This window comes from Paraburkholderia sp. BR14320 (assembly GCF_040948665.1).
Taxonomy (GTDB): Bacteria; Pseudomonadota; Gammaproteobacteria; order Burkholderiales; family Burkholderiaceae; genus Paraburkholderia; species Paraburkholderia youngii.
This window is the reverse complement of the sequence record NZ_JBFPKG010000022.1, coordinates 55,002-110,991: the sequence shown is the minus strand read 5'-3', so window position 1 is coordinate 110,991 and position 55,990 is coordinate 55,002. Positions and strand designations below refer to the sequence as shown.

Annotated in this window: 51 protein-coding genes, 3 tRNA genes and 2 pseudogenes (2 of these 56 only partly in view); 32 read left to right on the top strand and 24 right to left on the bottom strand. The window is 64.8% G+C overall.

What is annotated here, in order from left to right; all coding sequences use genetic code 11:
• From AB3X89_RS21100 to AB3X89_RS21065, 8 genes are all read left to right on the top strand, one after another.
• On the top strand, positions 1-743 hold the 3' portion of the coding sequence (locus AB3X89_RS21100; protein WP_368584983.1) for a MurR/RpiR family transcriptional regulator. 316 nt of this gene lie to the left of the window's left edge; the window shows 743 of its 1,059 coding nt (coding positions 317-1,059); its start codon lies beyond the left edge, outside the window; the stop codon is at positions 741-743.
• Entirely contained in the window at positions 740-1,729 is a 990-nt protein-coding gene (locus AB3X89_RS21095; RefSeq protein WP_368584982.1) for an isoaspartyl peptidase/L-asparaginase family protein, read from the top strand. Before AB3X89_RS21100 ends, AB3X89_RS21095 begins: the two co-directional genes overlap by 4 nt.
• A 70-nt stretch (positions 1,730-1,799) precedes the next feature.
• Positions 1,800-3,722 (top strand): dipeptide ABC transporter ATP-binding protein, encoded by a 1,923-nt coding sequence (locus tag AB3X89_RS21090; protein WP_368584981.1) that lies wholly within the window; start codon positions 1,800-1,802, stop codon positions 3,720-3,722.
• A gap of 138 nt (positions 3,723-3,860) precedes the next feature.
• Positions 3,861-5,423: a glutathione ABC transporter substrate-binding protein GsiB gene (gene gsiB, locus AB3X89_RS21085; RefSeq protein ID WP_368584980.1), complete on the top strand. Its 1,563-nt coding sequence runs from the start codon at positions 3,861-3,863 to the stop codon at positions 5,421-5,423.
• A 79-nt stretch (positions 5,424-5,502) separates the two neighbouring features.
• On the top strand, positions 5,503-6,423 hold the full coding sequence (gsiC, locus tag AB3X89_RS21080) for a glutathione ABC transporter permease GsiC (protein ID WP_368584979.1): 921 nt from the start codon (positions 5,503-5,505) through the stop codon (positions 6,421-6,423).
• 7 nt (positions 6,424-6,430) lie between these two features.
• Positions 6,431-7,336, top strand: a complete 906-nt coding sequence (gsiD, locus tag AB3X89_RS21075; protein WP_368584978.1) for a glutathione ABC transporter permease GsiD — start codon at positions 6,431-6,433, stop codon at positions 7,334-7,336.
• Positions 7,333-8,418 carry a P1 family peptidase gene (locus tag AB3X89_RS21070; protein ID WP_368584977.1) on the top strand — a complete coding sequence of 362 codons (1,086 nt, stop codon included), beginning with the start codon at positions 7,333-7,335 and terminating at the stop codon, positions 8,416-8,418. The genes gsiD and AB3X89_RS21070 overlap by 4 nt, the downstream gene beginning before the upstream one ends.
• Positions 8,415-9,248 carry a M55 family metallopeptidase gene (locus tag AB3X89_RS21065; RefSeq protein WP_368584976.1) on the top strand — a complete coding sequence of 278 codons (834 nt, stop codon included), beginning with the start codon at positions 8,415-8,417 and terminating at the stop codon, positions 9,246-9,248. The genes AB3X89_RS21070 and AB3X89_RS21065 overlap by 4 nt, the downstream gene beginning before the upstream one ends.
• Positions 9,249-9,288: 40 nt before the next feature.
• Here AB3X89_RS21065 and AB3X89_RS21060 read toward each other — a convergent pair.
• Positions 9,289-10,105 (bottom strand): annotated as a pseudogene (locus tag AB3X89_RS21060) (alpha/beta fold hydrolase).
• A 261-nt stretch (positions 10,106-10,366) separates the two neighbouring features.
• Here AB3X89_RS21060 and AB3X89_RS21055 point away from each other — a divergent pair.
• The 4 genes from AB3X89_RS21055 (at position 10,367) to AB3X89_RS21040 (ending at position 15,543) form a co-directional block, all read left to right on the top strand.
• Complete coding sequence (locus AB3X89_RS21055) at positions 10,367-11,749, top strand: amino acid permease (protein ID WP_368584975.1); 1,383 nt, start codon at positions 10,367-10,369, stop codon at positions 11,747-11,749.
• Positions 11,750-11,870: 121 nt separating this feature from the next.
• The gene (locus AB3X89_RS21050) at positions 11,871-13,136 is read left to right on the top strand and encodes a glycosyltransferase family 87 protein (protein WP_368584974.1); all 1,266 of its coding nucleotides are present in this window, start codon (positions 11,871-11,873) and stop codon (positions 13,134-13,136) included.
• A 257-nt stretch (positions 13,137-13,393) separates the two neighbouring features.
• Positions 13,394-14,710 carry a hypothetical protein gene (locus tag AB3X89_RS21045; RefSeq protein ID WP_368584973.1) on the top strand — a complete coding sequence of 439 codons (1,317 nt, stop codon included), beginning with the start codon at positions 13,394-13,396 and terminating at the stop codon, positions 14,708-14,710.
• A 14-nt stretch (positions 14,711-14,724) separates the two neighbouring features.
• Positions 14,725-15,543 (top strand): ankyrin repeat domain-containing protein, encoded by an 819-nt coding sequence (locus tag AB3X89_RS21040; RefSeq protein ID WP_368584972.1) that lies wholly within the window; start codon positions 14,725-14,727, stop codon positions 15,541-15,543.
• A 20-nt stretch (positions 15,544-15,563) separates the two neighbouring features.
• Here AB3X89_RS21040 and AB3X89_RS21035 read toward each other — a convergent pair.
• The 3 genes and pseudogenes from AB3X89_RS21035 to hemN all read right to left on the bottom strand — a co-directional run.
• Positions 15,564-15,717: pseudogene (locus AB3X89_RS21035) on the bottom strand (integrase); the annotation flags it as partial.
• Between the two features lie 256 nt (positions 15,718-15,973).
• Positions 15,974-16,058: transfer RNA gene (locus tag AB3X89_RS21030), tRNA-Leu, on the bottom strand.
• Positions 16,059-16,179: 121 nt separating this feature from the next.
• On the bottom strand, positions 16,180-17,565 hold the full coding sequence (hemN, locus tag AB3X89_RS21025) for an oxygen-independent coproporphyrinogen III oxidase (protein ID WP_368584971.1): 1,386 nt from the start codon (positions 17,563-17,565) through the stop codon (positions 16,180-16,182).
• Between the two features lie 179 nt (positions 17,566-17,744).
• Here hemN and AB3X89_RS21020 point away from each other — a divergent pair, with 179 nt between their 5' ends.
• From AB3X89_RS21020 to AB3X89_RS21010, 3 genes are all read left to right on the top strand, one after another.
• Positions 17,745-18,047: a YkgJ family cysteine cluster protein gene (locus AB3X89_RS21020; protein ID WP_368584970.1), complete on the top strand. Its 303-nt coding sequence runs from the start codon at positions 17,745-17,747 to the stop codon at positions 18,045-18,047.
• 83 nt (positions 18,048-18,130) lie between these two features.
• The gene (locus AB3X89_RS21015; RefSeq protein ID WP_018434505.1) at positions 18,131-18,724 is read left to right on the top strand and encodes a DUF1439 domain-containing protein; all 594 of its coding nucleotides are present in this window, start codon (positions 18,131-18,133) and stop codon (positions 18,722-18,724) included.
• A gap of 90 nt (positions 18,725-18,814) precedes the next feature.
• Positions 18,815-19,651 carry an undecaprenyl-diphosphate phosphatase gene (locus AB3X89_RS21010; RefSeq protein ID WP_368584969.1) on the top strand — a complete coding sequence of 279 codons (837 nt, stop codon included), beginning with the start codon at positions 18,815-18,817 and terminating at the stop codon, positions 19,649-19,651.
• Between the two features lie 69 nt (positions 19,652-19,720).
• Here the strand turns inward: AB3X89_RS21010 and trmB are convergent, their stop codons facing one another.
• Positions 19,721-20,527, bottom strand: a complete 807-nt coding sequence (gene trmB / locus AB3X89_RS21005; protein ID WP_368584968.1) for a tRNA (guanosine(46)-N7)-methyltransferase TrmB — start codon at positions 20,525-20,527, stop codon at positions 19,721-19,723.
• A gap of 126 nt (positions 20,528-20,653) precedes the next feature.
• Positions 20,654-20,727 (bottom strand) — tRNA-Gly (locus tag AB3X89_RS21000).
• Between the two features lie 224 nt (positions 20,728-20,951).
• Between AB3X89_RS21000 and AB3X89_RS20995 the strand changes: the two genes are divergently transcribed.
• The gene (locus AB3X89_RS20995) at positions 20,952-22,676 is read left to right on the top strand and encodes a methyl-accepting chemotaxis protein (RefSeq protein WP_368584967.1); all 1,725 of its coding nucleotides are present in this window, start codon (positions 20,952-20,954) and stop codon (positions 22,674-22,676) included.
• 131 nt (positions 22,677-22,807) lie between these two features.
• Here AB3X89_RS20995 and AB3X89_RS20990 read toward each other — a convergent pair whose 3' ends face one another.
• From AB3X89_RS20990 to AB3X89_RS20980, 3 genes are all read right to left on the bottom strand, one after another.
• A complete protein-coding gene (locus tag AB3X89_RS20990; protein WP_368584966.1) occupies positions 22,808-23,371 on the bottom strand; it encodes a YggT family protein in 564 nt (187 codons plus the stop codon).
• Between the two features lie 156 nt (positions 23,372-23,527).
• Positions 23,528-23,848 (bottom strand): EthD family reductase, encoded by a 321-nt coding sequence (locus AB3X89_RS20985; protein ID WP_368584965.1) that lies wholly within the window; start codon positions 23,846-23,848, stop codon positions 23,528-23,530.
• Positions 23,849-23,944: 96 nt separating this feature from the next.
• On the bottom strand, positions 23,945-24,880 hold the full coding sequence (locus AB3X89_RS20980) for a Rossmann-like and DUF2520 domain-containing protein (protein ID WP_368584964.1): 936 nt from the start codon (positions 24,878-24,880) through the stop codon (positions 23,945-23,947).
• Between the two features lie 217 nt (positions 24,881-25,097).
• Here AB3X89_RS20980 and AB3X89_RS20975 point away from each other — a divergent pair, with 217 nt between their 5' ends.
• The 3 genes from AB3X89_RS20975 (at position 25,098) to AB3X89_RS20965 (ending at position 27,188) form a co-directional block, all read left to right on the top strand.
• Positions 25,098-25,313, top strand: a complete 216-nt coding sequence (locus AB3X89_RS20975; RefSeq protein ID WP_368584993.1) for a hypothetical protein — start codon at positions 25,098-25,100, stop codon at positions 25,311-25,313.
• Between the two features lie 387 nt (positions 25,314-25,700).
• Positions 25,701-26,015 (top strand): hypothetical protein, encoded by a 315-nt coding sequence (locus AB3X89_RS20970; protein ID WP_368584963.1) that lies wholly within the window; start codon positions 25,701-25,703, stop codon positions 26,013-26,015.
• 207 nt (positions 26,016-26,222) lie between these two features.
• Positions 26,223-27,188 (top strand): threo-3-hydroxy-L-aspartate ammonia-lyase, encoded by a 966-nt coding sequence (locus AB3X89_RS20965; RefSeq protein ID WP_368584962.1) that lies wholly within the window; start codon positions 26,223-26,225, stop codon positions 27,186-27,188.
• Positions 27,189-27,259: 71 nt separating this feature from the next.
• On the opposite strand, the gene AB3X89_RS20960 is transcribed toward AB3X89_RS20965, so the two are convergent.
• Positions 27,260-27,940 carry a LysE family translocator gene (locus AB3X89_RS20960; protein WP_368584961.1) on the bottom strand — a complete coding sequence of 227 codons (681 nt, stop codon included), beginning with the start codon at positions 27,938-27,940 and terminating at the stop codon, positions 27,260-27,262.
• A gap of 47 nt (positions 27,941-27,987) precedes the next feature.
• Positions 27,988-29,562 carry a UbiD family decarboxylase gene (locus tag AB3X89_RS20955; protein ID WP_368584960.1) on the bottom strand — a complete coding sequence of 525 codons (1,575 nt, stop codon included), beginning with the start codon at positions 29,560-29,562 and terminating at the stop codon, positions 27,988-27,990.
• 616 nt (positions 29,563-30,178) lie between these two features.
• Here AB3X89_RS20955 and AB3X89_RS20950 point away from each other — a divergent pair.
• On the top strand, positions 30,179-31,381 hold the full coding sequence (locus AB3X89_RS20950; RefSeq protein ID WP_368584958.1) for a transglycosylase SLT domain-containing protein: 1,203 nt from the start codon (positions 30,179-30,181) through the stop codon (positions 31,379-31,381).
• 98 nt (positions 31,382-31,479) lie between these two features.
• On the opposite strand, the gene AB3X89_RS20945 is transcribed toward AB3X89_RS20950, so the two are convergent.
• From AB3X89_RS20945 to ribBA, 4 genes are all read right to left on the bottom strand, one after another.
• Positions 31,480-32,676: a pyridoxal phosphate-dependent aminotransferase gene (locus AB3X89_RS20945; RefSeq protein WP_368584957.1), complete on the bottom strand. Its 1,197-nt coding sequence runs from the start codon at positions 32,674-32,676 to the stop codon at positions 31,480-31,482.
• A 161-nt stretch (positions 32,677-32,837) separates the two neighbouring features.
• A complete protein-coding gene (gene nusB, locus AB3X89_RS20940) occupies positions 32,838-33,272 on the bottom strand; it encodes a transcription antitermination factor NusB (protein WP_013090229.1) in 435 nt (144 codons plus the stop codon).
• The gene (ribH, locus tag AB3X89_RS20935; RefSeq protein ID WP_368584956.1) at positions 33,269-33,781 is read right to left on the bottom strand and encodes a 6,7-dimethyl-8-ribityllumazine synthase; all 513 of its coding nucleotides are present in this window, start codon (positions 33,779-33,781) and stop codon (positions 33,269-33,271) included. The genes nusB and ribH overlap by 4 nt, the downstream gene beginning before the upstream one ends.
• A gap of 48 nt (positions 33,782-33,829) precedes the next feature.
• The gene (ribBA, locus tag AB3X89_RS20930) at positions 33,830-34,963 is read right to left on the bottom strand and encodes a bifunctional 3,4-dihydroxy-2-butanone-4-phosphate synthase/GTP cyclohydrolase II (protein ID WP_368584955.1); all 1,134 of its coding nucleotides are present in this window, start codon (positions 34,961-34,963) and stop codon (positions 33,830-33,832) included.
• Positions 34,964-35,231: 268 nt separating this feature from the next.
• On the opposite strand from ribBA, the gene AB3X89_RS20925 reads away from it, so the two are divergent.
• The 9 genes from AB3X89_RS20925 (at position 35,232) to AB3X89_RS20885 (ending at position 45,519) form a co-directional block, all read left to right on the top strand.
• Positions 35,232-36,353 carry an enolase C-terminal domain-like protein gene (locus AB3X89_RS20925; RefSeq protein ID WP_368584954.1) on the top strand — a complete coding sequence of 374 codons (1,122 nt, stop codon included), beginning with the start codon at positions 35,232-35,234 and terminating at the stop codon, positions 36,351-36,353.
• 28 nt (positions 36,354-36,381) lie between these two features.
• On the top strand, positions 36,382-37,386 hold the full coding sequence (locus AB3X89_RS20920) for a hypothetical protein (protein WP_368584953.1): 1,005 nt from the start codon (positions 36,382-36,384) through the stop codon (positions 37,384-37,386).
• Entirely contained in the window at positions 37,383-38,048 is a 666-nt protein-coding gene (locus tag AB3X89_RS20915; RefSeq protein WP_368584952.1) for a gluconate 2-dehydrogenase subunit 3 family protein, read from the top strand. Before AB3X89_RS20920 ends, AB3X89_RS20915 begins: the two co-directional genes overlap by 4 nt.
• Positions 38,038-39,681: a GMC family oxidoreductase gene (locus AB3X89_RS20910; protein ID WP_368584951.1), complete on the top strand. Its 1,644-nt coding sequence runs from the start codon at positions 38,038-38,040 to the stop codon at positions 39,679-39,681. Before AB3X89_RS20915 ends, AB3X89_RS20910 begins: the two co-directional genes overlap by 11 nt.
• A 432-nt stretch (positions 39,682-40,113) precedes the next feature.
• On the top strand, positions 40,114-41,250 hold the full coding sequence (locus AB3X89_RS20905; RefSeq protein ID WP_368584992.1) for a muconate/chloromuconate family cycloisomerase: 1,137 nt from the start codon (positions 40,114-40,116) through the stop codon (positions 41,248-41,250).
• 27 nt (positions 41,251-41,277) lie between these two features.
• Positions 41,278-41,568, top strand: a complete 291-nt coding sequence (gene catC, locus AB3X89_RS20900; protein WP_013090220.1) for a muconolactone Delta-isomerase — start codon at positions 41,278-41,280, stop codon at positions 41,566-41,568.
• Between the two features lie 78 nt (positions 41,569-41,646).
• Entirely contained in the window at positions 41,647-42,582 is a 936-nt protein-coding gene (catA, locus tag AB3X89_RS20895; protein ID WP_176105309.1) for a catechol 1,2-dioxygenase, read from the top strand.
• A 103-nt stretch (positions 42,583-42,685) separates the two neighbouring features.
• Entirely contained in the window at positions 42,686-43,942 is a 1,257-nt protein-coding gene (locus AB3X89_RS20890) for a GTPase (RefSeq protein ID WP_368584950.1), read from the top strand.
• On the top strand, positions 43,939-45,519 hold the full coding sequence (locus AB3X89_RS20885; protein ID WP_368584949.1) for a dynamin family protein: 1,581 nt from the start codon (positions 43,939-43,941) through the stop codon (positions 45,517-45,519). Before AB3X89_RS20890 ends, AB3X89_RS20885 begins: the two co-directional genes overlap by 4 nt.
• Before the next feature lie 8 nt (positions 45,520-45,527).
• Here AB3X89_RS20885 and AB3X89_RS20880 read toward each other — a convergent pair whose 3' ends face one another.
• The 5 genes from AB3X89_RS20880 to AB3X89_RS20860 all read right to left on the bottom strand — a co-directional run bounded on the left by AB3X89_RS20880 (position 45,528) and on the right by AB3X89_RS20860 (position 50,635).
• Positions 45,528-46,769 (bottom strand): energy transducer TonB, encoded by a 1,242-nt coding sequence (locus tag AB3X89_RS20880; protein ID WP_368584948.1) that lies wholly within the window; start codon positions 46,767-46,769, stop codon positions 45,528-45,530.
• 81 nt (positions 46,770-46,850) lie between these two features.
• Complete coding sequence (locus AB3X89_RS20875; RefSeq protein WP_368584947.1) at positions 46,851-47,486, bottom strand: riboflavin synthase; 636 nt, start codon at positions 47,484-47,486, stop codon at positions 46,851-46,853.
• 15 nt (positions 47,487-47,501) lie between these two features.
• Positions 47,502-48,653: a bifunctional diaminohydroxyphosphoribosylaminopyrimidine deaminase/5-amino-6-(5-phosphoribosylamino)uracil reductase RibD gene (gene ribD / locus AB3X89_RS20870; RefSeq protein ID WP_368584946.1), complete on the bottom strand. Its 1,152-nt coding sequence runs from the start codon at positions 48,651-48,653 to the stop codon at positions 47,502-47,504.
• Between the two features lie 63 nt (positions 48,654-48,716).
• Positions 48,717-50,000, bottom strand: a complete 1,284-nt coding sequence (gene hemL, locus AB3X89_RS20865; protein WP_368584945.1) for a glutamate-1-semialdehyde 2,1-aminomutase — start codon at positions 49,998-50,000, stop codon at positions 48,717-48,719.
• A 158-nt stretch (positions 50,001-50,158) separates the two neighbouring features.
• Positions 50,159-50,635 (bottom strand): hypothetical protein, encoded by a 477-nt coding sequence (locus AB3X89_RS20860; protein ID WP_176105314.1) that lies wholly within the window; start codon positions 50,633-50,635, stop codon positions 50,159-50,161.
• A gap of 203 nt (positions 50,636-50,838) precedes the next feature.
• Between AB3X89_RS20860 and AB3X89_RS20855 the strand changes: the two genes are divergently transcribed.
• The 3 genes from AB3X89_RS20855 to AB3X89_RS20845 all read left to right on the top strand — a co-directional run bounded on the left by AB3X89_RS20855 (position 50,839) and on the right by AB3X89_RS20845 (position 52,982).
• On the top strand, positions 50,839-52,056 hold the full coding sequence (locus tag AB3X89_RS20855; RefSeq protein ID WP_368584944.1) for a Bcr/CflA family multidrug efflux MFS transporter: 1,218 nt from the start codon (positions 50,839-50,841) through the stop codon (positions 52,054-52,056).
• A gap of 215 nt (positions 52,057-52,271) precedes the next feature.
• A complete protein-coding gene (locus AB3X89_RS20850) occupies positions 52,272-52,502 on the top strand; it encodes a hypothetical protein (protein WP_368584943.1) in 231 nt (76 codons plus the stop codon).
• Positions 52,503-52,577: 75 nt separating this feature from the next.
• Positions 52,578-52,982, top strand: coding sequence for a RidA family protein (locus AB3X89_RS20845; RefSeq protein ID WP_368584942.1), 405 nt, complete (start codon positions 52,578-52,580; stop codon positions 52,980-52,982).
• A gap of 343 nt (positions 52,983-53,325) precedes the next feature.
• Here AB3X89_RS20845 and AB3X89_RS20840 read toward each other — a convergent pair whose 3' ends face one another.
• The 4 genes from AB3X89_RS20840 to hemW form a co-directional block, all read right to left on the bottom strand.
• On the bottom strand, positions 53,326-53,745 hold the full coding sequence (locus AB3X89_RS20840) for a DUF4279 domain-containing protein (protein ID WP_368584941.1): 420 nt from the start codon (positions 53,743-53,745) through the stop codon (positions 53,326-53,328).
• A gap of 116 nt (positions 53,746-53,861) precedes the next feature.
• The gene (locus tag AB3X89_RS20835; RefSeq protein WP_368584940.1) at positions 53,862-54,527 is read right to left on the bottom strand and encodes a hypothetical protein; all 666 of its coding nucleotides are present in this window, start codon (positions 54,525-54,527) and stop codon (positions 53,862-53,864) included.
• Between the two features lie 297 nt (positions 54,528-54,824).
• A tRNA-Ser gene (locus tag AB3X89_RS20830) sits at positions 54,825-54,914 on the bottom strand.
• Positions 54,915-54,969: 55 nt separating this feature from the next.
• Positions 54,970-55,990, bottom strand: the 3' portion of a protein-coding gene (hemW, locus tag AB3X89_RS20825; protein WP_368584939.1) for a radical SAM family heme chaperone HemW. 209 nt of this gene lie beyond the right edge of the window; only the last 1,021 of its 1,230 coding nucleotides appear in the window; its start codon lies beyond the right edge, outside the window — the gene reads right to left on this strand; it ends in the stop codon at positions 54,970-54,972.

The following is a 55,990-nucleotide window of genomic DNA, read 5'->3' as shown; positions in this document are numbered from 1 at the left end:
CCGATGACGACCTGATCGACGCGTCGCTCGAGCAGGCCGCCGATAATCTGCACGCAACGCGTACATCGATCGATCGCGCGACCGCCGATGCCGCCGTCGACGCGATCATCGCCGCGCGCCGCGTATTCGTGATCGGCTTCGGCGCCAGCGCGTTGCTCGCGAGCCTGATGGAGCACGGCCTGCTGCCGTATCACGACAACGTGCATTCGCTTGCGCTGAGCGGCGGGCCGTCGCATGCGGCGCGGCATCTCGTGCGTTCGGGCGCGGGCGATCTCGTGATCGGTATCGCGTTTCCGCGCTATGTCGAAGACACGATCGAGCTTGCGCGCCGCGCGTCCGAGCGCGGTGCGCGCGTGCTCGCGCTCACCGACGGTCCACGCTCGCCGCTCGTGCGTTTCGCGGACCTGGCGCTGTATATCCGCACCGACCGGCGTCTCGCATCGAATGCCGATTCGGCCGTGCTCGCGGTCATCGAGGCGTTGTGCGACGCGGTCGCGTATCGCGCGCAACGCTCGGTCAAGGCGGCCGCCGAGGTCAGCGAGTTCGTGCTGCCGTGGCTGTTCGATCCGCAGTCCGGCGCGGCCGGCGCTGTGCAGGAACCGGCGCGCGCCGCGAGCAAAGCCGCGCGCGCAAAGGCCGACGGCAGCCAGACCAAAGGCATCAAAGCAACGGATACCGAAGCAAAAGCCACCCCGGCAGTCCGCACTCCCCGAACCAACCGCACTCCACGATCCAAACGATGAACTCCAACGCAGTCATTGCCATTCACGGCGGGGCAGGGACGATCCTGCGCACGTCGATGTCGGCCAGCGCCGAAGCCGAATATCACGCGGCGCTCAACGCGGTACTGAGCGCCGGCCAGCGCGTGCTCGCCGACGGCGGCAGCGCGCTCGACGCGGTCAGTGAAGCGGTGCGGCTGCTCGAAGACTGCGCGCTCTTCAATGCGGGTCACGGCGCGGTCTACACGGCGGCCGGCACGCACGAACTCGACGCCGCGATCATGGACGGCCGCACGCTCGACGCGGGCGCGATCTGTTGCGTGAAGCGCGTGCGCAATCCGGTTCTCGCCGCGCGCCGCGTGCTCGAGCGCAGCGACCACGTGCTGTTCACCGGCGAAGGCGCGGAAGCTTTCGCGGCCGCGCAGGGGCTCGAGTTCGTCGATAACAGCTACTTCGATACCGACGCGCGCTATCGCCAATGGCAACTGGCACGCGAGCAGCAGCGTCCGATGCTCGATCACGACGCAGCGACGCTCGCGTCCGCGTCGCCGAACAACGACGACCCGATGGCGCACGAGCCGATCGATCCGAACCGCAAGTTCGGCACCGTCGGCGCGGTTGCGCTCGACCGTCACGGGCATCTGGCCGCCGCGACCTCGACCGGTGGCGTGACCAACAAGCAGGTGGGCCGTGTCGGCGACACGCCGCTGATCGGCGCCGGCTGCTATGCGGACGACGCGACCTGCGCGGTGTCGACCACCGGCTCCGGCGAAATGTTCATGCGCATGGTCGCCGCCTACGACGTCGCTGCACAGATGGCCTATCGCCAGGTGTCGCTCGAACAAGCCGCGCACGACGTCGTGATGAACCGCTTGCCGAAGATCGACGGACGCGGCGGACTCGTCGCCGTCGACGTGCATGGCAACGTCACGCTGCCGTTCAATACCGAAGGCATGTACCGCGGCTTCGCGCGGTTGGGCGAAGCGCCGGTGACGGCGATCTATCGCTAGGCGCGGGCGCGTGTCGCCACACTGCTGAAGCTCCGTTAGCCGCGTTCGAATTCAAAGCAAAGGAATCACCGTGCCGACTTCCTCGCACACCGCCGGTCCGCTCATCGAAACCCTGCCGCCGCAGCGCGTGCTCGCGGTCGACGATCTGACGGTCGCGTTCCGCCGCGGCGACTCAACGTTCAACGCGGTGCGCAATCTGTCCTTTACGGTCGAGCGCGGCGAAACGCTCGCGATCGTCGGCGAATCGGGCTCGGGCAAGTCGGTCACGTCGCTGGCGCTGATGCGGCTGATCGAGCATGGCGGCGGGCGACTTGCCGGCGGCAGCATCGCGTTCCGGCGGCGCGACGGCAGCGTGCTCGATCTCGCGAAGACGTCTTCCGGCACGATGCGCACGGTGCGCGGCGCCGACATCGCGATGATCTTCCAGGAGCCGATGACCTCGCTCAATCCGGTCTTTACGGTCGGCGACCAGATCAGCGAGGCGATCGCGCTGCACCAGGGCAAGAGCCGCGAGGCCGCGCGCGCCGAAACCTTGCGTCTGCTCGAACTCGTGCGGATTCCGGAGGCGCGGCGCGTCGCCGCGCGTTATCCGCATCAACTGTCGGGCGGGATGCGCCAGCGCGTGATGATCGCGATGGCATTGTCGTGCAAACCCGCGCTGCTGATCGCCGACGAGCCGACCACCGCGCTCGACGTGACGATTCAGGCGCAGATTCTGCAACTGATCCGCGGCTTGCAGGACGAGATGAACATGGGCGTGATCTTCATCACGCACGACATGGGCGTGGTCGCCGAAGTGGCCGACCGCGTGCTCGTGATGTATCGCGGCGAGAAGGTCGAGGAGGGCGCATCCGATACGCTCTTCGCCGCGCCGTCGCATCTGTACACGAAGGCGCTGCTCGCGGCGGTGCCCCGGCTCGGCTCGATGCACGGCACCGATCAGCCCGCGCGCTTCCCGATCCTGAGCGTCGAGCAGGCCGGCGCGAACGGCGCCGATGCCGCGGTGCAGCCCGCCGCGGCCGTCGCCGAGGAGGCGCAGCCGCTGGTGCGCGACGACACGCCGCCGATTCTGCGCGTGCGCGATCTGGTCACGCGCTTTCCGGTGCGTAGCGGCCTGTTCGGCCGCATGACGGGCCGCGTGCACGCGGTCGAAAAAGTCAGCTTCGATCTGCGGCCCGGCGAGACGCTCGCGCTGGTCGGCGAATCGGGCTGCGGCAAGTCGACCACTGGCCGCTCGCTGCTGCGGCTCGTCGAAAGTCAGAGCGGCTCGATCGAATTCGCTGGCAAGGAAATCAGCTCGCTAAGTGGGCCCGCATTGCAGGCGCTGCGCCGCGATATCCAGTTTATTTTCCAGGACCCGTTCGCGTCGTTGAATCCGCGCTTGACCGTCGGCTTCTCGATCATGGAGCCGCTGCTCGTGCACGGCGTCGCGCAGGGTGCCGAAGCGCAGGCGCGCGTCGCGTGGCTGCTCGAGAAAGTCGGCTTGCCGGCCGAGGCCGCGCGCCGCTATCCGCATGAGTTTTCGGGCGGGCAGCGTCAGCGGATTGCGATTGCCCGCGCGCTCGCGCTGAATCCGAAAGTCGTGATCGCCGACGAATCGGTGTCCGCGCTCGACGTCTCGGTGCAGGCGCAGATCGTCAATCTGATGCTCGATCTGCAGCGCGAACTCGGCGTCGCCTATCTGTTCATATCGCACGACATGGCGGTGGTCGAGCGCGTCAGTCATCGCGTCGCGGTGATGTATCTCGGCCAGATCGTCGAGATCGGCCCGCGCCGCGCGGTGTTCGAGGCGCCGCAGCATCCGTACACGAAGAAGCTGATGAGCGCGGTGCCGGTCGCCGATCCCGCGCGCCGTCACGCGAAACGCCTGCTCGCCGCCGACGATATTCCGAGCCCGATCCGCGCGCTGCACGACGAGCCGGTGGTCGCGCCGCTCGTGGCGGTGGGACCGGATCACTTCGTCGCGCAGCATCGCGTCGGCGGCGCTTATTGAGCGAAGCGCCGCCTCGCGTTGAAGCAGAAAGACCCGAAGCAAAGCCGCAGCACCGGCAACCGCAGCACAAAGCCACTGAAGCGCAAGCCAACCATAAAGACCGTGTCACACCCTTAACTCGCAGCCTGGAGCAATCTCATGAACCTGCTGTTCCCGTCCTCTCCGTTTCGTTTGCGCGCGCTCGTCAGCGGCGGCGCGGTGGTGTTCGCGATGCTCGCGGGCAATCTGGCGCACGCCGAAACCACGGCCGTGATGGCCGTCGCGTCGACCTTCACGTCGCTCGATCCGTACGACGCGAACGACACGCTGTCGCAGGCGGTCGCGAAATCGTTCTACCAGGGGCTGTTCGGCTTCGACAAGGACATGAAGCTCGTCAACGTGCTGGCCGACAGCTATGAAGCGAGCCCCGACGCGCGCGTCTATACGATCAAGCTGCGCCATGGCGTGAAGTTCCAGGACGGCACCGACTTCAATGCGGCCGCCGTGAAGGCGAACTTCGACCGCGTGACCGATCCGGCCAACAAGCTGAAGCGCTACAACATGTTCAGCCGCATCGAGAAGACCGAAGTGGTCGATCCGTACACGGTGCGCGTCACGCTGAAGGCGCCGTTCTCGGCGTTCATCAATGTGCTCGCGCATCCGTCGGCGGTGATGATTTCGCCGGACGCGCTGAAGAAGTACGGCAAGGACATCGCGTTTCATCCGGTCGGCACGGGTCCGTTCGAACTCGTCAAGTGGGACCCGGCCGGCGACCTGACCGTGAAGAAGTTCGGCGGCTACTGGAAGAAGGGCTATCCGAAGATCGACGCGATCGACTGGAAGCCGGTCGTCGACAACAACACGCGCGCCGCGCTGATGCGCACCGGCGAAGCGGACTTCGCGTTCCAGGTGCCGTTCGAGCAGGCCGCGCAACTGCAGTCGAGCCCGAAGGTCGATCTAATCGCGGCGCCGTCGATCATCGAGCGCTACATCAGCATGAACATGAACCAGAAGCCGTTCGACAACCCGAAGGTACGTGAAGCGCTGAACTACGCGGTCAACAAGGAAGCGCTGACGAAGGTCGCGTTCGCCGGTTACGCGACGCCGGCCGACGGCGTGGTGCCGGAGGGCGTCGACTATGCTGTCAAGCTCGGGCCGTGGCCGTACGATCCGGCGAAGGCGCGCGCACTGCTGAAGGAAGCGGGCTATCCGAACGGTTTCGAAACGACGCTGTGGTCCGCGTATAACTACTCGACCGCGCAGAAGGTGATCCAGTTCGTGCAGCAGCAGCTCGCGCAGGTCGGCATCAAGGCGAGCGTCGAGGCGCTCGAAGCGGGGCAGCGCGTCGCCAGGGTCGAAAGCGCGCAGGACCCGGCGACCGCGCCGGTGCGCATGTACTACGCGGGCTGGTCGTCGTCGACCGGCGAGGCGGACTGGGCGATCAGCCCGCTGCTCGCGGGCTACTCGATGCCGCCGAAGATGGTCAACACGTCGTACTACAAGAGCGACGCGGTCGACAACGATCTGAAGCAGGCGCTCGAAACCACCGACCGCACGCAGAAGGCCGCGCTCTACACCGACGCGCAGAAGCGCATCTGGGCCGACGCGCCGTGGATCTTCCTCGTCAAGGAGAAGGTCGTGTATGCGCGCAGCAAGCGTCTGTCGGGCGCTTACGTCGCGCCGGACGGCTCGTTCAACTTCGACGAGATCGCGATCAAGTGATGAGCTGACGAGGCGGCACACGTTTCGTCGTGGCCCGCCTCGTTTCACACATTCGCCGCTCATTTGCCGGACTGGTTTCATGCTGAACTTCCTCGTCAAACGTCTGCTAGGCCTGCTGCCGACGCTTTTCATCGTCGCCGTGCTGGTGTTCCTGTTCGTGCACCTGCTGCCGGGCGACCCGGCGCGGCTCGCCGCCGGTCCCGAAGCGGACGAGGCGACCGTCGCGCTGGTGCGCGCCGACCTCGGGCTCGACAAGCCGATGCCGCAGCAGTTCGTCCGTTTCTTCTGGCGCATGGCGCACGGCGACTTCGGTATTTCGACGCGCAGCAAGCGGCCGGTGAGCCAGGAGATCGCGGAGCGCTTTTTCCCGACGCTGTGGCTGACGATCGCGAGCATGGTGTGGGCGGTCGTGATCGGCATGGCGATCGGCATCGCCTCGGCGGTGTGGCGCAACCGCTGGCCGGATCGGCTGGGCATGACGCTCGCGGTGTCGGGCATTTCGTTTCCCGCGTTCGCGCTCGGCATGCTGCTGATGGAGATTTTTTCGGTGCAGCTCGGCTGGCTGCCGATCGTCGGCGACGGTTCGTGGCGCAGCTACGTGCTGCCGTCGCTGACGCTCGGCGCGGCGGTCGCGGCCGTGATGGCGCGCTTCACCCGCGCCTCGTTCGTCGAGGTGCTGCACGAGGACTTCGTGCGCACCGCGCGCGCGAAGGGCGTGCCCGAGCGGCTCGTGATCATCAAGCACTGCCTGCGCAACGCGCTGATTCCCGTCGTCACGATGATGGGTCTGCAGTTCGGCTTTCTGCTAGGCGGCTCGATCGTCGTCGAAGTGGTGTTCAACTGGCCGGGCTTGGGGCGCTTGCTCGTCGATGCGGTGTCGATGCGCGACTATCCGATCATCCAGGCCGAGGTGCTGTTGTTCTCGCTCGAATTCATCATCATCAATCTGATCGTCGACGTGATGTACGCGGTGATCAACCCGACCATCCGTTTTAAGTGAGGCCCGCATGAGCACCACTGCCACCGGGCCGAACGCGGCCAATCCCGCGGTCGCCGAACGCGCGATCCGCACGCCGTGGAGCGAGTTCTGGCGCAAGTTCCGTAAGCAGCATGTCGCGCTGGCCGCCGGCGTGTTCGTGCTGCTCTTGATCGTGATCGCGATCATCGCGCCGCATATCGTGCCGTACGACCCCGAGAACTTCTTCGACTACGACGCGCTGAACGCGGGGCCGTCGGCCGCGCACTGGTTCGGCGTCGATTCGCTGGGCCGCGATATTTTCAGCCGCATCCTCGTCGGTTCACGCATTTCGCTCGAAGCGGGCTTTCTGTCCGTTGCGATCGGCGCGGTGATCGGCACGTTCTTCGGTCTGCTTGCCGGTTACTACGAGGGCTGGTGGGATCGCATCACGATGCGCGTGGCCGACGTGCTGTTCGCGTTTCCCGGCATTCTGCTCGCGATCGGCGTGGTCGCGATTCTCGGCAACGGCATGATCAACGTGATCTGCGCGGTCGCGATCTTCAGCATTCCGGCGTTCGCGCGGCTCGTGCGCGGCAATACGCTGATGCTCAAGCAGCTCACCTATATCGAAGCGGCGCGCAGCATCGGCGCGTCGGACTGGACCATCATCGTGCGGCATATTCTGCCGGGCACGATTTCATCGGTCGTCGTGTATCTGACGATGCGTATCGGCACCTCGATCATCACGGCGGCGAGCCTGTCATTTCTCGGCCTGGGCGCGCAGCCGCCGACGCCGGAGTGGGGCGCGATGCTCAACGAAGCGCGCGCCGACATGGTGACCGCGCCACATATCGCGCTGTTTCCGAGCCTCGCTATTTTCCTGACCGTGCTCGCGTTCAATCTGCTCGGCGACGGTCTGCGCGATGCGCTCGATCCGAAGCTGGATCGGCCATGAGCATGAGCAACGATCATTCGGATGAGCGCGCACCGCATATCGGCGGGTTGCCGGCCGGCGCGCTCGGCACGATCGCCGACGTTGACGGCGTCAGCGTCGGTCATTGCACGCTGGCCGAAGGCGCGTTGCAAACCGGCGTGACCGTGATCCGGCCGCATCGCGGCGATCCGTTCGTCGACAAGGTGCCGGCCGCCGCGTCGGTGATCAACGGCTTCGGCAAGAGCGTCGGGCTCGTGCAGCTCGACGAGCTCGGCACGCTGGAGACGCCGATCGCGCTGACCAATACGTTCGGCGTCGGTACGGTCGCGCAGGCGCAGATCCGCGCGGCGATTCGCGCGAATCCGCGCATCGGCCGCGAATGGTCGACGGTCAATCCGCTCGTGTTCGAATGCAACGACGGCTACCTGAACGATATTCAGGCGCTCGCCGTGACCGAACAGCATTTCAACGAAGCGTTCGATGCAGCAAGTACCAATGTCGCGCGCGGTGCGCTCGGCGCCGGGCGCGGCATGTCGTGCTTCGATCTGAAGGGCGGCATCGGCACTGCGTCGCGCGTAGTCAGCGCGGCGGGCCGTGACTACACCGTCGGTGCGCTCGTGCTGGCCAACTTCGGCCGTCTGCCGATGTTGACGATCTTCGGCACGCCGCTCGGCCGCGTGCTGGCCGAACGCGCGGCTGCCGCTGATGCAAGCTCCGGCAAACCCGAGCAAGGCTCGATCATCATGATCGTCGCAACCGATGCACCGCTCGACGCGCGCCAGTTGAAACGCCTGTCGTTGCGCGCGGCGGCGGGTCTCGCGCGCACCGGCTCGGTGTACGGTCACGGCAGCGGCGATATCGCGTTGGCGTTTTCGACCGCATACACGGTGCCGCACGGCGCGGACTTCGTCGCGCTGCCGCCGCTCGTCGCCGATCATTGCCTCGACCCGCTGTTTCGCGCCTGCGCCGACAGCGTCGAACAGGCGATCGTCGATGCGTTGTGGAGCGCCGAGTCCGTCATCGGTCGCGATGGCCATCGGCGCCTGTCGCTGCGCGACAGCGTCCCCGACCTTGCCCAACTTCTGAGGAATTCCGCGCGATGAAAGTCCTGATCTCCACCGACATCGAAGGCATCGCCGGTGTGTTCCATGCCGAGCAGACGCGCGCGGGCAACGGCGAATACGAAGCCGCGCGACGCTGGATGACGCTCGAAGCCAATGCCGCCATCGAAGGCGCGTTCGCGGGCGGCGCGACTGACGTATGGGTCAACGATTCGCACGGCGGCTTTCGCAACCTGCTGCCCGATCTGCTCGATCCGCGCGCGCAGGTCGTGCTCGGCAAGCCGCGCACGCTCGGCATGATGGCCGGGCTCGAATACGGCGCGGCACTGGTCTTCATGATCGGCTATCACGCGAAGGCGCAAACGCGCGGCATCCTCGCGCACACGATCAACAGCTTCGCGTTCGCGCGCGTCGCGTTCAATGGCGTGGAGCTTGGCGAAGCGGGGCTGTACGGCGCGCTCGCTGAAGAATATGGCGCACGTGTCGCGCTTTTATCGGGTGACGACGTGTTCGCCGAGGAAACCGCGCCGCGTTTTCCCGGTGCGCGTTTCGTCGTGACGAAAACTGCGACCGGCCAGGCAAGCGGCGTCACGCAGTCGCCCGCGAGCGTGCGCGAGGCGCTGCAAGCCGCCGCGCGCGACGTGGTCCGTCAGCATATCGAAGCGGGCCGCGCGCCTGCCGCGACGCGCGCGGAGCCGCGAGCAATTGACTGCGAACTGCGCGTGCAAACGAGCGGGCTCGCCGATCTGTTCTGCCAATGGCCGACGCTCACGCGGGTCGATGGCGTGACGTTGCGTTTCAGTGCGGCGTCGGCCGAGCATGCGGTGCGGATGCTGAACTGTCTGTCGGCGATGTCGTTCATGCTGCGCTGAGCCGCCGCTCGCCGAGCCGCTGACAGCTTATCGCGGTGACCTACTGCTGCTGCCGGCTCAACTCGCGCGCCGCGTGATCGATCGCGTCGGCCACGGCCCTGGCGTGGGACACCGGCGCAAGATGGCTCGACGAAACAGGCACCACTTTCGCGCCGATGCGCGCGGCGATCGTCTTCTGCAGTTCGGGCGACACCGCGTGGTCTTTAGTCGTCAGCACGTACCACGATGGTTTGTCTTTCCAGCCGATCTGATCGACCGGTTCGTCGAATGCGCTCGCGGCGATCGGCACCTGCGCGGCGGCGAGCACGCGGGTGACGGTCTCGGGCACGTCGGCGGCGAGGTCGGCGTGATAGCGCGCGCGGTCGATCCACAAGAATCCGTTCGCGTCCTTGCTGATGCTCTGGCCGGCCGGCCTTCATCACGTCCATCGCTGATTCGTTCAACTGCGGCGCGAGCGCGGCGACATACACGAGCCCGGCAACGTTCGGCGCATTGCCGGCGACCTCGGTGATCACCACGCCGCCCCACGAATGCCCGACCAGCAGCACCGGGCCGTTCTCGCGATCGAGCACGCGGCGGGTCGCGGCAACGTCGTCGGCGAGCGACGTCAGCGGGTTCTGCACCGAGCTCACGTGATAGCCCTTTTGCTGCAGCTTCGCGACCACGCCGTTCCAGCTCGATCCGTCGACGAACGCGCCATGCACGAGCACGATGTTGCGCACCGGGCCGCCGAGGGCGGCGGCAGGCTGCGCGCTGGCGGAAGCGGGGCCGGCCGCCGTCTGGGCAAGCACGGACGTACCGACGCCCGCGAAACAGAGGCACAACACAGCGGCGCAAAGCAAACGTTTGGGCAACATGTCGAAGCTCCGCAGCTTGAAAAGTGGACTCCGGCAACATACTCGCGTGCCATCCCCGTGACAATCACAATCCAAGCGCTTAAGTGCGGCGCACAACGAAGGCGGGCGGCTCCGAACGTCAGAGGAATATCGGTCGGGTAAAATTGTCGGTTTTGCCGGACCGGAACGTGCTTTCTGGCCGTGCAACGGGCCACAGCGCTGCCTTCGACGGCGTTCTACACGCAGCGGCCACACGCGGCGATCTCCACACAACAGGGCGTAATGAATAGTGCAAAGCAGCAAGAGGGCCTGAAGCGCGGGCTCAAGAATCGTCACATCCAGTTGATCGCGCTGGGTGGCGCGATCGGCACAGGCCTCTTTCTCGGCTCCGCCAGCGTGCTGCAGGCCGCGGGTCCGTCGATGATCCTCGGCTACGCGATCGGCGGCATCATCGCGTTCATGATCATGCGCCAGCTCGGCGAGATGGTCGCCCAGGAGCCGGTCGCCGGCTCGTTCAGCCACTTCGCATACAAGTACTGGGGCGATTTCCCGGGCTTCCTGTCGGGCTGGAACTACTGGGTGCTCTATGTGCTCGTCAGCATGGCCGAGCTGACCGCGGTCGGCACGTACGTGCATTTCTGGTGGCCGGGCGTGCCGACATGGCTGTCGGCGCTGGTGTGCTTCGCGATCATCAACGCTATCAATCTCGCCAACGTAAAGGCCTACGGCGAAACCGAGTTCTGGTTCGCGATCATCAAGGTCGCGGCGGTGATCGGCATGATCGTATTCGGCGGCTATCTGCTGATCAGCGGTCACGGCGGCCCGCAGGCGACGGTCGCGAACCTGTGGAGCCACGGCGGCTTTTTCCCGCACGGCTTTCACGGCCTGTTCATGATGCTGGCGGTGATCATGTTCTCGTTCGGCGGCCTGGAGTTAATTGGCATTACGGCGGCCGAGGCCGCCGAGCCGCAGAAAAGCATCCCGAAGGCCGTGAACCAGGTGATCCTGCGGATCCTGATTTTCTATATCTGCTCGCTCGCGGTGCTGCTGTCGCTGTATCCGTGGAACGAGGTGGCGGCGGGCGGCAGCCCGTTCGTGATGATCTTCTCGCAGATGGGCTCGTCGCTGACCGCCAACGTGCTGAACGTGGTCGTGCTGACCGCGGCGCTGTCGGTGTACAACAGCGGCGTCTACGCGAATAGCCGCATGCTGTACGGTCTCGCCGAACAGGGCAACGCGCCGCGCGCGCTGCTGAAGGTCGACCGGCGCGGCGTGCCGTATCTGGCGATCGGTCTGTCCGCGCTCGCGACGTTCGCATGCGTGATCATCAACTACGTGATCCCGGCCGAAGCGCTCGGTCTGCTGATGTCGCTGGTAGTCGCGGCGCTGGTGCTGAACTGGGCGCTGATCAGCCTCACGCATCTGAAGTCGCGCAAGGCGATGGTGGCCGCGGGCGAGACGCTGGTGTTCCGCTCGTTCTGGTTTCCACTGAGCAACTGGATCTGCCTCGCGTTCATGGCGCTGATCCTCGTGATTCTGGCGCTGACGCCGGGCTTGTCGGTCTCGGTGTGGCTGGTGCCGGCATGGCTCGTGCTAATGTGGGGCGGCTACGTGATCAAGCGGCGTCGCGAGGTGGCGCGCGCTGGCGCCGGGGTTGCGAGCTGATCTTCACGCGCCGAAGTTCCCCGCATAGGTCGCTCCCGTGTGGGCGAGCGCACAGATCGTTTTTTGCGAACCGGTAATCTCTGTCCGGTCGTCCGGCACCAAGCCGGCGCGGAGAGACACGATGTTCAACGCAGCTGCCGTACGGACCAGGTCGAACTTCGGCGCGGGCGCCGCGCTCCTTCTGCTGATTGCGGTAGCCTGCCTCGCGCTGCGCATCCTGCACGTCGTCGCGAAGTTTCGTGGCGACGTCCCCGACGCCTTCGGCGATTTCAATTTCTATCTGTACGCGTTCCACGTCGTATTGCATGACCCGGCGCGCCTGTACGACCACGACGCACTGATCGCGTTTTTGCAGGGCATCGGCGCGCGCTCGACCGGCGACGACATCTTCTACGCCTACCCGCCGCAGTTCTCGCTAGCGTTTGCGCCGCTCGCGCTGCTGACGCCGCTCGCCGCGAAAATCGTCTGGGTGAGTGCGTCGATCGTGTTGTTCGCGCTGGCTTTGTATCTCGTCGTCACGATGGCGTACCGCGGCACCGAGCGCAGTGTGAAGCTGCTGCTGGTGGCGGTCGCGCTGCTGAGCTTTCCGCTCGTCGAAGATACCTACGACGGCCAGTCGAACGAACTGCTGTTCTTCCTGCTGATTGCGACCTTCGCGCTGATCGAGCGTGGCAAAGGCTATGCCGCGGGACTCTTTCTCGGCTTCGCGATCGCGATCAAGCTCACGCCTCTCGCCGTCGCCGGTCTGCTGTTGCTGCGCCGCGAATGGCGCACGTTCGTCATGGCGTGCGTGGTTGCGATTGCCTTCACGCTGATTACCGGAGCGCGGCTCGGCTTCGACGTTCTGTGGCACTACTTCGTGTCGGACATGCCGCGCCTGAACGGCATGGCAATGGCGATGAGCGGAGGCGGCGCGCCGATGAACAACGCCGTGCGGGGCGCATTGCAGACGCTATCGGCGACGCTCGGCATGCCGGTGTCCGGTACGTTGCTGTCGATTGTGTCGCACGGGTTGGTGCTGGCAGCTTGCCTGTTGTCGGCATGTCTTGTGTTTCGCCGCCATCGGGACAGCCGCATCGACTACGCGCTCGCCTCGATGACGATGCTCGTGGCTTACCCGATCCTCGAGCCGATCCACATGATGCTCGCGTCGATCCCGTTGCTGATTCTGCTGGGCACCGCATTCGAAGCGCGCGACGGGCAACTGTCGGCACTCGGTCCGAGACTGGAGATGTTGCTGGCCGCGGTCGTCGTGGTCTTGCTGTTCTTTGCGGCGCGGTTTGTGTCGTACACGGTCGCGGCGCTCGTCATTTACGGACTCTGTGTTGCAAGGTACTTTCCACCGTCAGAAGTGGGATCGCGAGAGCGGGCTTACCAGCCTGGATGAACGATCCCGGTGTGGCGCGGCTCCTCATAAGGGCTTCGCATGAAGATGCAATGGGTATCAGAGAATTGCTCGCGGAGCAGGATGCAAAGTTCGTGAGCCTGCGGGCGCGGAGCCTCCATGTTCTTGCGGGGGCTTTTCTGTTTCTTCGGAAGGCGGACATTTTGGGCGGTCGCCCATGTACGGACTGCCTGTCGCACGGTAATTATCTGACTGCTGCCAACTCCGGCAGCGACTTCAGATAGACCAACGACACACCTATGTCCCTGTCCGTATTTGAGATGCACTCCGTGGAGCTGTTCTGCCAGCGGCCACTGCGTGCCTGTTATGTCATTTGTGACGAGTGGCACTATAAAGCGTGCCTTGGCAAGGCAGCAGACCGTCAGAAGGCCAGGGCGGAGACCCGGGAATTTCTCGAGATTGCCGCACTGAATCACGGGAAGTGGGAGGAGGACCGGAAGCTGGTCAGGCGTATCCAGAAGACTGGCTGGCTGTTTTTCCATAGCGCGCGGTACCGTAACCCCGACACCGATGGATGGTGGGTCATCGTTGCTCTTCTCGAAGAGGTTCGCCGGGGCAAACTGCTTGCCATTAGAGGTCCGCGTAATGGCCTGTTTCCGTCACCTTACCGCAGCACGCCGCTAAGGAATCCTGTAGCGAGGACCGGCAGTCATCCGGACGGCGAACCCACTCTGTCCGTCGAGTATGATCCGGCCACCTGGCAAGCCCAGTTAGCCGCTGCGCGCGCAGCCAGGGCGACACCGCCACACATCGAGATACCGCAGGCACTGACCAAGGCGCAGCGGTGGCAGACGCGCAAGGCGCTGATTGCGACGGGCAATGCGGCCATGTCCGGGCGCGTGCGGGCGGCGGCTGAACGGCTCGCACGCAACAATGTCGCGGCGGAGAAGGCCAGACTCTCCTATCATGTCTACGAGCCGTCCGGGCCGGTGCCCGAAGGGTGGGCGAACCGCAGCGGGGATAGGGGATTTCTGGATCAATATCGACTTGATCCGCTTGATCTGAAAATAGAAGGTTCAAATTTCCGGGCGCAGCTATATGAACCCGATCCTGATGTCTTCGGCGGAGAGATGAAGCCCACACTCGCGTTCAAGGGAACCGAAATGACGAGCCTGAGCGACTGGTCGAACAACTTTAACCAGAGCGTGGATTGGAAATCGCCTTACTATGAGCGTGCCGTAGATATTGGATGGAAGATGCGCCGCACGCAGGCGCCAATTGATATTGCCGGACACTCGCTAGGTGGCGGTCTGTGCTCTGCCGCTTCTTTGGCCAGCGGCAAGGACTGCTGGAGCTTCAACGCCGCCGGTCTGCACCCGAAGACGGTCGAACACTACGGCGGCCAGGCCACGCCATCGAACATCAATGCCTACCATGTGAACGGCGACATTCTGACCGTCGCACAGACGTGGACGCCCCTGCCCGGTGCAGCCGGTACTCCCTATCTCCTTCCCGGCAGCGGCTCGCCCGTGTCGCGGCACTTCATCACGCAGGCAATTGACGGCATCGAGCAGCAGAAGGCGGAGGACATCACCGTACTTGAAACACTGTCATAGCGAGGCTGAAAGCGATGAAAACACTCAGCCGAATCCTTATCGTGCCGGTGCTGTTACTGGCGCTATCTCCTGTGGTTCATGCAATGAAAAAATTTCCCGCCACTGATTTTTTTAGCGGCCCGCAACTCGAACTGGCGCAGGCCATCGAACGCGGCGACATGGAGCAGGTCCGGCGACTGGCACCAACGACCGATCTGAACACGCCGGGACGCAAGAACATGACGATGCTGTTTTTTGCGTTTCAGGAAGCATTGCAGCGCGACCCGCATCGGCTTGCGGTTGCGTCGGAGGTGGTGAGGGCCGGGGCCGATCCTTTGCAGACCGTACCGGATTTTGGTAGTCCCCTCGGAGTGGTGCTCAACAGCTCGCACCCGGAATTCCTGAGCGCGATGCTGGACGGCGGGGTTGACCCCAACACCATGATCGAGGGCCGCAGACCCATCATTTTCTTTGTTGCAAGAGAGTCGACATCCGACTCACTCAAGCTGCTGGTCGAGCGCGGCGCGGATGTGAACCGACGCGATTCGTTGCGCAATTCAGTGCTGTATGAAGCGCTGGCAAATCGCGCACTGGATCAGATTGACTACCTGCTGGATCATGGGGCAAAGCCCAACACCTACAACATTAACGGCGAGTCATTCCCATTAGGGATCTGGGACGACCTTAATACCTTCGCGCCTGATTCACCGGCCTACAGGAAGCTGGTCCGAATTCGGGACCGCATCATCAGCATGGGCGTGAAATGGCCTCCCGAGACTCCGGAACAGATCAACGCACATTGGGGAGCCAATCCTCCGCGCCGGCTCGATGACAGCAAGCTTCCGCTGCCTTGAGGCAGAAACGGAAAGGGCTATTTCAGTTCTTCATGCAGGATCGTGCGCGCCATCGCCCGGACGCGGTGGCCGGTGATCTTCCGTGCGCGCATCGTAGCCAAGCCGCCGAAGCGCGGCATTGATAGCCGCTTCACTCATCGGGTGCTTGATATCGCGTGCGCTGGGGAACCCGTAGCTTTCCGGCAAAACGGTACTTGAAAATGCATCGCTTGTTGCTCGTTGGCGTGACGAGCAGCAGCCCGCCGCCGTACAGCTTCTGCAGTTTTTCACCCGGCTTCGTGTTACGGATCGTGGCAACGCGCCAAACGGCCCCTGATGGGGGTTGTAATCGCTGGTGAAACCTTGGAGACCACAGCAAACAAAAACCCCGCTCAGCGCTGGCTGTCGGGGCTTCGTGGGAACCGTTGAAACCGGTTGAAGAGTGTTTGTTTGGTGCCCAGGGCCGGAATCGAACCGGCACGCCTTGCGGCGGGGGATTTTGAGTCCCCTGCGTCTACCAATTTCACCACCTGGGCAGATACTGCGGCGCGCTTCAGAAGTTCAGCGCGCGAGGAAGACGCAGATTATGGCCGAAAATCGGTCGACGGGCAAGCCGATTACCTTCACCCGCCGCAGCGCGTGCGCGGCGAGCAGTGCTCAAACCGTGCGCGAGAACCGTGTGAGCGTCTGCTCGCCGAGATAGCGGTCGAATATCATCGCGAGATTGCGCACGAGCATGCGGCCGGCCATCCGCACTTCGAGCTTGCGCGCGCCGAGCGAGATCAGCCCGTCGTCCTCGAATGCACGCAAGCGCGCGAGTTCCGGCGCGAACGTGTCGGCGAAGCGGATGCCGTACGCCGCCTCGAATTCGTCGAAACGCAGTTCGAGGTTGCACATCAGCTGCGTGATCACGTCGCGCCGCAGACGGTCGTCGGCGGAAAGGCGGATGCCGCGCGCGATCGCGAGCCGGCCCGCATCGATCGCGTCGGTGTAGGCGGGCAGCTCTCGCGCGTTCTGCGCGTACACGTCGCCGACCTTGCCGATCGACGAGGCGCCGAAGCCGATCAGATCGCACTCGGCCCGCGTGCTATAGCCCTGGAAATTGCGATGCAGCGTGCGCTGCGCCTGCGCGCGCGCGAGATCGTCGGTGGGCAGCGCGAAGTGATCCATGCCGATGTACACATAACCCGCCTCCGTCAGCCGTTCGACCACTCGTTGCAGCAGCGCGAGCCGCTCCTCGCTCGACGGCAGCGTCGCGGCATCCATTTGCCGCTGCATCTTGAAGAGCTGCGGCATGTGCGCATACGCGAACACCGACAGCCGGTCCGGCGCGAGTTCGAGCATCGTGTCGAGCGTGCGGCTGAAGCTCGCGACCGTTTGATGCGGCAGGCCGTAAATCAGATCGACGCCGATCGAATGAAAACCGTGTGCGCGCGCCGCTTGCATCACCGATGCGGTCATCTCGAACGGCTGGATGCGATTGATCGCCTGTTGCACGCGCGGATCGAAGTCCTGCACGCCGAGGCTCAGCCGGTTGAAGCCGAGATGGCGCAGCAGCGCGATCGTGTCGGGCGACGCCTCGCGCGGATCGACCTCGATCGAATATTCGGCTTGATCGTCGGGCAGCAGATTGAAGTGCTCGCGCGTTGCGGCCATCAACTCGCTCATCTCATGATGCGACAAAAACGTCGGCGTGCCGCCGCCCCAATGCAGTTGCGACACGGGCCGCTGCGTATCGAAACACGCTGCCTGCAAGCCTATTTCGCGTTTGAGCCGCTCGAGGTACGGCCGCGCATGCGCGCGATTTTTCGTCACGACCTTGTTGCAGCCGCAGTAGAAGCACACGGTGTCGCAAAACGGAATATGGAAGTACAGCGACAGATCGGTCGACGCGGCGCCCGGGTCGGCGGCGGCGCGGCGGTAGTCGGCGGTGTCGAACGATTCGCGGAACTGCGGCGCGGTCGGATAGGACGTATACCGGGGACCATTCGCGCTGTAGCGCGCGAGCAGGTCGGGGCGGAACAGGGTGTCGGCTAGGGACATGAGCGGTATCGGACGGTGGGCGGCGCTCGCGGCGTATCGCGTGTGCATGGCCATTCGGTAGTTTTCAGTTTAAGTGCGCGTCTGCGGGCTCCGTTCGTGTAAAAAGGTCGCACAGACTGGCAGTGGCACAATGCGGGTCTGGCAACGCGTTGCCAAGGTTTGAGTTCAGGAAAGATGACGTGGATCAAAGGTTGAACAGCGCACGAGTGGACGATCACGCGTGCCGTCCCGATTGCGGCGCGTGCTGTATCGCGCCGTCGATTTCGAGTCCGATTCCGGGCATGCCCAACGGCAAGCCTGCGGGCGTTCGCTGCGTGCAACTCGGTGACGATCTGCGCTGCGCGATCTTCGGCCGGCCGGAGCGGCCCGCATGCTGCTCGGGTCTGCAACCGCAACAAGAGATGTGCGGCGCGAATCGCGGTGAAGCGCTCGCGTGGCTCACGCAACTCGAGGCGCAAACACAACCGGCATCGCATCCATGATGCGCGGCATGCGATAAGCGCCATCACTCACCTCACAGCCAACGCAAGCCGATGTCCGCAAGGGCTTCCACAGGAGATTTCGCATGACCCGACCCGCAGCGCCGGCCCGGCGCCGCTTTCTGCGCGCCGCGCTGACCGGCTGCAGCGTGCTTGGCATCACTGTGTCGCTCGCGGCGTGCGCGAGCCCGACTTTTCCGTTCATGCCGTCGCAATACACGTTCTCGCAGAAGCAGGTGCAGGAGGCCGTGCAGCGCAAATTCCCGTATCAGCGCACGGTGTCGCAGGTGTTCGACGTCGCGCTGAGCAATCCGGTGGTGGGCATGCTGCCCGATGCGAACCGCGTGCAGGTGAAGCTCGACGCGCGTTTCGCGAGCCCGTTCCTGCAAGAGCCGGTCGATGGCGTGTTCACTTTGTCGAGCGAACTTGCCTACGACGCGGCGAGCCGTTCGGTGATCCTCAAGTCGCCAAGTGTCGATAACGTCAGCGTGAGCGGCCAGGCGCAGATGTACACGCAGCAGATCAACGCGGCCGCGGCGCTGCTCGCGACCCAATTGCTGACCAACTATCCGATCTACACGTTCAAGCCCGAGCAACTGCAATTTGCCGGCGTCCATTACGAACCCGGTACAATCACCATCCTTTCAAACGGCATACGCGTGCAGATCGTCGAAAGATGACGTGCACGTGCGGCCACGAGGGCCGCGCATGCCAGTCATGACCGTGCAGGCCCATTTCGTTGCGACAACCAACTGCGATAAGGGGCACGGATGGACTGGCTACTGGCTTGCAAAGCGCTGATTCTCGGCGTGGTCGAGGGTTTGACGGAGTTCCTGCCGGTGTCGAGCACCGGGCATCTGATCGTCGTCGGCAGTCTGATCGATTTTTCCGACGAGCACGCGAAGACCTTCGATGTCGTGATCCAGCTCGGCGCGATTCTCGCCGTGTGCTGGGAGTTTCGCCGCCGCATCGGCAACGTGATCGTGGGTCTGCCGAACCGGCCGGAAGCGCGCCGCTTCGCGCTGAACGTGACCATCGCGACGATTCCGGCGATCGTGCTGGGCCTGCTGTTCGAAAAGTCGATCAAGGAGGCGCTGTTTGCGCCGGTGCCGGTCGCGTTCGCGCTGGTTGCGGGCGGCGTCGTGATCCTGTGGGCGGAGGCGCGTCAGCGTGCGCGCGGCGACGCGGCGGTGCGGGTGCGCAGCATCGACGACCTGAGCCCGCTCGATGCGCTGAAAGTCGGCCTGGCGCAGTGTTTCGCGCTGATTCCGGGGACTTCGCGCTCGGGCTCGACGATCATCGGCGGCATGCTGTTCGGCATCGAGCGCCGTGCCGCGACCGAGTTTTCCTTCTTTCTCGCAATCCCGATCATCTTCGGCGCGACCGCCTACGAGCTGTACAAGGATTGGCATCTGCTCACCACCGACGCGCTTGGCAGCTTCGCGCTCGGCTTCGCGGCCGCGTTCGTCAGTGCGTTCATTTGCATCCGCTGGCTGCTGCGCTACGTCGCGTCGCACGACTTCACGGTGTTCGCGTGGTATCGCATCGGCTTCGGTCTGCTGATCCTGCTGATCGGCTATAGCGGCGGGTTGAGCTGGGCCGATTGAGGTTGGCCGTGCGATGAAAAAAGGTCCGCAAATGCGGACCTTTTTTCGTTGGCTTGCCGTTTTGTCGCTTCACGCGGCGGCGCGCTTGCGGAACACCAGGTCCCACACGCCGTGGCCGAGCCGCAGGCCGCGCCGCTCGAACTTCGTCACCGGACGATAGTCGGGCCGCGGTGCGTAGGTGTCGGCGGTGTTTTCTAGCAGTGGATCGGCGCCGAGCACTTCGAGCATCTGTTCGGCGTAGTTCTGCCAGTCGGTCGCGCAATGCAGATACGCACCGGGCTTCAGGCGCGACACGAGCAGCGCGACGAACTTCGGCTGGATCAGCCGGCGCTTGTGATGACGCGCCTTGTGCCACGGATCGGGGAAGAAGATGTGCACGCCGTCGAGGCTGTCGGGCGCAATCATGTGCTCGAGCACTTCGACCGCGTCGTGCTGGATGATGCGGATGTTCGTCAGCGACTGCTCGCCGATCAGCTTCAGCAGCGCGCCGACGCCGGGCTCGTGGACTTCGACGCCGAGGAAGTCGTCGCCGGGACGTTGCGCGGCGATCTCCGCGGTGGTCGCGCCCATGCCGAAGCCGATCTCCAGCACGCGCGGCGCTTCGCGGCCGAACACGCCGGTCCAGTCGGGCTGCTGCGGCGTGTAGGGCACGACGAAGCGCGGGCCGAACTCATCGAGCGCGCGGCGCTGGCCGGTCGACACGCGACCCGCGCGCGTGACGAAGCTGCGGATGCGGCGGTGATGAAGCGTGTCTGCCGGCGCCGCACCGGGCGTACCGTCGACGTGGTTCGTCCCGTCGCGGGTGGAGTGGTCTGCGGCGCTGGTGGGAGTCGGGGAGTCGTGCGGGAGACCGGAGTCGTTTGGATCGTGGATCATCGTCGATGCTGCTGCAAGGGTGAGGGCTGCGCGGCTTGCGCGCTGTGCCGGGCCGTTGCCACTACAAAAAAGCCGCCTTCAGGGAGGCGGCTCTTGCTAGCTTCCGCTGAATTCTCAGCAGGAAAGTGGAGCGGGCGATGGGAATCGAACCCACGGCTCTAGCTTGGGAAGCTAGGGTATTACCATTATACGACGCCCGCGGAACTCGCGATTTTACAGGCTTTTGGGCGGTTTGGGCAGGGGTATGGTTCGCGCGCACGAACGGCCGCCTCGTCTTTTCGCGTCGACGGTCAGAACGGCGCGCGTCTTCAGATGGCGTCTGCACCTGCCGTTAACCCGAATGCTGCCCAACATCGTGCGCTTGCGCACCCGCAAGCCGTCACGCTCGCGGCGCTCCCCATCCTGTTCAAGAGACTTTCCCAAGATGCAGTGGTTTTCCAATCTGAAACTGAGCCACAAGCTGGTCGGCTCGTTGATGCTGTGCGCGTTCGTGACGGCCATCGTCGGCACGGTCGGTGTGCTGAAGGTGCGCGAAGTCGCGACGATGCAAACCGAAATGTACGACCGCGAATTCGTGCCGGTGCGCGACGACGGCACCGCCGCGTGGCAGGCGGCCTCGCACTTCCGTCGCCTCTATTCGTACATCCTGAATCCGGAGCCGGCCGGCCGCGCCGATACGGTGCGCCTGAATCACGGCGGTGAAGCGGCGATCCTGGCGGCGTTCGACTACGAGCGCAAGCACGCGACCACGGACGCGCAAAAGCAATTGCTGAGCGACTTCGACGCCGCCTATCCGGCCTATATGAGTTCGGTCGCGAAGGTGATGGCGCTAGCCGACCAGGGCGATCAGACCGGCGCGCTCGCCGAACTCAAATCGACCACCGACCCGCTGCACGTCAAGCTGCGCACGCTGATGATCAAGCTGTCGGACGTGCGGGATGAGTTGGCCAGACAGCGCGTAGCGAACGGCGTCGACATGGTTCGCTCGGTGACGTGGTGGATCGCGAGCTGCGCGGTCGTCGGCGTTGCGATTGCGATCGGCTTGGGGCTGCTGGTGACGCGGGCGGTCGTGCGGCAGATCGGCGGCGAACCGGCCGAAGTCGCGAAGGTCGTCGAGCAGATCGCGGGCGGCGACCTGAGCCAGCGCCTGCACACCGGCGCCGCCGACGAGCGCAGCATCCTGCGCGCGGTCGCACACATGCAGGAGCGTCTGGCGTCGACGATCGGCTCGATCCGCGAGAGCGCCGAGTCGGTCAGCATCGCTTCGCAGCAGATCGCGAGCGGCAACATCGATCTGTCCGCGCGTACCGAAGAGCAGGCCGCTTCGCTCGAACAGACCGCGGCGAGCATGTCGGAGTTGACGCAGACCGTCGGCCGCAACAGCGACAACGCGCGCAACGCGAGCGCGCTCGCGACTCAGGCGGCACAGGTCGTCAACACCGGCAACACGGCGGTCGAGGGCATGGTGCGCACGATCGGCGAGATCAGCGGCAGCTCGACGAAGATCTCGGAGATTACCGGCGTGATCGAGGGCATTGCGTTTCAGACGAATATTCTTGCGTTGAACGCGGCCGTCGAGGCGGCGCGCGCGGGCGAGCAGGGGCGCGGCTTCGCGGTGGTCGCGAGCGAGGTGCGCAATCTGGCGCAGCGTTCGGCTAGCGCGGCGAAGGAGATTAAGGAGATGATCACGACGTCGGTCGCGATCATCGAGGGCGGCACGCAGCAGGCGGCCGAAGTCAGCACGACGATGGCGGATATCAAGGACGCGATTCATCGCGTGTCGGACATCGTCGGCGAGATCGCGACGGCCTCGGAAGAGCAGAACCGCAGCATTCACCAGGTCGGCCAGGCCGTCACGCAGATGGACGAGACCACGCAGCAGAACGCGGCCCTCGTCGAACAGGCCGCGGCGGCCGCGCAATCGCTCGAAGCGCAGGCGCGCAAGATGAAGCAGACGGTGTCGGTGTTCCGGACCGCGGAGAGCCGCGGTTTTGCGGCGGCCGTGTCGAAGCCGGCGCCGGCGTCGACTCAGGCGCCGGCGCGCGTGCGTGTCGACCAGCCGGCGTTGCCGCCACCCGCGGTGACCGTGCCAGCGCGCGAGCGCGTGGCGGCGACCACGGCTGCGGAGGGTGACTGGAGTACGTTCTGATCCACGACTCGCGACCGAGCCTGGCGATCCGAAAATTGACCGCCTGAGGCGGTCGAAGCCCACAACGATCAGCAGACACGAAAACGCCGCCGCGTGCGGTCGCAAGCGGCGGCGTCTCCAACGCGATCAGGTCAGATCACAAAATAAGTCAGTTGAACCGCCGCGCGCGTGACGACCATCTGCAGCACCTGCACGATCACGAACAGCAGGATCGGCGACACATCGATACCGCCGAACTTCGGCAGCACGCGGCGCAGCGGATTCAGAAACGGCGCCGTCAGCTGATACAGAATCGGCATCGCCGGCGAGCGCGGATTGAGCCACGACAGCAGCGCCATCAGGATCGTCATCCAGATGATCAGATTGAGCGCCCATTTGATCGCAGTGAGTACCGCGACGATCAGCAGCGTCGGCACCAGCGTCAGCGGATCGGCACCGGTCATCACGATCATCAGGAGGACGTAGATAATCGCGGCGATCAGCGTCGCGGCCACGCTCGCCCAGTCGATCCTGCGCGTGCTCGGCAGAATGTGCCGCAACGGCAGCACGATCCAGTTGGTCGCTTGCAGCACGGCATTCGAGACCGGGTTGTACGGCGGCAGGCGCACGACCTGTAGCCACGCGCGCAACAGCAGCGCCGCGCCGAACAGCGTGAAAATGGTATTGAGCAGAAAACGGGCGATATCGCCAAACATCTCGTGTCCTTATGCTTCTGATAACGGCCACCGGCGGGCCGCGGGCTGCCGGCGTCGCCCGATCGGTGCGCGCCAGCGGTTTTCTGGATTAACTCGTTAGCCAACCGGAGGTTCGACGCCATTGCGCACCGCCTACCAGTGGTTGTCTGTCCGGCATCACACGGAAATCCGGACCTCGCTGATCAGGATCGTGCCGTTGCCGCCGTCGGTGTAGTTCGGGATATCCGCCAATAGTTGCCCGGACGCGGGCTTGAACACTTCATAGAAGTCGTCCGCGCTATCGAACAGGAAGTGACCCGCTGCCACGTAAGGCGGCGGCGTGCCGGGCGGTCCGGCGTTCAGGCCCGCGTCGACCGACCAGCCTTTCAGCGCCGACCCGAACAGTTTCGCCGCGAGCGGCATATGGGTCGCGCAGTAGTAGTCCATGTCGAAGCGGCCATTTTCCCGGTACGGGTAGAGGATGCTGACCTTGATCATTGTGCGTTCTCGTCTGTTGATCCCGAGGCGCGGCGCGGGTCGTCGCGTGATTCGCGTCTGCTTCGCCCGGCGCGCCGGACGTCACATTATCACGGCTTACTTGACGCTTGCACCTGCTGCCGCCTGATTCAGCGAGCGGCCCAGCGATTCTTCCACAGCTTCGGAGATCGCTTCAATCGTCGCGGGCGGCGCGGCGCGCCGTCGCGCGAGGTTGACCGCGCGGCGCGTCAGCAGACCGTACAGCGCGGCATGGTCGCCGTCGAAGCTTTCGAGCAGCGCCAGCTGCTTCTCGACGACACCGGTGTCGCCGCGCGATACCGGCCCCGCGAGCGCGTTCGGCAGGCCCTTGTCGCGCGCGGTTTCGATCGTGCCGGCGAGCATCGGCAAGAGCGCGCGCAGCGCGTCGTCTTCGGCAAAGCCGAGCGTGCGCCACAACGCGACGCATTCGGCGAGGCTGCAGAGCGCAAAGCTCGCCGCGTAGTGCGCGGCGGCGTGATACAGCATGCGGCCGCCCGGCGGAATCGACAGCGGATGGCAGCGCAGCGCGAGCGCGAGCGCGGTCAGCGTCTCCTTCAGTTCGCCGTCGGCTTCGATCGTCACCGAACAGCCGGCGATCCGCTCGAGATCGGCGAGCTCGCCGCTAAATAGATACAGCGGATGAAAGCCGCCGATCGCCGCGCCCTGATCGCGCGCCGGCGCCAGTAATTCGACCGGCGATGCGCCGCTGCAGTGCACGAGCGCCTTACCGGGGTGGCTTGCCGCATCGCCGCCAAAGCGGAGTGTGTGCGCTGTCGTACCGATGCTGTCGTCGGGAACGGCTAAAAAAACGATATCGGCGGCGTCGACGACCCGTTGCGGGTCGGTTGAGGCCGCGCAGTGTGCGATCTGGGCGGCGAGCCGGCGCGCGGAATCGGCCGAGCGGCTCGCCACCGCGGTGACCGGGTAGCCGGCGCGCGCAAACGCGAGCGCGAGACAGCGCGCAAGCCGCCCCGCGCCGATGAAGCCGACGCGCGGCAAGGAAGACTGGGACATGATCACCTGCTCCAGACGGATCGTGTGAACGGGAAAGCAGCAGTATCTCGCATCCGGCGCAGCGCGAGCGCGATCCGGCCCCTCGGGTCGACACCTGTCGTCGGATGAGTTTGCGGGCGATATGGCGCCAACGGTCGGTCATCGGGTGGCGCGACGCCCATGGGTGTGAAAACTGCTCACAATCGTAGTGACAGGAACAGTGGTCGATGAGCCGGTTTTGACCGTCGTATTTTCGTACTTCGTTCGCAGTCAGAAAATCGGGAGGGTAGCGATGAGTATTTTTTCTTACCGAAAACACTTGCGGTTCCTGACGCACGCCCAGCGCCGTCGCTGGTGGGATCAGAAAAAACGCCTGACGCCGCGCGTGCGGATCAGCGGCGCATACGTGCCGCCCAATGTGTCCCGCGAATTCGTGTACGTGAAGGTCGGCTAGGCGCGCGGTCTTCACAGGTGAGAAAATGCCCGGCTCGAGTCATTGAGCCGGGCATTTTTTATTGGGAAATTCCTCCGGGCTGTCAGGATTGAATCGAATTTGTAATTAAAGTTTACCGATGCGCGAACTCTAGCCCCTCGCGCACGATCAGACCTATGACACGCGGTCCGTCGCTCGCGTGCAACCCCTTGATTCACGGCTCATTTTGCGGTCGTCGCGGCGGCGCGTAGGCGCGCTCGTGCGGCGCCCGGCCAAACGCTTCGGCTCGCCCTTGCAATTTGCAACAAATGCGAACAGTTCGGCCGGGGCTTTTTAGATACATTGATTCCGCAGCATGCGAGGCATGCGCAGTCGGCGACCTTGGCAGGCCGCGCTAGGAGAATAGAAGTGAAAAAGATCGTTCCGTTTGTCGTTGCAGCCGCACTCGGCTTGGGACTAGCCGGGGCTGCTGAGGCAGGTGTTTCCGTCGGTATCGGCCTTGGGGTGCCGATCGCGCCCGCCTATCCGGTCTATGCGGCGCCGCCGCCCGTCTATTACGCGCCGCCGCCTCCGCCGGTGTATGCGCCGCCGGTTGTGGTCGCACCGGCTCCAGTAGTGGTCGGCGGCTATTACGGCTATGGCCACCCTTACTATCGCGGCTACTACCACGGCTACCGTGGCTACTATCGCGGCGGCTACGGACACCCGTACTATCGTCATTAAGAAGCGCGGGCGCGCATGACGCGCGCGGGAACGTCGACGGCGTAACACAGGCTTGTGCCGGGTTACGCCGCTTCTATTTGTATCGCTGGATTTTTGCTTTCCGCAGGGTTCCTCGCAGGCGTCGCGCGCTCCCGCAAGCACCATTCCAAAGCATCGATGAAGCTGGGAGAATGGCTGCTTCGCCACCGCTTCAGGAGAGCTTCGCCGATGCAAGCGCTTCCCGCTCCCACCTTCGATGACGTCCTCGACGCCGCCACGCGTCTCGAAGGCGTCGCGCACCGCACCCCCGTTCTGACGTCGAGCACGTTCGACGAGCGCACTGGCGCGTCGGTGTTCTTCAAGTGCGAAAACTTCCAGCGCATGGGCGCGTTCAAGTTCCGCGGTGCGTACAACGCGATTTCGCATTTCGACGCGGAGCAGCGCAGGGCGGGGGTGCTGACCTATTCGTCGGGCAATCACGCGCAGGCGATCGCGCTGTCGGCGCGCCTCGCCGGCATTCACGCGACGATCGTGATGCCGCGCGACGCGCCCGAGGCCAAGGTCGCCGCGACCAAAGGCTACGGCGGTGAAGTGATCACGTACGATCGCTACAAGGAAAATCGCGAGGAAATCGGCCGGCGCCTGGCCGAGGAGCGCGGCATGACGCTGATTCCGCCGTACGACCATCCGCACGTGATCGCCGGGCAGGGCACCGCGGTCAAAGAGCTGATCGACGAAACCGGCCCGCTCGACATGTTGTTCGTGTGCCTTGGCGGCGGCGGGCTGATCAGCGGCAGCGCGTTGTCGGCTGCTGCGCTAAGTCCGGCTTGCACGGTGATCGGCATCGAGCCCGAAGCGGGCAACGACGGCCAGCAGTCGCTCGCGCGCGGCGAGATCGTCCATATCGACACGCCGCGCACGATCGCCGATGGCGCCGCCTCGACGCATTTGGGCCATTACACGTTCGCGGTCATCCGTCGGCTGGTCGCGCGAATCGAAACGGTCAGCGACGCGCAACTGATCGAGACGATGCGCTTTTTCGCGCAGCGCATGAAGATCGTCGTCGAACCGACCGGTTGCCTCGCGGCGGCGGCGGTGCTGAATGGCATCGTGCCGGTGAAGGGCAAGCGCGTCGGCGTGGTGGTGAGCGGCGGCAACGTCGATTTGCCGAAGCTCGCGCAGTACCTCGCCTGAGCGACTGACGCCGAGACGCATGAAGAAAAAACGGCTCGCCGATGCGAGCCGTTTTTTTATTCTGGATCGCTTCAGCTTGCCACTTGTGCGGTGCTCTGTACGATCAGGTCGTGGTACCCGTTGACGATCACGCTGTACGAGAAATACGCGAACAGCAGCGCTGACAGAACGTGACACGCCCGCAGCAGACCGGCACCCGCGCGCTTGCGTCCGTGGCTGCCAAGGCCGCAGATAAAAAGCGTCCAGCACAGGCCGCCGAGAAAGAAGCCGCCGAGGAAGATCAGAGCAGTCGTCGGGCTCGTTGCGCCGGCTTTCGCGATCAGCGCGCCGCCGACCGCCGCGAACCACAGGATCGCTGAAGGCGACGACACCGCCAGCAGCACGCCACGCAGGAAGCCGCGCCATGGCGACTGATGCGGCGCAGTAGCGTCGCCTTCGCCGGCTACAGCGGGCGCCGTGGCTGGGAACATCGCTTCGCGCGCCATCTTCCAGGTGAGAAACAGCAGGATCGCCGCGCCGCCGATCCACACGACCCAGCGCACCGATTCGAACTGCAGCAGCGCGGCCATGCCCGCGAGCGCGAGCGCCGCGTAAATGAGATCGCCGACGCACGAGCCGAGGCCGAGCCAGAAGCCCGGCCGGAAGCCGTGCGACAGCGTCAGGGAAATGATCGCGACGTTGACGAGACCGATATCGAGGCACAGCGACAAGGACAGAAAAAAACCGTCCGACATCATTGAAAAAGCGTGCATCCGCGCAAGCGCTCCATCCGTTATTAGTTGTGTTGTTTGGCGCGCGTTCAGAGGCCGAGGCCCAACTCATTCCACAAGCTGTCGATACGCTGCTTGACCGCCTCGTCCATCACGATCGGGCGGCCCCATTCGCGGTCGGTTTCGCCCGGCCACTTGTTGGTCGCGTCGAGCCCCATCTTCGAGCCGAGACCGGCTACCGGCGACGCGAAATCGAGATAGTCGATCGGCGTGCGGTCGATGAGCACCGTGTCGCGCGTCGGATCCACTCGCGTGGTGATCGCCCAGATCACTTCGTTCCAGTCGCGGATATTGACGTCCTCATCGACGACGACGATGAACTTCGTATACATGAACTGCCGCAGGAAGCTCCACACGCCGAACATCACGCGCTTCGCGTGGCCGGGGTAGCTCTTCTTCATCTGCACGATCGCCATGCGGTAGCTGCAGCCTTCGGGCGGCAAATAAAAGTCGGTGATCTCGGTGAATTGCTTCTGCAGCAGCGGCACGAACACTTCGTTCAGCGCGACGCCGAGTACCGCGGGCTCGTCGGGCGGTTTGCCGGTGTAGGTGGAGTGATAGATCGCGTCGCGGCGCATCGTGATCCGCTCGACCGTGAAGACGGGGAACCACTCCTGTTCGTTGTAGTAGCCGGTGTGATCGCCGTACGGGCCTTCGAGCGCGTGTTCGTAGGTTGCCGACGCACCCTTCGACGGACGCGGCGGCGCGCCGGCCGGAGCGGGCGAGGGCTCTCCTTCCTGTGGATAGATGAAGCCTTCGAGCACGATCTCTGCGCGCGCGGGCACCTGCAAACCGTCGACGCCCGGCGTGATGCACTTCGCGAGCTCGGTGCGTCCGCCGCGTAGCAGGCCGGCGAACTGGTATTCGGACAGCGTGTCGGGCACCGGCGTGACCGCGCCGAGGGTCGTCGCCGGGTCCGCGCCGAGCACGACGGCCACCGGATACGGCTTGCCGGGATTTTTCAGCGCGAACTCGCGGAAATCGAGCGCGCCGCCGCGATGCGCGAGCCAGCGCATGATCAGTTTGTTGCGCCCGATCAGTTGCTGGCGATAGATACCCAGGTTTTGTCGGCTCTTGTTCGGCCCTTTCGTGACGGTCAGGCCCCAGGTGATCAGCGGCCCGGCATCGCCCGGCCAGCAGGTCTGAATGGGCAATTTGCCGAGGTCGACGTCGTTGCCTTCCCAGACGATTTCCTGGCAGGGCGGCGCGCTGACCGTCTTCGGCGCCATGTCCCACACGGCCTTCGCTAGCGACAGCAGCTTGCCGGCGTCCTTGAGCCCTTTCGGCGGCTCGGGTTCCTTCAGCGCGGAGAGTAGCCGGCCGACATCGCGCAGCGATTCGAGCGCCGCCTGGTCGCCGGCGCCCGCTTCTGCATCGATGCCCATGCCGAGCGCGACGCGGCGCGGCGTGCCGAACAGATTGCCGAGCACCGGGAAGGCGTGCCGCTCGGTGTTCTCGAACAGCAGAGCCGGACCGCCCGCGCGCAACACGCGGTCGCACAGTTCGGTCATTTCGAGATTCGGCGACACGTTTTGCGAAATTCGGCGCAATTCACCGATCGCCTCGAGGCGGCCAGTGAAATCGCGCAAGTCTTTGTATTTCATCTGTGACGGTTCAGGGCCGCATGCACGGCGCATAGGATTGGGGGCGCAGAAGGACCGACGGATGTACGTGTCCGGCGCAAAAAACAATTGTCGATTTTACCTGCGTTAGCTAGCGCACGTAGATCAACCAAATGGTCTATCCGGAACAGCCAGGGTCGGATCGCCTAAAACGCACACAGAACAGGGCTTTCGGCCAACTGAACACTGTTTATAATTACAAATAGTTATAGATATTGCATTCTATAGTGTTGACGATCTATAAAACCGTGCATAGAATCCGACCACATTGGTTGCAGGGCGTTAACCTTTTTACCGTCGCCCCCGGTCCTCAGACGCAACGCGTCACCGTTTTACTTCCCTGCAGGGTAGAACGGCATTATTGAAGTCCCTCACCAGCGTCCACAACGCTGGTTTTTCGCGTGGGAGCCAAGCCCGATGCACATTGAATATGTGTGGGCTGTTTTTGAGATGGCTCCCCGAAACGGTATTTGTTGCCGTTTTCCCGACGTCGCTGCTGCCCAACCAGAGAGCACGCGATGTCTTGACTCTGCGAGCGCGCTGTACCGCCTGATTTGACCCGGCGGAGTTCGCGGATCATGCAAGATGGGAGATCTGAATGAACGCCTGGTTATCGTGGCGTCCTGATGAGCGTATTGCGCAGGTTGTGCGCGGTGCGCTGCGCCGCGGGACGCGACTGAGTCATCACCTGTTCAGCATTGTCGGCGGGATCGCCGTGGTGCTGGCTCTCGCACTATGGCTGATGCCAACCTGGCGCGGCGCGCTGGCTGCGCGTCTGATGCCGGTCATTTCCGCCGCCGTGCAAGCGGGCCCCGCCCGCCTACTGCAAGGCAACCCGTTGCCGGCCATCGGACCGACCAGAAACGCCGGTGCATCCTCCGACGAATCGCTGTCGGCCAATTCGCCGAACTCGCCGAGCCCCGCCGATGGGTCGAGCGACGGCAGCATGACCCTGACCTCGTCGACCACCAGCTTCGACGGCGCGTTCGACAACGCTGGCACGTCGGGCACCAGCACCGTCGCGCTCAATGGCCTCGATCCGCGTACGATGCAGGGCGTCAGCGCGCTCGCGCGTCTGATTCCGCAGCAACGCGTGTCCGCCGATGCGCGCGACGACCGCGTGCTCGTGTCGAGCCACGAGCAGGACCTGGTCGCGTCGTACCTTGCGCGGCGTTATCGCGTCGCTCAGGAGCCCGTCAGCGAGCTCGTGAAGGCCGCGTTCGACACCGGCCGCGAAGTCGGCCTCGATCCGCTGCTGCTGCTCTCGGTGATGGCGATCGAATCGGGCTTCAATCCGTACGCCGAGAGCGGCGTCGGCGCACAGGGCCTGATGCAGGTGATGTCGAAGGTGCATTCGGACAAATTCCAGTATTTCGGCGGCCAGAGCGCTGCGCTCGAACCGCTCGCGAACATCAAGGTCGGCGCACTCGTGCTGAAGGATTGCATCGCGCGCGGCGGCTCGCTGCCGGGTGGCCTGCGACTGTACGTCGGCTCGAGCACGCCGGACGACGGTGGCTACGGCGCGAAGGTGATGGCCGAGCGCGGTCGCCTGCGCGATGTCGCGCGCGGCCGCAAGGTGCCGATCAATGCGCCGCAGGCTCCGGTGCTGACCGCGTCGACGACGCCGGCGCCGGCCGCCTCGACGAGCGGCGGCAACGGCAAGCGCGTCCAGGTGACATTGCAGGCCGGCCACGCGCTGAGCCCGGCGACTCCGGCGGCGCACTCGCAGCCGGCCGATCAGCAGGACGACGCGAGCGCCAATTCGGCGACGCGCCATGTGGCGTCGGAGCTGGGAGCTTGAGTTAGACGTTTGCCAGGCGCATGAATAAAAAAAAGGACACCCGAGGGTGTCCTTTTTTGCGTCTGGCAGGCCGGTCGCCGGCGGCTCAAAGCCTCACATCAATGCCGCCCGAACAGCTTCGCCAGCCGCTCGACAGCCTCTTCGAGCTTCGGATACGCGGTCGCATACGACAGCCGGATGTAGTCCCTCGGCGCGTGCGTGCCGAAGTCCATGCCCGGTACCAGCACGACGCCGGCATCGTGCAGCATCGCCTTCGTGAGCGCCGCGCTGTCGCCGGCCGCGGGATGCGCGACGCCGCGGCAGTCCGCGTAGACGTAGAACGCGCCGTCGGGCATCACCGGCACCGAGAAGCCGAGCGATTCGAGCGCCGGCGCGATGAAGTCGCGGCGTCGCTTGAATTCGAGGCGCCGCGCTTCGTAGATCGCGATCGTCTCCGGCTCGAAGCAGGCGAGCGCCGCGTGCTGCGCCAGTGCCGACGCGCAGATGAACAGGTTTTGCGCGAGCTTTTCGAACGCGCTGACCATCGCGGGCGGCACGACGAGCCAGCCGAGTCGCCAGCCAGTCATGTTGAAGTACTTGGAGAAGCTGTTGACGGTGACCACGTCGTCGCCGAACGACAGCGCCGACACGGGCTTCGCGTCGTAGCTGAGGCCCTGGTAGATCTCGTCGACGATCGTGAAGCCGGCGCGCGCACGCACGGCCTTGACGATCCGCTCGAGTTCGGCCGGCTCGATCGACGTGCCGGTCGGATTCGACGGCGACGCGAGCAGCACGCCGCGGGTGCGCTCGCCCCACAGGTGTTCGACGTCGTCGGCGGTCAGCTGGAAGCGCTCGGCCGGCCCGCTCGGCACCATCACCGGCTTGCCTTCGGCGGCGATCACGAAATGTCGGTTGCACGGATAGCACGGGTCGGGCATCAGCACTTCGTCGTCGCGATCGACGAGCGCCGCGCACGCGAGCAGCAGCGCCGCCGACGCGCCCGCCGTGACCACGATCCGCGCCGGGTCGACGTCGATGCCGTAGAACTCGGCGTAATGGGCGGAAATCGCGTCGCGCAGCTCGTGCACGCCGAGCGCGTTCGTGTATTGCGTGACGCCGCGGCGCAGCGCGCTCGCGGCCGCCTCGATGACCGGCTCGGGCGCGGTGAAATCCGGCTCCCCGATGCCCATGTGAATGATGTCGCGCCCGGCTCGTTCGAGCAGCGCGGCCTCCTTGGCCAGTTCCATCACGTAGAAAGGCTGGATGGCATCGACGCGCGCGGCGAGCCGCACGAGAGGTTCGGTCACGGAGTTCATACGGTCAGATCCAATTCAGAAGCAGGGGACGGCGCCCACTCATCAAATGATGCGCTCATCGAAGCGCGCGGCGGTGTCCTTGCGGGCGCTCGAGGTGCTTCGCCCTGTGCAGTGCGGCGTGGCGGGAACCGATGCGCGGCATGGCCCCGCCCGCACAGCGCTCAGCCCTTGCGAGCCGCCTGCGTTTCGGCGGCGCGCAGTTGCGCCGAGAGCTTGTCGAGTACGCCGTTCACGTACTTGTAGCCATCCGAGCCGCCGAACGTCTTGGTCAGCTCGACCGCTTCGTTGATGACCACGCGATACGGAATGTCGACGTGATTCTTCAGTTCGAACGCGGCGACCAGCAGCACCGCGCGCTCGACCGGCGACAGCTGATCGATCGGACGATCGAGGCACGGCGCGATCGCGGCGGACAATTCCTCGGAATCGCGCATCACGCCATGCAGGATTGCGTCCAGATGCTCGTGGTCGGCCTTGTCGTAACCTTGCGCGCCGCGCAGTTGCGCGTCGATCTCACCGCCGGGCGAGCCCGACAGCAGCCACTGGTAAAGCCCCTGCGTGGCCAGTTCGCGGGAGCGTCGGCGTGCGCTCTTCATGCCTCTTCCTCGTCGTCTTCGTCATCGTCTTCGTCGTCATCGCCGCCGAGCTGTTCGAGCGCGACCGCGAGGTTCGCCATTTCGACAGCCACGCGCGCGGCGTCGCGACCCTTCTCGGTCATGCGTGCGACGGCCTGCTCGTCGTTCTCGGTGGTCAGCACCGCGTTCGCGACCGGAATGCCGAAGTCGAGGCCGATGCGCGTGATGCCCGCGCCGCTTTCGTTCGACACGAGTTCGAAGTGGTACGTCTCGCCGCGGATCACCGCGCCGAGCGCGATCAGCGCGTCGAATTGCGCGCTTTCCGCGAGCTTTTGCAGTGCGAGCGGGATTTCCAGCGCGCCTGGCACCGTGACGAGCAGCACGTCTTCGCCGGTCACGCCGAGGCGTTCGAGTTCTTCGATGCAGGAGTCGGCGAGGCCGTTGCAGACGGGTTCGTTAAAGCGCGCCTGGACGATGCCGATGCGCAGTCCGTCGCCGTCGAGATTCGGTTGGTATTGTCCGATTTCCATGTGAATTCCGTAGTGTTTGAGTGGGCGCGAGGCGCGTGAGTGGCCGGATCAGACTTGCGGGGCTTGCGTTTTGCTGCCGGGCATCGGAATGAAGCCCGTCACTTCGAGACCATAACCCGACATGCTGCCGAGCTTGCGTGGGTTCGACAGCACCTGCATCTTGCCGACGCCGAGTTCGCGCAGAATCTGTGCGCCGACGCCGTAAGTCTTGAAGTCGACCGGGCGGCGCTTCAGCGCCTCCGCTTTTTCCTTCGAGTCGAACGCCTTGAAGACGTCGATCAGATGGTCTTTCGAGTCGCCGCAGTTCAGCAGCACGACCACGCCGAGATCGCGTTCCGCGATTTCTTTCATGGCCGCATCCAGCGTCCAAGAGTGCGTGGATTCGCCGACTTCGAGCAGATCCAGCACCGACAGCGGTTCGTGCACGCGCACCGGCGTGTCGCGATCGGGCGACGGCGTGCCGCGCACCAGCGCGATATGCGGCTGGCCGCTCGGCTGGTCGAGATACATGACCGCGCGAAACGCGCCGTGCGCGGTTTGCATCGTGCGTTCGCAAATACGCTCGACGATCGATTCCGTGCGGCTGCGATAGTGGATCAGATCGGCGATCGTGCCGGTCTTCAGGCCGTGCTCCTTGCCGAACTCGAGCAGGTCCGGCAGACGCGCCATCGTGCCGTCGTCCTTGATCACTTCGCAGATCACCGCGGCCGGCGTGAGGCCCGCGAGCCTCGTGAAGTCGCAGCCGGCCTCGGTATGGCCGGCGCGCACCAGCACGCCGCCCGGCTGGGCCATGATCGGGAAGATATGGCCGGGCTGCACGATGTGTTCGGCTTTTGCGTCCGGCGCGACCGCGGCGGCGATCGTGCGGGCCCGGTCGGCTGCCGAGATGCCGGTCGTCACGCCTTCGGCCGCTTCGATGCTGACCGTGAACGCCGTGCCGTACTGCGTGCCGTTGCGGTAGGTCATCAGCGGCAGGTTCAGCTGTTTGCAGCGGTCCTGCGTCAGCGTCAGGCAGATCAGGCCGCGGCCGTAGCGAGCCATGAAATTGATCGCTTCCGGAGTGACAAACTCGGCGGCGATCACGAGGTCGCCCTCGTTTTCGCGGTCTTCTTCGTCGACGAGGATCACCATCCGACCGGCTTTCAGTTCGGCGATGATCTCTTGGGTGGAGGCGAGCGTCATGTTGGCGAGTTTTTCGGGAAAGCGCGTATTTTACGCCACGCGCGGGCCCAAGTCGCCTCCGCCAGACGACATAGGCGGTTTGGCCGATTGACGAAGAGCTGGGCGTGCTCGCCATCGCCGCCCCGCTTTACGGATTGCAATAGTGCGGAACGGTACTTGCGGCGCAGCAGGCAGCTTCGTCTCACTACGATCCGGAGACTGCGATGTCGGGGACCGTCGGCTATTGCATCGCTGCAAGGCGTCACGCGCACGCGCAAGGAGCGCGGCCATGAAGCGCGGCGTCACCAATGGGGGCTCGTCGCAGGCGCCCGTCACCGCGCTGCGCGCGAGCGCGTACCGGATTCCGAGCGACGCGCCGGAAGCCGACGGCACGTTCGCGTGGGACGCGACCACGCTGGTCGTCGTCGAGGTCGACGCGGGCGGCGACACCGGCATCGGCTACACGTACAGCGACGCCTGCATCGTCGCGCTGATTCAGGGCGCGCTCGCCACCTGCGTGCTGAATCACGACGGCCTGGACGTCGGCGCCCATTGGCAACGGCTACAACGCCAGGTGCGCAATCTCGGCCGCGCCGGACTGGCCGCCACCGCCATATCCGCGATCGACTGCGCGCTGTGGGACCTGAAGGCGAAGCTGCTCGGCGTGCCGCTCGTCGGCGTGCTCGGCGCGCTGCGCCCGACCGTGCCCGTCTACGGCAGCGGCGGCTTCACCACGTACACGAACCAGCGCTTGCAGCAGCAGTTCGCCGACTGGGTCGCGCAGGACGGCTGCCGGTGGGTCAAGATGAAAATCGGCAGCGAGCCGGACAAGGACCCGGCGCGCGTCGCGGCGGCGCGCGAGGCGATCGGCGGCGCGGGCCTGTTTGTCGACGCCAACGGCGCGTTCACGCCACAGCGGGCGCTGTACTACGCGCAACGCTTCGCCGAGCACGAGGTGAGCTGGTTCGAGGAGCCCGTGTCTTCGGACGACGAAGCGGGCCTGCGCAACGTACGTGAGCACGTGCCGGCCGGCATGGAGATCGCCGCCGGCGAATACGGCTACACGCTCGACGATTTCCGCCACCTGCTCGCGACCGGTGCCGTCGACGTGCTGCAAGCCGACGCGAGCCGTTGCGGCGGCATCACCGGCTTTCTGCAGGCCGCCGCGCTGTGCGACGCGTATCACGTGCCGCTGTCCGCCCACTGCGCGCCGGCGCTGCATCTGCACGTCGCGTGCGCCGCGCCGCGCTTGTGCCATCAGGAGTGGTTTCACGACCACGCCCGGATCGAAGCGATGCTGTTCGACGGCGCGCCGCGTTTGCGCGATGGCGAGATGGAGCCGGACCTGTCGCGGCCCGGTTGCGGGCTCGAATTCAAGCAGGGCGACGCCGCGCGCTACCTCATCAAATAAAGCAGACCAGAACAGGGAAGCGATATCGATGAGCTCTTCAAGCGTACCCGGATTGCTGTACACGGCGGCGGCGGTCGCGGCCGTCGCGACGTTGGCCGCGCGCGGCGCGCGAGGACCCGAGCCGCATCGCGAACCACGCGGCAGCGGCCTGCGACAGCGCGAGCGTCGAGCCCCCGTGACGTTCCGGGCGCGTGTACACACGAGAAAACCCGCTGGCGAGGTCCAGGCACACGTCGAAGCGGCCCGCACCTTCAACCATAGCTCCGCGCTGCTCGCGCTGTCGGTGCTCGCCGACAGCGCGATGGAGCACTACCGCGGCTCGTTCGACAACCCCGCGATGTTCGCGCCGCTCGTCAGCGCGAGTCTGTCGCTCGCCGCGGGTCTGCATGGTGGCGCGGATCGTCGCGGCCAAACGCATCGCGCGCGCCATGCGATCTATCTGGGCGCGACGGCGACCGGCATCGCCGGCACCGGTTTCCATCTCTACAACGTGATGAAGCGCCCGGGCGGCTGGAGCTGGAACAACCTGTTTCACGCGGCGCCGCTCGGCGCGCCGATGGCGTTGCTGCTGTCGGGCGCGTTCGGTGCCGTCGCCGAACGGCTGCGCGACCAGCCCGCCGCCGACCCGCGACTGCTCGGCATGCCGGCCGGTCAGGCGCTCGGTCTGCTGGTCGCGGCCGGGCTCGTCGGCACCGTGGGGGAGGCCGCGCTGCTGCATTTTCGCGGCGCGTTCCAGCATCGCGCGATGTACGCGCCGGTCAGCATTCCGCCCGTCACCGCGGCGCTGCTCGCGCATGCCGCGCTGGCTGCTCCGCGTGAGCGCTGGTACACGCGGCTGTGGTTGCGCATCACGACCGCGCTCGGCTTTGTCGGCGCGGGTTTTCACGCGCGCGGGATCGCGCGTCGCCAGGGCGGCTGGCGCAACTGGAGCCAGAACCTGTTCGACGGGCCGCCGCTGCCTGCGCCGCCGAGCTTTTCCGCGCTGGCGCTCGCCGGGCTCGCCGCGCTGCGTCTGCGGGAGACTGAAAAATGACTCACGAACCACGCTCGACCCGAGCCACCCGCTATCCCGGCTACGACGTGCTCGACAAACGCTCGACGCCGTCGTGGGACGCTCACACCCGCGCGGTGATCGCCGAACGCCTCGCGACACCGCTCGAGCCGCGCTTTTTCAGCGCCGTCGAATGGCTCGCGGTCACGTCGCTGTGCGCGCGCATCGTGCCGCAAGCGAACGCGCAACCGGTGGTGCCGCTCGCCGCGCTGCTCGACGCGCGCCTCGCCGGCAACAGCAATGACGGCTACCGCGACGCCCGTTTGCCGCCGATGCGCGACACCTGGCGCATCGGCCTCGCCGCGCTCGATGCCGAATCCCGCGAGCGCGGCGGCCTGCCGTTCGCGAGTCTCGCGCAGGACGCGCAGATCGCGCTGCTCGGCGACATGCAGCGCGGCGAACTGACGAACCCCGCGTGGCGCGGCATGCCGTCGAAGCTGTTCTTTAGCGAGCGCGTGCTGCACGACATCTGCGGGCTCTACTACTCGCATCCGCACGCGTGGAGCGAGATCGGTTTCGGCGGCCCGGCGAATCCGCGCGGCTACGTGCGCATGTACCTGAACCGGCGCGATCCGTGGGAGGCGGTCGAAGCAACGCCCGACACGCACGAAGAGGCCGCCAGGGAGAACCGCCGTGTCCGATGATGCGCAGCAACGGCCGCGCGGCAAGGACGGCCGCGCCCCGGATGTGTTCCAGCGTGGCGGCTGGGTGCCGATGCGCACGTACCCCGACGGCGAGGAGGTCGATTTCGCGATCGTCGGCACCGGCGCCGGAGGTGGCACGCTCGCGTGCCGGTTGGCGGAAAAGGGCTTCAAGGTCGTCGCGTTCGATGCCGGCGCATGGTGGCGTCCGCTCGAGGAGTTCGCGTCGGACGAGGCGCATCAGGAAAAGCTGTTCTGGACCGACGAGCGCATCTGCGACGGCGACAATCCGCTGAAGCTCGGCCACAACAACAGCGGCAAGGCGGTCGGCGGCAGCACGGTCCATTTCGCGATGGTGTCGCTGCGTTTTCGGCCCGAGTGGTTCAAGTCGCGCAGCGTGCTCGGCTATGGCGCCGACTGGCCGCTCGACTGGCGCGAGATGTGGCGCTACTACGGCGAGGTCGAGGAGGCGCTGAAAATCTCCGGACCGGTCAACTATCCTTGGGGCCCGAAGCGGCCGCGCTATCCGTATCGCGCGCATGAGCTGAACGCGGCGGCGCTGGTGCTTGCGCGCGGCGCCGAAGCGCTCGGCATCGACTGGTGCCCGACGCCGCTCGCAACCATCTCCGCGCCGCGCGGCCACGCGCATCCGTGCGTGTACCGCGGCTTTTGCGTGTCCGGCTGCGCGACCAACGCGAAGCAAAGCGCGCTCGTCACGTGGATTCCGCGTGCGCTGCGTGCCGGCGCCGAAGTACGCGATCTGGCGATGGTCGGCCGCGTCGTCACCAACGACGCGGGGCTCGCCACCGGCGTCGAATATCTGCGCGAAGGGCAATGGCGATTCCAGCGCGCGAAGCACGTGGTGGTGGCCGGCTACGCGATCGAAACGCCGCGCCTGTTGCTCATGTCGGCCAACAGCCGCTTTCCGGACGGACTTGCGAACAGCTCGGGACTCGTCGGCAAGAACCTGATGGCGCAGTCGAACCAGGCCGTCTACGGCACCTTCGACGAAGACATCCGCTGGTACAAGGGACCGCCGTCGCTCGCGCTCACCGAGCACTGGAACTACGAAGACAAGGGCAAGGATTTTTTCGGCGGCTACTGCTACATGAGCCAGGGGCCGCTGCCGAACGGCTGGGTCGCGGTGCAGAACGGCCGTGGCTTGTGGGGCGACGCGCTCGGCGCGGAGATGCTCAAGTACAACCACCAGGCGGGGCTGAAGATCGTCGGCGAAATGCTGCCGCAGCAGCGCAACCGCGTGACGCTTGCCAACGAGAAGGACCAGTATGGGCTGCCGATCGCGCGCGTCACCTATTCATGGTGCGAGAACGACAAGCGGCTCATCGCGCATTCGCTGGACTTCATGGAGCAGGCGCTCGCGGCGGCCGGCGGCAAGGAGATCTGGCGCGAGACCGACGACACCTGCCACCTGAACGGCACCGCGCGCATGGGCGACGATCCGGCGACGAGCGTCGTCGATGCGGACTGCCGCAGCTGGGACATCCGCAACCTGTGGGTGTGCGACGGCTCGGTGTTTCCGACCGTCGGCGGCGTGAATCCTTCGCTGACGATCCAGGCGATCGCGTGCCGCACTGCTGACCGTATCGCGGCGCTGGGCGTGCGCGGCGAGCTATAGCTTTCGCGTCGTTCGCCGGATGGAGGCTTGAATGAAGCGTACCTGGACGATCATCGGCGTCGACGACGTGGCTCGCAGCTTCGGCTGGGATCAGCAGCTATTCGGTCAGCCGCCGACGCCGCCCGCTCACGACGTACTACGTGATGGTCAGGGCGCTGTCCGCGGTGTGAGGCCTTATCGCCAGTCACACCTACCGCGCACAACATGCTCTACGAGCATCGAAGCTTGACGCAGGCCAATGTTCGCGGCGAGAAAACGGGCTCTTTTTCAATGCGCGACATGCATGGTGCGATGCAAAATCCATAGAAAGGCCGGGGTTGTGCGGGTCACCATACCTTGAAGGTATGAAAAAGGACAGGAAAAGTATTGGACGGCCCAAAAGGGCGAGGGGTATAAAAACATCCAATGAACTCACTTCTCGCCGTAGCCGCCATGACCCACGCGACCATCGAACGTATCGAAACCCGCCTCGTCGATCTGCCGACGATCCGTCCTCACAAGCTGTCGGTCGCCACGATGTACGGGCAGACGCTGATGCTGGTCAAGGTGTACTGCAGCGACGGCATCGTCGGGATCGGCGAAGGCACCACGATCGCCGGCATGGCCTACGGCCCGGAAAGCCCCGAGGCGATGAAGCTCGCGATCGACGCCTACTTCGCCCCGGCGATGATCGGCAAGGACGCGACGCAGATCCAGGCGCTGATGGCGCACCTCGGCAAGCTGGTCAAGGTCAATCATTTCTCGAAGAGCGCGCTCGAAACCGCGCTGCTCGACGCGCACGGCAAGCGCCTCGGCGTGCCGGTGAGCGAGCTGCTCGGCGGCCGTCGCCGTGAGCGCCTGCCGGTGGCGTGGACGCTCGCGTCGGGCGATACCGCGAAGGACATCGCCGAAGCCGAGCACATGCTCGACGTACGCCGCCACAAGGTCTTCAAGCTGAAGATCGGCGCGAAGGAACTGAAGACCGACATCAAACACGTCGCCGACATCAAGAAAGCGGTCGGCGAGCGCGCCGCGGTGCGCGTCGACGTGAACATGGCGTGGAGCGAGACCCAGGCCGCCTGGGCGATTCCGGCGCTCGCCGACGCGGGCTGCGATCTGGTCGAGCAGCCGGTTGCATCCGCCGCCGCGCTCGCGCGCCTGATGCGCCGCTTCCCGGTCGCGCTGATGGCCGACGAAGTCCTGCAAGGTCCGGACAGCGCGTTCGAGATCGCGAAGAACGGCGGCGCCGATGTGTTCGCGATCAAGATCGAACAGAGCGGCGGCCTGTTCGCCGCGCAGCGCGTGGCCGCGATCGCCGATGCCGCCGGCATCGAGCTGTACGGCGGCACGATGCTCGAAGGCGCGTTCAGCACGGTGGCGTCGGCGCATCTGTTCGCGAGCTTCGCGAATCTGCAATGGGGCACCGAGCTGTTCGGGCCGCTGCTGATCACCGAAGATATTCTGACCACGCCACTCGATTACAGCGACTTCGAACTGACCGTGCCGAACGGCCCGGGTCTCGGCATCGAACTCGACGAGGCGAAGGTCAAGCGATTCACTCGAGACGGGCTGATGAAGGTGACCCGCTAAACGGATTCAGATCAAGAGGAGTCAACGATGCTTTTCCATGTGCGAATGGACGTGAACCTGCCGGTCGACATGCCGGCCGAAGTGGCGAACGAAATCAAGACCCGCGAGAAGGCTTACTCGCAGGAACTCCAGCGTAGCGGCAAGTGGCGTCATATCTGGCGCCTCGTTGGCGAGTACGCGAATTACAGCATCTTCGATGTAGAGAGCAATGCCGAACTTCACGACATTCTGTCCGGTTTGCCTCTGTTCCCGTACATGAAGATTTCGGTGACGCCTCTGTGTCGTCACCCGTCGTCGATTCGGGACGACGACATCTGAGCCCAGGGGCCAGGCGCATTTCAAGGCGAGCGCATCCAAAGCCATCTTTTCCCCCTATACCAACTGGAGACAGTCATCGTGAGCGTCAAAGTCTTTGAAACCAAAGAAGTGCAGGATCTGCTGAAAGCCGCTTCCAACGTCGATGCCGGTAACGGCAACGCACGTTTCCAGCAGATCGTTTTCCGTCTGCTGGGCGACCTGTTCAAGGCAATCGATGACCTCGACATCACGCCCGACGAAGTCTGGGCCGGCGTCAACTATCTGAACAAGCTCGGCCAGGACGGCGAAGCGGCGCTGCTCGCAGCCGGCCTCGGTCTCGAGAAGTACCTCGACATCCGCATGGATGCCGAGGACAAGAAGATCGGTCTCGAAGGCGGCACGCCGCGCACGATCGAAGGCCCGCTGTATGTGGCCGGCGCGCCGGTGCGCGACGGCGTGTCGAAGATCGATATCAACGCCGACGAAGACGCGGGCCCGCTCGTGATCCGCGGCACGGTCAAGGATCTGGACGGCAAGCCGGTCGCCGGCGCGCTCGTCGAGTGCTGGCACGCGAACTCGAAGGGCTTCTATTCGCACTTCGATCCGACCGGCGCACAGACCGAGTTCAACCTGCGCGGCGCGGTAAAGACCGGCGCCGACGGCAAGTACGAGTTCCGCACGCTGATGCCGGTGGGCTATGGCTGCCCGCCGCACGGCGCGACGCAGCAGCTGCTGAACGTGCTGGGCCGTCACGGCAACCGTCCGGCGCACGTGCACTTCTTCGTGAGCAGCGACGGTCATCGCAAGCTGACCACGCAGTTCAACATCGAAGGCGATCCGCTCATTTGGGACGACTTCGCGTATGCAACGCGCGAAGAGCTGATTCCTCCGGTCGTCGAGAAAACCGGCGGCGCGGCGCTGGGCCTGAAGGCCGATGCGTACAAGGACATCGAGTTCAACTTCACGATCACGCCGCTGGTCCAGGGTAAGGACAACCAGCTCGTCTATCGTCTGCGCGCTTCGGCCGAAGCGTGATCGCACGAGGCGGCGCCGTGGCGACACGGCCGCCGCCTTTCGTTGCCAACGGCCGGCAGTCCTGCCGGCCGGATCAATCCCCTGAAGCGTCGAGGAGTTGACGGTGTCGAGCAAACTTCGTGAGCGCGCAGCGCACGATGTCGCGTCCGTGCTGCCCGAGCGGGCCCACGATCTGGCGCGCCTGCTGATTCTGATCGACGACAGTGAACCGGTCGTCACCGTCGTCGGCAAATACAACCACGGCAAGAGCAGCCTGCTCAACGAGCTGTTGAGCCGCGATGCGTTCGCGGTGTCGGACCGGCGCGAAACGGTGCGCCTGTCCGACAGCGTGCATCAGGGTGTGCGCTGGCTCGACGCGCCGGGACTCGACGCCGACGTCGGCAGTGAAGACGACCGCGAAGCGTTGCGCGCCGCGTGGCTGAAATCCGACATTCGCCTGTTCGTGCACGCCGCGAAAGAGGGCGAGCTCGACGCGAAGGAACTGACGCTGCTGACCGAGCTCGACGCCGACCGCGTCAGGACCGGCCGGCAGACGCTGTTCGTGCTGTCGCAAGTCGACCAGCTCACCGACGCCGCCGCGGTGCAGAACGTCGGCGCAGCGATCGACCGGCAGATGCCCGGCATCGCGTTGAACGCGGTGTCGTCGATGCGCCATCGCAAGGGGCTCGACGGCGGCAAGAAACTGCTGCTTGAAAAGAGCGGCATCCCCGCGCTGCATGCCGCGTTGCGCGCGGAACTCGAGCGTGTGCCGGATGCGCGCGCTCACGAAACCACGCTGCTGATCGGCGAAATCCGCGACGAACTGCAACGGCTGCGCGCGGCACGGCAGACGTCGCTGGACATTCTGCGCACCACGCAGCAACAACAAAAGCAGGCCTTCGATCGGAGCCTCGCGGCCGTCATCGACAAGGTCGGCGGCGACATCGACGCGATGTTGAATGCGCTCGGCACCGATCACGCGAGCGTGCCCGATACCGCGAAAGACGCCTACGCGATCACCGCGGGCAAACTGGAGCGCGCGCATATCCAGATCGCGTACTCGCGCGCGTGCATCGAGATCGATGCGATGCTGGCCGGGCACGGTGTCATCGGTCTGCCGCCGGAGCAGCACACCGCGGCGAAAAGCCTGAACTCGGTGATGATCGCGGTGATGGGCGTGTCGGTGAAGTTCCGCAAGGATCTGCGCCGCATGTTCTGCGAAGCGGCGGGGCGTGAGCGCATGCAGCGCGAATTCACGCACTACTACGAGCTGTCCGCCGACCGCAAGGCGCTGGCCGCGCAGATCGTCGATACGCAAGCGGCGCTCGTCGCATCGGACGACGCGGCGGCCGCGATGCGGATACTGGTGGCGCGCGCGTGAAAGCCGACGCGAGCCACGAGCAACGATTCATCGCCGAGGTCGATGCGTTCGACTTCATCGCCGAGGAAACCGACGCGCTGCTGCATGCGCTGAACGACTGGCTCGCAAAGCTGAGCGCCGATCTGCAAAACGACTGTTTGAAGTGCGACGGCTTGCACGCAAACAGCGCGCTGGCCATTCAGGCCGACACGATCAACGCGCTCCTGCGCGACAGCGTGCAAGCGTCGATGCAACAGTGGTCGGGCCTCGAAGCGGCCCAGCACCTCGCCGATCATTTCGAGGATCAGGCGTTGCTGCTCGTGTTCGGCAAGTTCAACGCGGGCAAGAGTTCGTTCTGCAATTTCCTCGCCGAGCGCTTCGCCGCACACGGGCGCAGCGTGCAGTATTTCCATGTGGATGGGGGCCGCGTCGTCGAAACGTCGGAGCCCTTTAGCGAAGGCGCGACCGAAACGACCTCGCGGCTGCAAGGGGTGCGCCTCGGCGCAAAGCTGGTATTGCTCGACACGCCGGGATTGCATTCGGTGACGCCGGAAAACGCCGCATTGACGCAGTGCTTCATCGATAGCGCCGACGGTGTGTTGTGGCTGACCAGCTCCACCTCGCCGGGCCAGGTGCAGGAGCTCGACGAGCTCGGCCGCGAATTGCATCGGAACAAGCCGCTGCTGCCGGTCGTGACTCGTAGCGACGAGTACGAGGAAGACGAAGTCGACGGCGAACTCGTCAAGTGTCTGTGCAACAAGAGCGCGCCGCGTCGCGCGCTGCAGGAGCACGATGTCAGGGTGCGGGCGGCAGACAAGCTCGTGGCGATGGGCGTCGACACGGCGCTGCTGAAACCGCCGGTGTCGGTCTCAGCGCATGTGGCGCGCGAGGCGGGGCAGACCGCGGCGGCCATGAGTGACGCGGGCTTCGAGCGGCTGTATGCCGCGTTGCTCGACATCACCGGACCGGCGCTTGCGTATAAACGGCGCAAGCGGGCCGAGGTGCTGCTGCATCATCTGGAAGAGAACGTGCTCGGTAAGCTGCAAAGCGAGGTGCTACCGTTGCTTGCCGAACTTGGCGAGTCGTCGCAGGCGGCGCTCGAGCGGCTCGAGCAACAGCAGGAGCAGCTTGCCAACGCGGTGTGGCGCGGCATCGTGCCGACGCTGCCCGCGTTGCTCGATGCACATACTACGACGCATGACGTGATCGGGCTGTGCAATGCGCTGTCGCAATCGATATCCGAGCTGTATCGACGCGAGGCAGACAGGCTGCTGGGCGATTATGTGATCGAGCCCGACGCTTCGCTCGCACGCATCGAGCTGGCTGCCGATGCTGGTTTCGACGATATCGTCGTCGAGCGAACGAGTGCAGATGGACCGGTGCGCGAAGTCGCGGGTATCGACTATGGCCGCCTTCACGCCGCGCTAAGCCGCGCGATTCGCGAGTGCGTGCTGAGTCTGTCAGGCCATGCCGCGCAACGGTGCCGCGCGTCGATCACTCGGTTGACCAAGCTCGCGCGGCGTCTTGAAGCGTCGTTAGCGACGCATGAGGAAGGCTTGCTCGATCTGAAGTCGCAGGTGCGATCGGAATCTGTCTGATGCGCCGTTCAAACGCCCGGCGTCAGCGTGATCGTGAACGATCGCGGGGTCTCACCGTTTTCATCGCGCGGCATCGGATCGGAGCGCTTGACCGCCTCGACGGCGGCCTTGTCCCACGCCCGGTCGCCACTCGATCGAACGATCTTGACCGACTCGAGACTGCCTGACGACGTGCAGTGCACTTCGACCACGGTTTCCCGATGCCCCGGCTTGCCATTCCAGACGATGTTGGGCTGCACGCGCTGCCGGACCAGTTCCGCGTAGTCGAATACTTTCGGCGCGGAGGCCGGTTGGCGAGGCGCGCCCGAAGCGAAGTTTTTCAGCGCGGTGATCAGTAACACCGCCGAACGTCTGCTGCTGTCGAGTTCGGCCAGCGTGATCCATTCGCGCGCTTGTTGCGGCGTCTTATCGAACGCCTGGCGGTAAAGGCGCATCGCCTTGCACCACGCTTCAGGCGAAAGCTCGCCTTGGCGGCCACTCGTCAATAGCCCCAGATCATCCGCATCGTCAGGGTTGCGATTCAGCGCGTCCGCGAGCGACGCCGACAGCGCCAGTTGCCCGCGCAGCCGTTGTCCGGGCGTGACTTGCGGCAGCGGCGTGGTTTGCGTCGACTGTTTGATGAGGTTGAACAGCGCTTGCAGCTGCGTCTGCAGTTCCGCGTCGGTTTCCTTGTCCATCGACAGATAGCGCGACGTGATCAGCTGCAGATTCTTCAGGCCGCCGCAATCGGGCGGCGCGTTGTTCAGCGCGTGCGTCGTTAGGCCCATCAACTGTTCGCGGTCCTGCTGCGAGATGCGCGCCATACCGTCAAGCACGCCTAGCGCGCGAGCGAGCGCGGCGGGGCCCGCCGTAGCCGGATTGCTGTCGGGCGAAAAGTAATAGCGTTGAATGTCCGGATCGGCTGTCAGTTTCTGCGCCCAGTCCGCGAGCAGCTTCGCTTTGGACGAGTCGGCCGTGATGCCTAAGTGGTTGGCCAGTTCCGCCGCATCGAGCGGTTTGCCGGGCAGAAATGGCAACGCGCTCGACAGCAGCGAGGGAGCGCTCGCGCCCGACGCAAAAGACGGCAGACGGGCGGCGCTCGCGTTGCTCGCTGGCGTTGCGGCATCGGCGGGCGGCGAATTGGAAACGAGATTCGACGCGACCGTGGCACCGGCGCCGCTCATGCCGACGATGCAGGTGACGATCAGCGACGCTTTCACCAGGCGGACAGGCCGAGAATTCCAGCAACCGTGCAGGCGCGGCATTTTCATGGTCCTGATCGGATTCGGATCGTGCGCGCGCTGCGCCACGGCTCTGGATTCGCTCAGCGGAGCGATTCGCCCCGAACGTGATTATTTCAACGGTTGATCGCCATCGCGCGGCGCATTGAGCATGCGCTCGACATAGCGCGCAATCAGATCGATCTCCAGATTCACTTTCACGCCATCGCGCAGATGCTTGAGCGCCGTCACCTGCACGGTATGCGGAATCAGATTGATCGAAAACTCGCAGCCGTCGTCGCGATCAGCGACGGAGTTCACGGTCAGGCTCACGCCATTGACCGTAATCGAACCTTTGTACGCGAGATAGCGGCCGATGTCGCGCGGCGCGAGAATGCGCAGCTCGTGCGATTCGCCGACCGGCGCGAAACGCGTGACGGTACCGAGCCCGTCGACGTGTCCGGAGACGATATGTCCGCCGAGCCGGTCATGCGCGCGCAGCGCTTTCTCGAGGTTGACCTCGCCGGTTTCGCCGAGACCGGCGGTGCGGTTCAGGCTTTCGCGCGATACGTCGACTTCGAACGAATGAGCAGTCTTTGCGACCACCGTCATGCAGGCGCCCTGGATCGTGATGCTGTCGCCGAGCTGCACGTCGGCGAGGTCGAGCCCGCCGGCTTCGACGTTCAGGCGTACACCCGCGTCGCCGCCCGTACCGAGCGGCTTGACTGATTCGATGCGGCCCACTGCCGCGACGATTCCTGTAAACATCGTGCTAATCCTTGATCATTGCGAAACGGTGGGGGACACGGCGTCGGTCCCGGGTACGGCTGCCTGTGCGAAGCGCGCGAGAATTCGCAGATCGTCGCCGATCCGCTCGACCGTGTGGAAATTGAGCTTCACGCGGTCTTCGAGCAGGTCGGGCGAGTCCAGATTGAACATGCTCATCGAGTCAATGCCGAGCAGGCTCGGTGCGAGATAGACGAGCAGTTCGTCGACGCAGCCTTCGCGCAGCAGCGAGCCGTTCAGCTTGTAGCCGGCTTCGACGTGCAATTCGTTCACGTTGCGCTCGCCGAGCACGCTCAGCATGCGCGGCAGATCCACCTTGCCGAACGCGTTCGGCAGCGGCACGATCTCGGCGCCGCGCTCGCGCAGCGCAACCGCGCGTTCTTCAAGACGCGCATCGAGTTCGCCGCAGAAGATCAGCGTCGGCGCGCCGGCCAGGATCTGCGCGTCGAGCGGCACGTCGAGCTGGCTGTCGATCAGCACGCGGTGCGGCTGGCGCGGCGTATCGACTGCGCGCACGGTCATGCGCGGATTGTCTTCGCGCACGGTGCCGATGCCGGTCAGGATCGCCGATGCGCGCGCACGCCACGCATGACCGTCGGCGCGCGCGGCCGCGCTCGTGATCCACTGGCTCTCACCTGACGGCAAGCCGGTGCGGCCATCGAGCGATGCCGCCACTTTCATGCGCACCCACGGACGGCCGCGCGTCATGCGCGACACGAAGCCGATGTTCAGCTCGCGCGCTTCGTTCGCGAGCAGCCCGCAGCGCACTTCGATACCGGCTTCGCGCAGCATCGCGAGTCCGCGGCCGGAGACCTGCGGATTGGGATCTTCCATCGCCGCGATCACGCGGCCGATCTGCGCTTCGATCAGCGCGTTCGCGCACGGCGGCGTGCGGCCGAAATGGCTGCACGGTTCGAGCGTCACGTAGGCGGTCGCGCCGCGCAGGTCGTGGCCGCGCGAGCGTGCGTCCTTCAGCGCGCGAATTTCCGCGTGATCCTGGCCGGCAGGCTGCGTGTAGCCTTCGCCGATCACCTCGCCGTTTCTGACGAGCACGCAACCGACGCGCGGATTCGGGTCGGTCGTGTACATGCCGCGCTTCGCGAGCGCGAGCGCGCGTTCCATATGGACGAAATCGGTTTGCGAGAACATCGGTGTCCGTTGTGGTGCGGTGTCTGGGTCGTGCGGGTTGCGGCTTTTGCGTGAGGTCCGGCTTCAGCCCTTCAACGCTGCGAACGCGCCGCGCGCGGCGTCGATCGTCGCGTCGATCACTGCGTCGTCGTGCGCGCTCGACACGAAGCCCGCCTCATACGCGGACGGCGCGAAGTACACGCCGGCGTCGAGCATCTTGTGGAAGAACGCGTTGAAGCGCGGCACGTCGCTCTTCGTGACCTCGGCGAAGCTCGTCGGGATCGACTCGCGGAAGTAGATGCCGAACATGCCGCCGAGCGCATCCGCGGCGAACGGCACGTTTGCTTCGCGGGCGACCCGCGCGAGCCCTTGCGCGAGACGCGTGGTGCGTGCGGCGAGCGTGTCGTAGAAGCCGGGCGCCTGGATCAGCTGCAGCGTTTTCAGGCCGGCCGCGACCGCGATCGGATTGCCCGACAGTGTGCCCGCCTGATAGACGCCGCCGAGCGGCGCGAGGTGAGCCATGATGTCGCGCCGTCCGCCGAACGCCGCCGCCGGCATGCCGCCGCCGATCACCTTGCCGAGGCACGTAAGGTCCGGCGTGATGCCGTAGAGCTGCTGCGCGCCGCCGAGCGCAACGCGGAAGCCGCACATCACTTCGTCGAAAATCAGCACCGAGCCGTACTCGGTACAGAGGCGGCGCAGCGCCTGCAGGAATTCGGGGGTCGCGCGCACGAGGTTCATGTTGCCCGCAACCGGCTCGACGATCACCGAGGCGATCTCATTGCCGAACGCCTTGAACGCTTCTTCGAGTTCGGCGACGTTGTTGTATTCGAGCACGGTGGTGTGCTTCGCGATATCAACCGGCACCCCCGCCGAGGTCGGATTGCCGAAAGTCAGGAGGCCCGAGCCAGCCTTTACGAGCAGGCTGTCCGCATGGCCGTGATAGCAGCCTTCGAACTTGACGATGCGGCTGCGGTTCGTGAAGCCGCGCGCGAGACGCAGCGCGCTCATCGTCGCCTCGGTGCCGCTCGACACCATGCGCACCTGTTCGATCGACGGCACCAGCTTGCAGATTTCCTCGGCGATCTGGACCTCCGACTCGGTCGGCGCGCCGAACGAGAAGCCATTCACGAGCACGCGCTGCACGGCTTCGAGCACTTCGGGGTGAACGTGGCCGAGGATCATGGGACCCCACGAGCCGATGTAGTCGGTATAGCGCTGGCCGTCCGCATCCCAGAAGTAGGGGCCTTGCGCGCGCTGGATGAAGCGCGGCGTGCCGCCGACGGAACGGAAAGCGCGCACCGGCGAATTCACGCCGCCGGGGATCGTGCGTTGCGCGCGTTCGAAGAGGGTTTCGTTTCTGGACATGGCGATGGCTGGAATAGGGAGCAAGGGTTGCGCAGCGGCGTAAAGGGCCTCGGACGATTCCCGCGGACACTTCGCGCAATGCTGGGATGGATCGAGAAATTGTACCGGACTCGGCGCCGGCGGGCTGTGCGGGCGGGCGGCCGCGGCGGCGGGTGTTTTCAGGCCCGGCTGCCTGGCGCGGGCAACGCCGGCGGCTTGCGCTTGCCGGTCAATTCGGCCCAGCGCTTCTCCAGCGCGCCTTCGGCGATCGGCTTGATGATCGTGCCCGAGCTTTGCGCATCCCACGTCTGCACCGAGAACGGATGCACGCGCAGCTGATCGCGCGGGATGACCGGCGCGTGATGCGCATCGACGAGCCAGTCGTAGACGAAGTCGATGCACAGCCGGTAGCCGCGTTTGGTCGACGCGTCGGGGACTTCGTACGGCGCGCGCGTCACGTAGCCCGAGCCGAAGATGCCCTTCGGCTCCTGCGCGACGCGATGCAGGAACACGCGATCGCCGGGCAGGATGCCGCGCGCGAAGCCGCAGCCCCATGCGTCGGTCACCGCTTCGCCGGCCGCCACCCGTTTCGCGATGTCGGGCAGCTCGGGCCACGGCCATTTTTTGGGGCTCCAGATCAGCAGGAAGGCGGTCATCGCGGGTTCGAACGGGATCGGGGGAAGGGGATGGATATGCAGGCGGCAGCTTAACCGATTGACGCTGTTTGCGCCGCGCGGCGCTGCTTCGCGCACAGTCAACGGGTTAACCGTCGCGTACAATCGAGCCGGTCAACTGATGGCCGTTCCCGCTTCACCTGTTCCGCTGCCGATGCCGGCGCGGCGTTCCATCCGGATCTCCCATGTCTCACGTCGTCAAACGCCGGCCCGATGGCCGGCTGATTTTGTTGCTCGGCGCGCTGGCCGCGTGCGGGCCGATTTCCATCGACATGTATCTGCCGAGCCTGCCGACCATCGCGCAGGCCTTCGCCGTCGGCACGGGCGCCGCGCAATCGACGCTGACGAGCTTCATGTTCGGCTTTTCGATTGGCATGCTGTTGTACGGTCCACTGTCGGATACGTATGGTCGCCGGCCGATCCTGCTCGGCGGCATCGTCATGTATGCGCTCGCGAGCATCGCCTGCGCGCTGTCGATCTCGATCGGCTCGCTGGTCGGCTTTCGCTTCGTGCAGGCGTTGGGCGCGGGGGCGGCGTCGGTGCTGGCTCGCGCGATCGCGCGCGACGCGCACGAGCCCGGCGATGCGGCGCGCGTACTGTCGATGATCGCGATCGTCACGGCGATCGGTCCGCTGCTCGCGCCGCTGATCGGCGGACAGTTGCTGCTGCTGGGCGGCTGGCGCGCCGTATTCGTCGCGCTGACGCTGTTCGGGGCCGTGTGCGCGGTGACCGCATTCCTGAAGGTGCCGGAGACGTGGCCGCGCGAGATGCGCGCGCAGTCGGCGCTGCTGAAGTCGTTCGGCGCGTATGGCACGCTGCTCCGCGATCCGGTCGCGTGGGGGCATATGCTGTGCGGCGGCATGGCGTTCGCGTCGATGTTCGCGTACATCACGGCGACGCCGTTCGTGTACATCGAGTATTTCCACGTGTCCGCGCAGCACTATGGCTTCCTGTTCGCGCTGAATATCGTCGGCATCATGTTCGGCAATTACCTGAACACGCGGTTCGTCGGCCGGCTCGGGCCGGTGCCGATCATCTCGTTCGCGGCGACCGTGAGCTTCGTTGCGTCGCTGTTCGTGTCCGTCGTATCGCTGACGGGGTGGGGCGGCTTGTGGTCGATCGTGTTTGGCCTCTTCTTCGTCGTCAGCGTGGTGGGCGTGTTGTCCGCCAACTGCACGACCGATCTGATGCATCGCTATCCGGTCAACGCAGGTGCCGCGGCGGCCGTGTTCGGCGCGGTGCAGCTCGCGCTGGGCGCGTTGTCGAGCCTCGCAGTCGGGCTGTGGCAGGACGGCACGCCGAAGGGCATGGGTATCGTCGTCGGCGTGGCGGGCTGCCTGTGCTTTGTCGGACGCAGGCTCGTGATGCGCTGGCACGGGACGTCGCCGGTTGCGGCTGTGTAGCGTGTGCTGTTTGGGTATTGAGGTCGAGCACTGCACGGGCGCTGTGAAAACGGCGTGAAAGCCGTATGACGCTCGTGCTGCACGGGCCGCGGGCATTGACCGACGCGTGAGTTCACCGGGCGGGTCTCCGGAAAACACCTGGTGTTGCGCGCGCACCACCGTGCGTCGCGGTTTGCATTGCTATGATGAAGTCACTGTTCCTCGGAGCGGCAATCATGGCGATCAAAGACCTGATGAACGGCGAACGGCAATTTGCCGCATTCGCCGAGGCGCAACGGCTGGCCGACAGCGGCGCTTACTACGATTACACCGACATCGAATATGTCTTGCGCTTTGATCAGGGGTTGACTGATGTATCGGCTCTGCTCGATAGCCAGCTGATGCATCGCGATCTGAATCGTCGTTGTGCCGATGCGCGCGAGAAGCTCGAGATGGCGGATGCATGACGCGCAGTGTGCGGGTTTGCGCTGAATGAAGCACGGCGATGAACCGCTCCGGCAATTTCACTTCTGGAGTGGTTGATGACCGATAGCGCGCACGCCCCACGTTTGCCTCACACCCACAATCCCGCCGCGCTGGCGAAACCCGGCGGTCACTACAGTCATGTGGCGGTCGCGAATGGCTTCGTCTTCGTGTCCGGGCAACTGCCGATCAATGCCCAAGGCGAGAAGCTCGCCGATGCGTCATTCGACGCGCAGGCCGAACAGGTTCTGGTCAACTTGAAGGCGGCGCTCGAAAGCGTCGGCAGCAGCGTCGCGCAACTGGTGCAGGTGCGCGTGTATGTCGTCGATGTCGAACATTGGGCTAGCTTCAATCAGATCTACGCGCGCTGGGCCGGTGAGGCAAAACCGGCTCGCGCGGTCGTGCCGGTGCCGCAGTTGCACTATGGGTTCAAGATCGAGGTTGAGGCGGTGGGGGTGGTTTAGTTCGGGATGGTGCAAGCGAGTACCTGAGGCTCCGCAGGCTTTTCTCGTTTTCACGATCACATCCTGCCGAAGCACGCGGCAAAGGTCGAGCATCAACCGGCGATGCCGTGGCGCGACCCTTGCCGCACGGGCGCTTGCGCATACTGTGTCGAACAAGGTTGAGGCGGCCTATCACCGCACCAATTCGGTGGAACAGCGCCGCCCGATGATGGGAGCGTGGGCCGTGCATGTTCGCGGCATAGAGGACTAGTTCACAAGTGCTACCCACAACACTTGCACTGCCGTACAAGCTCGCACAAAAAATCCGACTCGCGAGGATCGGCTTGTGCATTCGAGCGAGGCTTTATCGATATTCATCAATCTCGACCGTGCCGCCCATGGCTTCCATCATGGTGCGAATATCGTCGGGCACATCAGGCACGCGGTCGCCGCTCTCGTTGTCCCAATAACAGAAGAAACGCATCTGTGCGCCAGTGCGCACTAGCAATTCGGGCAGGTCTGATCGGGGCAATGCCAAGCGTTCGACAAGATAGCGAAGGTGAGGCGCAAGAAGATTACTCTGAACATGCCCCTTGCTATCCACACTCCATACACCAATTCGAGCCGGGTACTTGCTAGTGCGCCCAGATGGTGTAGTGCGGAATTGCCCCCGAACGCTCTGCATGTCCGGTTCAACGCGAAAATAGTTTGTCCAGAATTCGGGCCGCTCCACGTCCTGATAGATAGTGAAAGAAGCATGTGCAAGTTGATGGGTCGTTGCCATAACATTCCTTTAGGGTGCCCAACTGTGCATGTTGTCGATAATCACGCCGTTAAATTCCACGTCTCCATCGTCATGCCAGATTACGTTGTTGTCGCCGCGCAATTTGTTGTACTGCTTCATAGCGTGAAGCATGTCGCTGAACGTGTTTTGCTTGTAAGCATCTTGGCGACATAGCGTGGGTTATTGGTGCTCGCGGCGAGCTCAACGACATCGTCGCTCAACGCATCCGGCACATACTCAAACGGCTGCACGTCGCCGAGCGGCGTGGATGCGCCTCTATTGGCAGCTCGGGCTGCGCGCGCAGCGTTCAGCTGGTTTTGCCAGGTGGCCGGATCATACTGGACGGACAAAATGGGTTCGCCGTCTGGGTGACTGCCGGTCCTCGCTACGGGATTCCTTAGCGGCGCGCTGCGGTAAGGTGACGGAAACAGGCCATTACGCGGACCTCTAATGGCAAGCAGTTTGCCCCGGCGAACCTCTTCGAGAAGAGCAACGATGACCCACCAGCCATCGGTGTCAGGGTTACGGTCCCGCACCGTATGAAAAAACAGCCAGTTGCGACCAAGGAGACTCCGGACAAGCTTCCGGTCCTCCTCCCACTCCCTGTGATTCAGTTCGGCAATCTCGAGAAATTCCCGGGTCTCCGCCCTGGCCTTGTGACTGTCTGCTGCCTGGCCAAGGCACGCCTTATAGTGCCGTTCGTCACAGATGACATAACAGGCACCCGGTGCCCGCTGGCAGAACAGCTCCACGGAGTGCATCTCAAATACGGACAGGGACATCGTTGGTCTATCTGAACTCGCTGCCGGGGTTGACAGCATTCAGATAATTACCGTGCGACAGGCAGTCCGTACATGGGCGACCGCCCAAAATCTCCACGGGTTTCGACGAGACAGAACAAAGCGCCCGCAAGAACATTGCGATTTTTCGCGCCCGTCGCGCGACTGCTCGCGGGCAGCGACCGTACCTTTCGTCTATGATCTTTCCGGTCGCTGACGGCACTGGCGCAGCGGATCATCGGGATAAGAAAAACAAAAACCCCGTAAGTCGCTGAACTTACGGGGTTTTGCTTGAAAGACTGGCGGAGGCGGTGAGATTCGAACTCACGGAAGGATTGCTCCTTCGCCGGTTTTCAAGACCGGTGCCTTAAACCACTCGGCCACACCTCCAAACCGCGAATTGTAACCTGGAAAGACTTCGCTGCCGAGTCCAAGCGACCCGGCATCACTGCGGGTCTTTCAGGAATAGCGCTTGCAGATCGTTCAGGAACGCCTGCCCAAGCGGCGTCGGCGCAATTCGTTCGTAGTCGCGCGTAATCAGCTTGCGCCGTTCCGCTTCCTGCAACGCGGGTTCGATCGTCGTAATCGACAGACCCGTGCGTTCGATAAACCGATGCACCGGAAACCCTTCCACCAGGCGCAGCGCGTTCAGCATGAACTCGAACGGCAGATCGCGCGGCCCGACCTCGTGCTCTTCCTGCACGCTTGCCCCGGCCTTGGCCTGCTCGATGAACGTGGTCGGATGCTTATAGCGCGCCTGACGCACGATCCGATTCGGAAACGACAGCTTCGTATGCGCGCCCGCGCCAATGCCGAGATAGTCGCCGAAACGCCAGTAGTTCAGATTGTGTTTGCTCTGCCGATGCGGCCGCGCATACGCGGACACCTCGTAGCGCTCATAGCCGGCCGCGGCGGTGCGTTGATGAATCCAGTCCTGCATGTCTGCGGACGCGTCGTCGTCGGGCAGCGCGGGCGGGAATTTGGCGAACAGCGTGTTCGGTTCGAGCGTCAGGTGATACAGCGACAGATGCGGCGGTGCAAACGACAGCGCCGTTTCCACATCGGCCTGGCATTCAGCGAGCGTTTGCTTGGGCAGCGCGAACATCAGGTCGAGGTTGAAGTTGTCGAACGTGGTCGCGGCGACCTCGACCGCGTGGCGCGCCTGCGCCGCGTCATGAATGCGGCCGAGCGCCTTCAGATGCGTTTCGTTGAAACTCTGGATGCCCACCGACAGCCGGTTCACGCCGCTCGCGCGAAACTGCGCGAACTTGTCGGCTTCGAACGTGCCGGGGTTCGCTTCGAGCGTAATCTCCGCGTCGGCGTCGAGCGGCAGCAGCGCGCGGATATCCGACAGCATTCGATCGAGCCCCGCCGCCGACAGCAAACTAGGCGTGCCCCCGCCGATGAACACCGTATGCACCTGGCGGCCCCAGATCAGTGGCAACGCCATTTCCAGATCGGCGCGC

Bases quoted from the DNA above. Each gene is read 5' to 3' on its own strand.
- AB3X89_RS20955 (WP_368584960.1), bottom strand. From the start codon at position 29,562: ATGAAATACAAAGACTTGCGCGATTTCACTGGCCGCCTCGAGGCGATC.
- trmB (WP_368584968.1), bottom strand. From the start codon at position 20,527: ATGATCCACGATCCAAACGACTCCGGTCTCCCGCACGACTCCCCGACT.
- AB3X89_RS20835 (WP_368584940.1), bottom strand. From the start codon at position 54,527: ATGTCCCTGTCCGTATTTGAGATGCACTCCGTGGAGCTGTTCTGCCAG.
- AB3X89_RS21015 (WP_018434505.1), top strand. From the start codon at position 18,131: ATGACCCGACCCGCAGCGCCGGCCCGGCGCCGCTTTCTGCGCGCCGCG.
- AB3X89_RS20945 (WP_368584957.1), bottom strand. From the start codon at position 32,676: ATGAACTCCGTGACCGAACCTCTCGTGCGGCTCGCCGCGCGCGTCGAT.
- AB3X89_RS20860 (WP_176105314.1), bottom strand. From the start codon at position 50,635: ATGACCGCCTTCCTGCTGATCTGGAGCCCCAAAAAATGGCCGTGGCCC.
- gsiD (WP_368584978.1), top strand. From the start codon at position 6,431: ATGAGCACCACTGCCACCGGGCCGAACGCGGCCAATCCCGCGGTCGCC.
- hemN (WP_368584971.1), bottom strand. From the start codon at position 17,565: ATGTCCCTAGCCGACACCCTGTTCCGCCCCGACCTGCTCGCGCGCTAC.
- AB3X89_RS20960 (WP_368584961.1), bottom strand. From the start codon at position 27,940: ATGCACGCTTTTTCAATGATGTCGGACGGTTTTTTTCTGTCCTTGTCG.
- AB3X89_RS21065 (WP_368584976.1), top strand. From the start codon at position 8,415: ATGAAAGTCCTGATCTCCACCGACATCGAAGGCATCGCCGGTGTGTTC.
- AB3X89_RS21070 (WP_368584977.1), top strand. From the start codon at position 7,333: ATGAGCATGAGCAACGATCATTCGGATGAGCGCGCACCGCATATCGGC.
- AB3X89_RS20840 (WP_368584941.1), bottom strand. From the start codon at position 53,745: ATGGCAACGACCCATCAACTTGCACATGCTTCTTTCACTATCTATCAG.
- gsiB (WP_368584980.1), top strand. From the start codon at position 3,861: ATGAACCTGCTGTTCCCGTCCTCTCCGTTTCGTTTGCGCGCGCTCGTC.
- AB3X89_RS20845 (WP_368584942.1), top strand. From the start codon at position 52,578: ATGACCGATAGCGCGCACGCCCCACGTTTGCCTCACACCCACAATCCC.
- gsiC (WP_368584979.1), top strand. From the start codon at position 5,503: ATGCTGAACTTCCTCGTCAAACGTCTGCTAGGCCTGCTGCCGACGCTT.
- hemL (WP_368584945.1), bottom strand. From the start codon at position 50,000: ATGTCCAGAAACGAAACCCTCTTCGAACGCGCGCAACGCACGATCCCC.
- AB3X89_RS20980 (WP_368584964.1), bottom strand. From the start codon at position 24,880: ATGTCCCAGTCTTCCTTGCCGCGCGTCGGCTTCATCGGCGCGGGGCGG.
- AB3X89_RS20965 (WP_368584962.1), top strand. From the start codon at position 26,223: ATGCAAGCGCTTCCCGCTCCCACCTTCGATGACGTCCTCGACGCCGCC.
- catC (WP_013090220.1), top strand. From the start codon at position 41,278: ATGCTTTTCCATGTGCGAATGGACGTGAACCTGCCGGTCGACATGCCG.
- AB3X89_RS20995 (WP_368584967.1), top strand. From the start codon at position 20,952: ATGCAGTGGTTTTCCAATCTGAAACTGAGCCACAAGCTGGTCGGCTCG.
- AB3X89_RS20905 (WP_368584992.1), top strand. From the start codon at position 40,114: ATGACCCACGCGACCATCGAACGTATCGAAACCCGCCTCGTCGATCTG.
- AB3X89_RS21095 (WP_368584982.1), top strand. From the start codon at position 740: ATGAACTCCAACGCAGTCATTGCCATTCACGGCGGGGCAGGGACGATC.
- AB3X89_RS20875 (WP_368584947.1), bottom strand. From the start codon at position 47,486: ATGTTTACAGGAATCGTCGCGGCAGTGGGCCGCATCGAATCAGTCAAG.
- AB3X89_RS20985 (WP_368584965.1), bottom strand. From the start codon at position 23,848: ATGATCAAGGTCAGCATCCTCTACCCGTACCGGGAAAATGGCCGCTTC.
- ribD (WP_368584946.1), bottom strand. From the start codon at position 48,653: ATGTTCTCGCAAACCGATTTCGTCCATATGGAACGCGCGCTCGCGCTC.
- AB3X89_RS20950 (WP_368584958.1), top strand. From the start codon at position 30,179: ATGAACGCCTGGTTATCGTGGCGTCCTGATGAGCGTATTGCGCAGGTT.
- nusB (WP_013090229.1), bottom strand. From the start codon at position 33,272: ATGAAGAGCGCACGCCGACGCTCCCGCGAACTGGCCACGCAGGGGCTT.
- AB3X89_RS20925 (WP_368584954.1), top strand. From the start codon at position 35,232: ATGAAGCGCGGCGTCACCAATGGGGGCTCGTCGCAGGCGCCCGTCACC.
- AB3X89_RS20920 (WP_368584953.1), top strand. From the start codon at position 36,382: ATGAGCTCTTCAAGCGTACCCGGATTGCTGTACACGGCGGCGGCGGTC.
- AB3X89_RS21055 (WP_368584975.1), top strand. From the start codon at position 10,367: ATGAATAGTGCAAAGCAGCAAGAGGGCCTGAAGCGCGGGCTCAAGAAT.
- AB3X89_RS20990 (WP_368584966.1), bottom strand. From the start codon at position 23,371: ATGTTTGGCGATATCGCCCGTTTTCTGCTCAATACCATTTTCACGCTG.
- AB3X89_RS21050 (WP_368584974.1), top strand. From the start codon at position 11,871: ATGTTCAACGCAGCTGCCGTACGGACCAGGTCGAACTTCGGCGCGGGC.
- AB3X89_RS20850 (WP_368584943.1), top strand. From the start codon at position 52,272: ATGGCGATCAAAGACCTGATGAACGGCGAACGGCAATTTGCCGCATTC.
- AB3X89_RS21045 (WP_368584973.1), top strand. From the start codon at position 13,394: ATGTCCCTGTCCGTATTTGAGATGCACTCCGTGGAGCTGTTCTGCCAG.
- ribH (WP_368584956.1), bottom strand. From the start codon at position 33,781: ATGGAAATCGGACAATACCAACCGAATCTCGACGGCGACGGACTGCGC.
- AB3X89_RS21040 (WP_368584972.1), top strand. From the start codon at position 14,725: ATGAAAACACTCAGCCGAATCCTTATCGTGCCGGTGCTGTTACTGGCG.
- AB3X89_RS20855 (WP_368584944.1), top strand. From the start codon at position 50,839: ATGTCTCACGTCGTCAAACGCCGGCCCGATGGCCGGCTGATTTTGTTG.
- AB3X89_RS20880 (WP_368584948.1), bottom strand. From the start codon at position 46,769: ATGAAAATGCCGCGCCTGCACGGTTGCTGGAATTCTCGGCCTGTCCGC.
- AB3X89_RS21010 (WP_368584969.1), top strand. From the start codon at position 18,815: ATGGACTGGCTACTGGCTTGCAAAGCGCTGATTCTCGGCGTGGTCGAG.
- AB3X89_RS20915 (WP_368584952.1), top strand. From the start codon at position 37,383: ATGACTCACGAACCACGCTCGACCCGAGCCACCCGCTATCCCGGCTAC.
- ribBA (WP_368584955.1), bottom strand. From the start codon at position 34,963: ATGACGCTCGCCTCCACCCAAGAGATCATCGCCGAACTGAAAGCCGGT.